General features: G+C 69.8%; 47 protein-coding genes and 2 pseudogenes (1 of these 49 cut by a window edge). 28 read left to right on the top strand and 21 right to left on the bottom strand.

Annotated elements, in window-relative coordinates; all coding sequences use genetic code 11:
• The 7 genes from ACZ6MZ_RS05630 to ACZ6MZ_RS05660 form a co-directional block, all read left to right on the top strand.
• Positions 1-212 carry the final stretch of a F0F1 ATP synthase subunit B gene (locus ACZ6MZ_RS05630; protein WP_384186371.1) on the top strand. 343 nt of this gene lie to the left of the window's left edge, so 212 of the gene's 555 nt are visible here — the last part of the coding sequence; its start codon lies off the left edge, out of view; the stop codon is at positions 210-212.
• Complete coding sequence (locus ACZ6MZ_RS05635) at positions 209-1,024, top strand: F0F1 ATP synthase subunit delta (RefSeq protein ID WP_384186374.1); 816 nt, start codon at positions 209-211, stop codon at positions 1,022-1,024. Before ACZ6MZ_RS05630 ends, ACZ6MZ_RS05635 begins: the two co-directional genes overlap by 4 nt.
• A 145-nt stretch (positions 1,025-1,169) precedes the next feature.
• Positions 1,170-2,765 carry a F0F1 ATP synthase subunit alpha gene (gene atpA, locus ACZ6MZ_RS05640; protein WP_389788370.1) on the top strand — a complete coding sequence of 532 codons (1,596 nt, stop codon included), beginning with the start codon at positions 1,170-1,172 and terminating at the stop codon, positions 2,763-2,765.
• Positions 2,766-2,785: 20 nt separating this feature from the next.
• Entirely contained in the window at positions 2,786-3,703 is a 918-nt protein-coding gene (locus ACZ6MZ_RS05645; protein WP_384186379.1) for a F0F1 ATP synthase subunit gamma, read from the top strand.
• Positions 3,703-5,157, top strand: coding sequence for a F0F1 ATP synthase subunit beta (atpD, locus tag ACZ6MZ_RS05650; RefSeq protein WP_384335556.1), 1,455 nt, complete (start codon positions 3,703-3,705; stop codon positions 5,155-5,157). Before ACZ6MZ_RS05645 ends, atpD begins: the two co-directional genes overlap by 1 nt.
• Positions 5,158-5,279: 122 nt before the next feature.
• The gene (locus tag ACZ6MZ_RS05655; protein WP_389788369.1) at positions 5,280-5,654 is read left to right on the top strand and encodes a F0F1 ATP synthase subunit epsilon; all 375 of its coding nucleotides are present in this window, start codon (positions 5,280-5,282) and stop codon (positions 5,652-5,654) included.
• A gap of 134 nt (positions 5,655-5,788) precedes the next feature.
• A complete protein-coding gene (locus ACZ6MZ_RS05660; RefSeq protein ID WP_384186388.1) occupies positions 5,789-6,235 on the top strand; it encodes a DUF2550 domain-containing protein in 447 nt (148 codons plus the stop codon).
• Positions 6,236-6,317: 82 nt separating this feature from the next.
• On the opposite strand, the gene ACZ6MZ_RS05665 is transcribed toward ACZ6MZ_RS05660, so the two are convergent.
• From ACZ6MZ_RS05665 to ACZ6MZ_RS05675, 3 genes are all read right to left on the bottom strand, one after another.
• Positions 6,318-8,084, bottom strand: coding sequence for a glycosyl hydrolase family 18 protein (locus tag ACZ6MZ_RS05665; protein WP_389676609.1), 1,767 nt, complete (start codon positions 8,082-8,084; stop codon positions 6,318-6,320).
• A gap of 254 nt (positions 8,085-8,338) precedes the next feature.
• Positions 8,339-8,989: a response regulator gene (locus ACZ6MZ_RS05670; protein WP_389788368.1), complete on the bottom strand. Its 651-nt coding sequence runs from the start codon at positions 8,987-8,989 to the stop codon at positions 8,339-8,341.
• Complete coding sequence (locus ACZ6MZ_RS05675; protein WP_384335550.1) at positions 8,986-10,179, bottom strand: sensor histidine kinase; 1,194 nt, start codon at positions 10,177-10,179, stop codon at positions 8,986-8,988. The genes ACZ6MZ_RS05670 and ACZ6MZ_RS05675 overlap by 4 nt, the downstream gene beginning before the upstream one ends.
• A gap of 151 nt (positions 10,180-10,330) precedes the next feature.
• Here ACZ6MZ_RS05675 and ACZ6MZ_RS05680 point away from each other — a divergent pair, with 151 nt between their 5' ends.
• On the top strand, positions 10,331-10,879 hold the full coding sequence (locus tag ACZ6MZ_RS05680) for a hypothetical protein (RefSeq protein ID WP_469350016.1): 549 nt from the start codon (positions 10,331-10,333) through the stop codon (positions 10,877-10,879).
• Positions 10,880-10,934: 55 nt separating this feature from the next.
• Here the strand turns inward: ACZ6MZ_RS05680 and ACZ6MZ_RS05685 are convergent, their stop codons facing one another.
• Positions 10,935-11,507 carry a cob(I)yrinic acid a,c-diamide adenosyltransferase gene (locus ACZ6MZ_RS05685; protein ID WP_389788366.1) on the bottom strand — a complete coding sequence of 191 codons (573 nt, stop codon included), beginning with the start codon at positions 11,505-11,507 and terminating at the stop codon, positions 10,935-10,937.
• A gap of 293 nt (positions 11,508-11,800) precedes the next feature.
• Here ACZ6MZ_RS05685 and ACZ6MZ_RS05690 point away from each other — a divergent pair, with 293 nt between their 5' ends.
• The 3 genes from ACZ6MZ_RS05690 to ACZ6MZ_RS05700 all read left to right on the top strand — a co-directional run bounded on the left by ACZ6MZ_RS05690 (position 11,801) and on the right by ACZ6MZ_RS05700 (position 15,941).
• Positions 11,801-12,649, top strand: coding sequence for a 3-hydroxyacyl-CoA dehydrogenase family protein (locus tag ACZ6MZ_RS05690; RefSeq protein WP_384186403.1), 849 nt, complete (start codon positions 11,801-11,803; stop codon positions 12,647-12,649).
• A gap of 146 nt (positions 12,650-12,795) precedes the next feature.
• Complete coding sequence (locus ACZ6MZ_RS05695; protein ID WP_384186406.1) at positions 12,796-13,119, top strand: STAS domain-containing protein; 324 nt, start codon at positions 12,796-12,798, stop codon at positions 13,117-13,119.
• 194 nt (positions 13,120-13,313) lie between these two features.
• Positions 13,314-15,941 carry an ATP-binding protein gene (locus tag ACZ6MZ_RS05700; RefSeq protein WP_469350019.1) on the top strand — a complete coding sequence of 876 codons (2,628 nt, stop codon included), beginning with the start codon at positions 13,314-13,316 and terminating at the stop codon, positions 15,939-15,941.
• Positions 15,942-16,055: 114 nt separating this feature from the next.
• Here ACZ6MZ_RS05700 and ACZ6MZ_RS05705 read toward each other — a convergent pair whose 3' ends face one another.
• On the bottom strand, positions 16,056-16,436 hold the full coding sequence (locus ACZ6MZ_RS05705; protein WP_469350021.1) for a MarR family winged helix-turn-helix transcriptional regulator: 381 nt from the start codon (positions 16,434-16,436) through the stop codon (positions 16,056-16,058).
• A 36-nt stretch (positions 16,437-16,472) separates the two neighbouring features.
• Between ACZ6MZ_RS05705 and ACZ6MZ_RS05710 the strand changes: the two genes are divergently transcribed.
• From ACZ6MZ_RS05710 to ACZ6MZ_RS05720, 3 genes are all read left to right on the top strand, one after another.
• A complete protein-coding gene (locus ACZ6MZ_RS05710) occupies positions 16,473-16,889 on the top strand; it encodes a nuclear transport factor 2 family protein (protein ID WP_469350023.1) in 417 nt (138 codons plus the stop codon).
• A gap of 609 nt (positions 16,890-17,498) precedes the next feature.
• The gene (locus ACZ6MZ_RS05715) at positions 17,499-18,359 is read left to right on the top strand and encodes a helix-turn-helix domain-containing protein (RefSeq protein ID WP_389783851.1); all 861 of its coding nucleotides are present in this window, start codon (positions 17,499-17,501) and stop codon (positions 18,357-18,359) included.
• Between the two features lie 4 nt (positions 18,360-18,363).
• Positions 18,364-18,585: a DUF397 domain-containing protein gene (locus ACZ6MZ_RS05720; protein ID WP_469350025.1), complete on the top strand. Its 222-nt coding sequence runs from the start codon at positions 18,364-18,366 to the stop codon at positions 18,583-18,585.
• Positions 18,586-18,728: 143 nt separating this feature from the next.
• On the opposite strand, the gene ACZ6MZ_RS05725 is transcribed toward ACZ6MZ_RS05720, so the two are convergent.
• Complete coding sequence (locus ACZ6MZ_RS05725) at positions 18,729-19,169, bottom strand: nuclear transport factor 2 family protein (protein ID WP_469350027.1); 441 nt, start codon at positions 19,167-19,169, stop codon at positions 18,729-18,731.
• Positions 19,166-20,020, bottom strand: coding sequence for an NmrA family NAD(P)-binding protein (locus tag ACZ6MZ_RS05730; RefSeq protein ID WP_469350029.1), 855 nt, complete (start codon positions 20,018-20,020; stop codon positions 19,166-19,168). Before ACZ6MZ_RS05730 ends, ACZ6MZ_RS05725 begins: the two co-directional genes overlap by 4 nt.
• A 112-nt stretch (positions 20,021-20,132) precedes the next feature.
• On the opposite strand from ACZ6MZ_RS05730, the gene ACZ6MZ_RS05735 reads away from it, so the two are divergent.
• Positions 20,133-21,077, top strand: coding sequence for an AraC family transcriptional regulator (locus tag ACZ6MZ_RS05735; protein WP_469350030.1), 945 nt, complete (start codon positions 20,133-20,135; stop codon positions 21,075-21,077).
• Between the two features lie 142 nt (positions 21,078-21,219).
• Here the strand turns inward: ACZ6MZ_RS05735 and ACZ6MZ_RS05740 are convergent, their stop codons facing one another.
• The gene (locus ACZ6MZ_RS05740; RefSeq protein ID WP_469350031.1) at positions 21,220-22,047 is read right to left on the bottom strand and encodes a M55 family metallopeptidase; all 828 of its coding nucleotides are present in this window, start codon (positions 22,045-22,047) and stop codon (positions 21,220-21,222) included.
• Between the two features lie 71 nt (positions 22,048-22,118).
• A complete protein-coding gene (gene nucS, locus ACZ6MZ_RS05745; RefSeq protein ID WP_384186439.1) occupies positions 22,119-22,790 on the bottom strand; it encodes an endonuclease NucS in 672 nt (223 codons plus the stop codon).
• Between the two features lie 212 nt (positions 22,791-23,002).
• On the opposite strand from nucS, the gene ACZ6MZ_RS05750 reads away from it, so the two are divergent.
• Positions 23,003-23,395: an SCO5389 family protein gene (locus ACZ6MZ_RS05750; RefSeq protein ID WP_384186442.1), complete on the top strand. Its 393-nt coding sequence runs from the start codon at positions 23,003-23,005 to the stop codon at positions 23,393-23,395.
• 189 nt (positions 23,396-23,584) lie between these two features.
• Here ACZ6MZ_RS05750 and ACZ6MZ_RS05755 read toward each other — a convergent pair whose 3' ends face one another.
• On the bottom strand, positions 23,585-24,637 hold the full coding sequence (locus ACZ6MZ_RS05755; RefSeq protein ID WP_469350032.1) for an LLM class flavin-dependent oxidoreductase: 1,053 nt from the start codon (positions 24,635-24,637) through the stop codon (positions 23,585-23,587).
• Between the two features lie 210 nt (positions 24,638-24,847).
• Between ACZ6MZ_RS05755 and ACZ6MZ_RS05760 the strand changes: the two genes are divergently transcribed.
• Entirely contained in the window at positions 24,848-25,183 is a 336-nt protein-coding gene (locus ACZ6MZ_RS05760) for an ATP/GTP-binding protein (RefSeq protein ID WP_384186447.1), read from the top strand.
• A 91-nt stretch (positions 25,184-25,274) separates the two neighbouring features.
• Here ACZ6MZ_RS05760 and ACZ6MZ_RS05765 read toward each other — a convergent pair whose 3' ends face one another.
• The 7 genes from ACZ6MZ_RS05765 to mce form a co-directional block, all read right to left on the bottom strand.
• Positions 25,275-26,132 (bottom strand): ABC transporter permease, encoded by an 858-nt coding sequence (locus tag ACZ6MZ_RS05765; RefSeq protein ID WP_389783828.1) that lies wholly within the window; start codon positions 26,130-26,132, stop codon positions 25,275-25,277.
• Positions 26,129-27,382, bottom strand: a complete 1,254-nt coding sequence (locus tag ACZ6MZ_RS05770; protein WP_469350034.1) for an ABC transporter ATP-binding protein — start codon at positions 27,380-27,382, stop codon at positions 26,129-26,131. The genes ACZ6MZ_RS05765 and ACZ6MZ_RS05770 overlap by 4 nt, the downstream gene beginning before the upstream one ends.
• A 137-nt stretch (positions 27,383-27,519) precedes the next feature.
• Positions 27,520-28,299, bottom strand: a complete 780-nt coding sequence (locus ACZ6MZ_RS05775) for an ABC transporter permease (RefSeq protein WP_389783823.1) — start codon at positions 28,297-28,299, stop codon at positions 27,520-27,522.
• 4 nt (positions 28,300-28,303) lie between these two features.
• Positions 28,304-29,311 (bottom strand): ABC transporter ATP-binding protein, encoded by a 1,008-nt coding sequence (locus ACZ6MZ_RS05780; protein ID WP_389783820.1) that lies wholly within the window; start codon positions 29,309-29,311, stop codon positions 28,304-28,306.
• A gap of 105 nt (positions 29,312-29,416) precedes the next feature.
• Positions 29,417-30,355, bottom strand: a complete 939-nt coding sequence (locus tag ACZ6MZ_RS05785) for a coiled-coil domain-containing protein (RefSeq protein ID WP_384186461.1) — start codon at positions 30,353-30,355, stop codon at positions 29,417-29,419.
• A gap of 114 nt (positions 30,356-30,469) precedes the next feature.
• Entirely contained in the window at positions 30,470-34,186 is a 3,717-nt protein-coding gene (gene scy, locus ACZ6MZ_RS05790) for a polarized growth protein Scy (protein ID WP_469350037.1), read from the bottom strand.
• Between the two features lie 159 nt (positions 34,187-34,345).
• Complete coding sequence (mce, locus tag ACZ6MZ_RS05795) at positions 34,346-34,774, bottom strand: methylmalonyl-CoA epimerase (RefSeq protein WP_384186467.1); 429 nt, start codon at positions 34,772-34,774, stop codon at positions 34,346-34,348.
• 147 nt (positions 34,775-34,921) lie between these two features.
• Here mce and ACZ6MZ_RS05800 point away from each other — a divergent pair, with 147 nt between their 5' ends.
• Both ACZ6MZ_RS05800 and meaB read left to right on the top strand, forming a co-directional pair.
• The gene (locus tag ACZ6MZ_RS05800) at positions 34,922-36,130 is read left to right on the top strand and encodes an acetyl-CoA C-acetyltransferase (RefSeq protein WP_384186470.1); all 1,209 of its coding nucleotides are present in this window, start codon (positions 34,922-34,924) and stop codon (positions 36,128-36,130) included.
• A 31-nt stretch (positions 36,131-36,161) separates the two neighbouring features.
• Entirely contained in the window at positions 36,162-37,139 is a 978-nt protein-coding gene (meaB, locus tag ACZ6MZ_RS05805) for a methylmalonyl Co-A mutase-associated GTPase MeaB (protein WP_469350387.1), read from the top strand.
• 248 nt (positions 37,140-37,387) lie between these two features.
• Here meaB and ACZ6MZ_RS05810 read toward each other — a convergent pair whose 3' ends face one another.
• Positions 37,388-38,065 carry a PepSY domain-containing protein gene (locus tag ACZ6MZ_RS05810; RefSeq protein WP_469350039.1) on the bottom strand — a complete coding sequence of 226 codons (678 nt, stop codon included), beginning with the start codon at positions 38,063-38,065 and terminating at the stop codon, positions 37,388-37,390.
• Positions 38,066-38,181: 116 nt separating this feature from the next.
• On the opposite strand from ACZ6MZ_RS05810, the gene ACZ6MZ_RS05815 reads away from it, so the two are divergent.
• Positions 38,182-38,844, top strand: a complete 663-nt coding sequence (locus ACZ6MZ_RS05815; RefSeq protein WP_384181499.1) for a response regulator transcription factor — start codon at positions 38,182-38,184, stop codon at positions 38,842-38,844.
• Between the two features lie 62 nt (positions 38,845-38,906).
• Positions 38,907-40,406 (top strand): sensor histidine kinase, encoded by a 1,500-nt coding sequence (locus ACZ6MZ_RS05820; RefSeq protein ID WP_469350388.1) that lies wholly within the window; start codon positions 38,907-38,909, stop codon positions 40,404-40,406.
• Here ACZ6MZ_RS05820 and ACZ6MZ_RS05825 read toward each other — a convergent pair.
• Together ACZ6MZ_RS05825 and ACZ6MZ_RS05830 are read right to left on the bottom strand one after the other, a co-directional pair.
• A complete protein-coding gene (locus tag ACZ6MZ_RS05825) occupies positions 40,336-40,644 on the bottom strand; it encodes a transposase (RefSeq protein ID WP_469350390.1) in 309 nt (102 codons plus the stop codon). The two genes, ACZ6MZ_RS05820 and ACZ6MZ_RS05825, sit on opposite strands and share 71 nt — an antisense overlap.
• Before the next feature lie 144 nt (positions 40,645-40,788).
• Positions 40,789-41,196, bottom strand: a pseudogene (locus tag ACZ6MZ_RS05830) (type I pantothenate kinase); the annotation flags it as partial.
• Positions 41,197-41,880: 684 nt separating this feature from the next.
• Here ACZ6MZ_RS05830 and ACZ6MZ_RS05835 point away from each other — a divergent pair.
• The 4 genes from ACZ6MZ_RS05835 (at position 41,881) to ACZ6MZ_RS05850 (ending at position 54,644) form a co-directional block, all read left to right on the top strand.
• Positions 41,881-43,404: a VCBS repeat-containing protein gene (locus tag ACZ6MZ_RS05835; protein WP_469350042.1), complete on the top strand. Its 1,524-nt coding sequence runs from the start codon at positions 41,881-41,883 to the stop codon at positions 43,402-43,404.
• Positions 43,404-47,069 (top strand): LamG domain-containing protein, encoded by a 3,666-nt coding sequence (locus tag ACZ6MZ_RS05840; protein WP_469350043.1) that lies wholly within the window; start codon positions 43,404-43,406, stop codon positions 47,067-47,069. The genes ACZ6MZ_RS05835 and ACZ6MZ_RS05840 overlap by 1 nt, the downstream gene beginning before the upstream one ends.
• A gap of 122 nt (positions 47,070-47,191) precedes the next feature.
• Entirely contained in the window at positions 47,192-54,130 is a 6,939-nt protein-coding gene (locus tag ACZ6MZ_RS05845) for a polymorphic toxin-type HINT domain-containing protein (RefSeq protein WP_469350045.1), read from the top strand.
• Positions 54,102-54,644, top strand: coding sequence for a DUF4265 domain-containing protein (locus tag ACZ6MZ_RS05850; protein ID WP_469350046.1), 543 nt, complete (start codon positions 54,102-54,104; stop codon positions 54,642-54,644). Before ACZ6MZ_RS05845 ends, ACZ6MZ_RS05850 begins: the two co-directional genes overlap by 29 nt.
• 78 nt (positions 54,645-54,722) lie before the next feature.
• Here the strand turns inward: ACZ6MZ_RS05850 and ACZ6MZ_RS05855 are convergent.
• Positions 54,723-54,941, bottom strand: a pseudogene (locus ACZ6MZ_RS05855) (site-specific integrase); the annotation flags it as partial.
• Between the two features lie 478 nt (positions 54,942-55,419).
• On the opposite strand from ACZ6MZ_RS05855, the gene ACZ6MZ_RS05860 reads away from it, so the two are divergent.
• The 3 genes from ACZ6MZ_RS05860 (at position 55,420) to ACZ6MZ_RS05870 (ending at position 56,624) form a co-directional block, all read left to right on the top strand.
• A complete protein-coding gene (locus ACZ6MZ_RS05860; protein ID WP_469350391.1) occupies positions 55,420-55,536 on the top strand; it encodes a helix-turn-helix domain-containing protein in 117 nt (38 codons plus the stop codon).
• 19 nt (positions 55,537-55,555) lie between these two features.
• Positions 55,556-55,861, top strand: a complete 306-nt coding sequence (locus tag ACZ6MZ_RS05865) for a hypothetical protein (RefSeq protein WP_469350048.1) — start codon at positions 55,556-55,558, stop codon at positions 55,859-55,861.
• A gap of 559 nt (positions 55,862-56,420) precedes the next feature.
• The gene (locus ACZ6MZ_RS05870) at positions 56,421-56,624 is read left to right on the top strand and encodes a hypothetical protein (protein WP_469350049.1); all 204 of its coding nucleotides are present in this window, start codon (positions 56,421-56,423) and stop codon (positions 56,622-56,624) included.
• Positions 56,625-56,994: the final 370 nt, after the last annotated feature.

The following is a 56,994-nucleotide window of genomic DNA, read 5'->3' on the forward strand; positions in this document are numbered from 1 at the left end:
AAGAGATCATCGCCGCCGGTCACACCCAGATCGAGGCCGACCGCAAGGCCGCGGCCAGCGCGCTGCGCCAGGACGTGGGCAAGCTCGCCACCGAACTGGCAGGCAAGCTCGTCGGTGAATCCCTTGAGGACCACGCCCGGCAGAGCCGCACCATCGACCGCTTCCTCGACGAGCTTGAGGACGGCGCTGCGAAGGCCGAGGCCACGCGATGAACGGTGCGAGCCGCGAGGCACTGGCCGCCGCCCGTGAGCGCCTCGACGCGCTGACCGACAACACGTCGGTCGACGCCGAGAAGCTCGCCGACGAGCTGGCCGCCGTTACCGCGCTGCTCCACCGCGAGGTGTCGCTGCGCCGGGTCCTGACCGACCCGGCCCAGGCCGGCGAGGCCAAGGCCGAGCTGGCGGCGCGGCTGCTGAACGGCCAGGTGGGCGGCCCGGCCGTCGACCTGATCTCCGGCATGGTGCGTTCCCGCTGGTCGCAGCCGCGTGACCTGGTCGACTCGGTGGAGGAGCTGGCGGCCACCGCCGAGCTCACCGCCGCGGAGCGGTCCGGCGCGCTCGACGACGTGGAGGACGAGCTGTTCCGGTTCGGCCGGATCGTCGAGTCCAGCACCGAGCTGCGTGCCGCGCTGACCGACCGGTCGGCGACGGTCTCCGCCAAGACCACGCTGCTGCACAGCCTGCTGGGCGGCCGGGCCAATCCGGCCACGGAACGCCTGGTAGTGCGTCTTGTGACACAGCCCCGGGGACGTAGCCTGGAAGCGGGTCTCCAGACCCTGTCCCGGCTCGCCGCGGCGCGCAGGGACCGCATGGTCGCTGTCGTCACCTCGGCGGTGCCCCTCACGGACGGACAGAAGCAGCGCCTCGGCGCCGCTCTGGCGAAGCTGTACGGCCACCCCATGCACCTGAATCTGGACGTGGACCCCGAGGTCCTCGGCGGGATCTCGGTGCGGGTCGGCGACGAGGTCATCAACGGCACCGTCGCGGAACGTCTCGAAGACGCGGCACGGCGGCTCGCCGGCTGACCGCCGGCAACAGAACAGAGCAAGACGAGCGGCCCGGTTGGGCCGTGCAGAGATTGCAGAAGATTCCTGGGGGTCGCCCCCAGACCCCGAGATACGCAGACCCCCAAAGAAACTTCGGGCCCAACAAGGAGAGCAGGGAACCCAGATGGCGGAGCTCACGATCCGGCCGGAGGAGATCCGGGACGCGCTGGAGAACTTTGTCCAGTCGTACAAGCCGGACGCGGCCTCGCGCGAGGAGGTCGGTACGGTCAGCGTGGCCGGAGATGGCATCGCCAAGGTCGAGGGTCTCCCCTCGGCCATGGCGAACGAGCTGCTGAAGTTCGAGGACGGCACCCTCGGTCTCGCCCTCAACCTCGAGGAGCGCGAGATCGGTTCGATCATCCTCGGTGAGTTCAGCGGTATCGAGGAGGGACAGTCGGTCACCCGTACCGGCGAGGTCCTCTCCGTCGCTGTCGGCGAGGGCTACCTGGGTCGCGTCGTCGACCCGCTCGGCACCCCGATCGACGGACTCGGCGAGATCGAGACCGAAGGACGCCGCGCCCTGGAGCTGCAGGCCCCGGGCGTCATGGTCCGTAAGTCGGTCCACGAGCCGATGCAGACCGGCTACAAGGCTGTCGACGCCATGGTGCCGATCGGCCGTGGCCAGCGTCAGCTGATCATCGGTGACCGGCAGACCGGCAAGACCGCGCTGGCCGTTGACACGATCATCAACCAGCGCGACAACTGGCGCTCGGGCGACACGAAGAAGCAGGTCCGCTGCATCTACGTCGCCATCGGCCAGAAGGGCTCCACCATCGCGTCCGTGCGCGGTGCCCTGGAGGAGGCCGGCGCGCTCGAGTACACGACGATCGTGGCCGCCCCCGCGTCCGACCCGGCCGGCTTCAAGTACCTGGCGCCGTACACCGGCTCGGCCATCGGCCAGCACTGGATGTACCAGGGCAAGCACGTCCTGATCATCTTCGACGACCTTTCGAAGCAGGCCGACGCCTACCGCGCCGTGTCCCTGCTGCTGCGCCGTCCGCCGGGCCGTGAGGCCTACCCGGGCGACGTCTTCTACCTGCACTCGCGTCTGCTGGAGCGTTGCGCCAAGCTCTCCGACGCGATGGGCGCCGGTTCGATGACGGGTCTCCCGATCGTCGAGACGAAGGCCAACGACGTGTCGGCGTTCATCCCGACCAACGTCATCTCCATCACCGACGGACAGTGCTTCCTGGAGTCCGACCTGTTCAACGCCGGCCAGCGGCCCGCGCTGAACGTCGGTATCTCGGTCTCCCGAGTCGGTGGCTCCGCCCAGCACAAGGCCATGAAGCAGGTCTCCGGCCGACTGCGTGTGGACCTCGCCCAGTACCGCGAGCTGGAGGCGTTCGCGTCCTTCGGCTCCGACCTGGACGCGGCCTCCAAGGCGTCCCTGGAGCGCGGTAAGCGCATGGTCGAGCTGCTGAAGCAGCCGCAGTACTCGCCGTATCCGGTGGAGGAGCAGGTCGTCTCCGTCTGGGCCGGCACCACCGGCAAGATGGACGACGTACCGGTCAACGACATCCGTCGCTTCGAGACCGAGCTGCTGGAGTACCTGCGCCGCGAGCGCAAGGAACTGCTCAGCAGCATCGCCGAGGGCGGCAAGATGTCCGACGACACGCTGCAGTCCGTCGCGGACGCCATCACCGCCTTCAAGCGGCAGTTCGAGACCTCGGACGGCAAGCTCCTGGGCGACGACGCGCCGGCCGCCAACGTCTCCAAGTGACGACGGAAGGGACCTGACTCATGGGAGCCCAGCTCCGGGTCTACAAGCGTCGCATCAAATCCGTCACCGCGACCAAGAAGATCACCAAGGCGATGGAGATGATCGCCGCCTCGCGCATCGTCAAGGCGCAGCGCCAGGTGGCGGCCTCCACGCCGTACGCGACCGAGCTGACCCGCGCGGTCACCGCGGTGGCGACGGGATCGACGACCAAGCACCCGCTGACCACCGAGGTGGAGTCACCGGTACGCGCCGCGGTCCTGCTCATCACGAGCGACCGCGGTCTGGCCGGCGGCTACTCCTCGAACGCCATCAAGGCGGCGGAGCAGCTCTCCGGGCGGCTCCGCGCTGCGGGCAAGGAGGTCGACACGTACATCGTCGGCCGCAAGGGTGTCGCCTACTACGGCTTCCGTGAGCGCAAGGTCACGGACTCGTGGAGCGGCTTCACCGACAACCCGACGTACGCGGACGCCAAGGAGGTCGCGGCGCCCCTGATCGCGGCCGTCCAGCAGGACACGGCCGAGGGCGGCGTGGACGAGCTCCACATCGTCTTCACCGAGTTCGTCTCGATGCTGACGCAGACGCCGGTGCAGAACCGGCTGCTGCCCCTCAGCCTCGAGCAGGCGGCTGAAGAGTCCGGTACGAAGGGCGAGATCCTTCCGCTGTTCGACTTCGAGCCGTCGGCGGAGGACGTCCTCGACGCTCTGCTGCCGCGCTACGTCGAGAGCCGTATCTACAACGCGCTGCTCCAGGCCGCTGCTTCCAAGCACGCTGCCACCCGCCGCGCGATGAAGTCGGCGACCGACAACGCCGGAGAGCTCATCAAGACGCTCTCCCGGCTTGCCAACGCGGCCCGCCAGGCCGAAATCACCCAGGAAATCAGCGAGATCGTCGGTGGCGCCAGCGCCCTGGCCGACGCGACCGCGGGGAGTGACAAATAATGACCACCACTGTTGAGCCGACCGCTCCTGCCGGCGTGGCCACTGGCCGTGTCGCGCGGGTCATCGGCCCGGTTGTCGACGTGGAGTTCCCCGTCGACGCGATGCCGGACATCTACAACGCACTGACCGTCGAGGTGGCCGACCCGGCCGAGGACGGCAAGATCAAGAAGCTGACCCTGGAGGTCGCCCAGCACCTGGGTGACGGTGTGGTCCGCGCCATCTCGATGCAGCCCACCGACGGTCTGGTCCGCCAGGCCCCGGTGACCGACACGGGCAACGGCATCACGGTGCCGGTCGGCGATATCACCAAGGGCAAGGTGTTCAACACCCTCGGTGAGATCCTGAACAAGCCCGAGGCCGAGTCGGAGATCACCGAGCGCTGGCCGATCCACCGCAAGGCCCCGGCCTTCGACCAGCTCGAGTCCAAGACCGAGATGTTCGAGACCGGCGTCAAGGTCATCGACCTGCTGACCCCGTACGTCAAGGGCGGCAAGATCGGTCTGTTCGGTGGTGCCGGTGTCGGCAAGACCGTGCTGATCCAGGAAATGATCTACCGCGTCGCCAACAACCACGACGGTGTGTCGGTGTTCGCGGGCGTCGGTGAGCGTACCCGTGAGGGCAACGACCTCATCGAGGAGATGGCCGAGTCCGGCGTCATCGACAAGACGGCGCTTGTCTTCGGTCAGATGGACGAGCCCCCGGGCACCCGTCTGCGCGTCGCGCTGGCCGGTCTGACCATGGCGGAGTACTTCCGCGATGTGCAGAAGCAGGACGTGCTCTTCTTCATCGACAACATCTTCCGGTACACCCAGGCCGGTTCCGAGGTGTCCACCCTGCTCGGCCGTATGCCGTCCGCGGTGGGTTACCAGCCGAACCTGGCGGACGAGATGGGTCTCCTGCAGGAGCGCATCACCTCGACCCGCGGTCACTCGATCACCTCGATGCAGGCGATCTACGTCCCCGCGGACGACCTGACCGACCCGGCTCCGGCCACCACCTTCGCCCACCTCGACGCGACGACGGTGCTCTCCCGTCCGATCTCCGAGAAGGGCATCTACCCGGCCGTGGACCCGCTGGACTCCACGTCCCGGATCCTGGACCCGCGCTACATCGCGCAGGACCACTACGACACGGCGACCCGTGTCAAGGGAATCCTGCAGAAGTACAAGGACCTCCAGGACATCATCGCGATCCTCGGTATCGACGAGCTGGGCGAGGAGGACAAGCTCGTTGTCCACCGTGCCCGTCGCGTCGAGCGCTTCCTGTCGCAGAACACCCACGTCGCCAAGCAGTTCACCGGCGTGGAGGGTTCGGACGTACCGCTCGACGAGTCGATCACCGCGTTCAACTCGATCTGCGACGGTGAGTACGACCACTTCCCCGAGCAGGCGTTCTTCATGTGCGGTGGCATTGAGGACCTCAAGGCCAACGCCAAGGAGCTCGGCGTCTCCTGAACCGTTCGGTTCACGGAGGGGGGCGGGTTCGTCCCGCCCCCCTCCGACGCTCTCATCGCCACCCCATAGAATTAAGCCCAACACCCGGCCGAACAGCCGGGTGGTGACCCGAGGAGCCACCCATGGCTGCTGAGCTGCATGTCGAGCTGGTCGCCGCGGACCGCAGTGTCTGGTCCGGCGAGGCCACCCTGGTCGTCGCGCGCACCGCGTCCGGCGACATCGGCGTCATGCCCGGTCACCAGCCGCTTCTCGGTGTGCTGGAGTCGGGCCCTGTGACCATCCGTACGAGTGAAGGTGGAACGGTCGTCGCCGCTGTGCACGGCGGCTTCATCTCCTTCGCCGACAACAAGCTTTCGCTGCTGGCGGAGATCGCCGAGCTCGCGGATGAGATCGACACCCAGCGCGCGGAGCATGCGCTGGAGCGCGCCAAGTCGGGCGACGACGACGCCGCCGAGCGGCGCGCCGACGTCCGGCTGCGAGCGGTGGCGGTGCGTTAAGCGCTGCTTTCGCAATGGATTCAACCTCAGCCGCGGCCCGTTCCGGACTCTCCGGACCGGGTCGCGGCTGAGGCGATGCAGGTGCAGGTGCGGTTCTTGGTCCGGTACTGGATGAGGCGAGGAGGTCGGTGTTGATGGTCCTCGCTCTGCTCGTATGCGGACTGGTCGTCGTGCTGGTTGCGGTGGGGCTTTTCGTCTTCGGTCTGCGCCGGCGGCTGATTCAGCGCTCGGGCGGGACCTTCGACTGCAGTCTGCGCTGGAACGTGCCGGAGGAGACCGATCTCTCCGGCAAGGGCTGGGTGTACGGCGTCGCCCGCTACAACGGGGACCGGATCAACTGGTTCCGGGTCTTCTCCTACGCCCCGCGGCCGCGCCGCACCCTGGAGCGCTCCGCGATCGAGGTGCTGGCCCGCCGGGCGCCCCACGGCGAGGAGGAGCTGGCGCTGCTCTCCGACGCGGTCGTCCTCGGCTGTCTGCACCGCGGGGTCCGCCTCGAGCTGGCCATGAGCGACGACGCGCTCACCGGCTTTCTCGCCTGGCTCGAAGCGGCGCCGCCCGGACAGCGTGTGAATGTGGCCTGACCCCGGTCTCTCCGGGACGTGATGAAGGGGGCGGCGCTCGGGCGCCGCCCCCTTCATCTCTGTCATCTCTGAGCGCTGACGGCTATCCGAGCCCGTTGTTGATCGCGGTCACCAGCTCGCCGTTGGCGGTGTCACCGGTGAAGTCCCAGAAGAACGCGCCTCCCAGGCCCTGCTGGTTCGCCCAGGCCATCTTGGACGTGATGGTGGCCGGGGTGTCGTAGCTCCACCAGTTGGTGCCGCACTTGGCGTACGAGGTGCCGGCGATGGTGCCGGTGGGCGGGCAGGTGTTCTTGAGGACCTTGTAGTCCTCGATGCCCGCCTCGTACGTGCCCGGCGCGGCGCCGGTCGCGGTGCCGCCCGGGGCGGCCTGGGTCACGCCGGTCCAGCCGCGCCCGTAGAAGCCGATGCCGAGCAGCAGCTTCTTGGCCGGCACGCCCTGCGCCTTGAACTTGGCTATCGCCTCGGCGGAGTTGAAGCCCGCCTGCGGGATGCCCGGGTACGAGGTGAGCGGGGAGTGCGGAGCCGTCGGGCCCTGCGCGGCGAAGGCGCCGAAGAAGTCGTAGGTCATCACGTTGAACCAGTCCATGTACTGGGCTGCTCCCGCGTAGTCGACCTTGTCGATCTTGCCGCCGGCCGACGCGTCCGCCGTGACGGCCGCGGTGACCAGGTTGCTCGCGCCGAACTTGGCGCGCATGGCCTGCATCATGTTCTTGAAGGACGCGGCGCCGCTGGTGTCACAGGACAGACCACAGGCGTTCGGGTACTCCCAGTCCAGGTCGATGCCGTCGAAGACATCGGCCCAGCGGGGGTCCTCCACCAGGTCGTAGCAGGACTGCGCGAAGGCCGTCGGGTTCTTCACGGCGTCCGGGAAGCCGCCGGACCAGGTCCAGCCGCCGAAGGACCAGAGGACCTTGATGTTCGGGTTCTTCGCCTTGAGCTTGCGCAGCTGGTTGAAGTTGCCGCGCAGCGGCTGGTCCCAGGTGTCGGCGACGCCGTCGACGGCCTGGTCGGCGGTGTACGCCTTGTCGGTCGCCGCGTAGCTGTCACCCATGACGCACTTGCCGCCGGTGACATTGCCGAACGAGTAGTTGATGTGCGTGATCTTGGACGCGGAACCGGACGTCACCAGGTTCTTGACGTGGTAGTTCCGGTCGTAGACGCCCCACTCGGTGAAGTAACCGAGCTTGACCTTGCCGCCCGTGGGAGGTTCACCGCCGCCACCGCCGGTGGTGCGGACCGCGCGGGAACCGCTGACCGGCCCCGTCTGGTCGGCCGTGTCACGCGCCTGGACGGTGTACGAGTAGTCGGTGCCCGCGGTCAGACCGGTGTTGGTGTACGTCGTACCGGTGACCGTGGCGATCTTCGCGCCGTCCCGCAGGACGTCGTAGTTCTTGATGCCCTTGTCGTCCGTCGCCGCGGTCCAGCTCAGCTTCGCCGAGGTGTTGGTGATCTCGCTGGCGGTCGGGGTGCCGGGGGCGGAGGGCGGGTTGTCGCCGGGGACGCTGGGTCCGCCGTCGCACGACGCGCCGTTCAGCTTGCAGCCGGACGGGGATCCCGTACCGGTGCCGTTGAAGCCGAAGCTGACCGAGGCGCCGGGGGCGAGGGTGCCGTTCCAGGTCTTGTTCTTGGCGGTCCAGTGGTTGGCCGCGCCGGTGATGTCGGCGTCCCAGCCGGAGGTGACGGCCGTGCCGGAGGGGAAGTCCCACTCCACGGTCCAGGAGGCGATGCTCGTGGTGCCGGTGTTCTTCACCGTCCACTTGCCCTCGAAGCCCGTGCCCCAGTCGGAGGCCTTGCTGTAGGTGGCGGTCGCCGAGGTGGCGGCCTCCGCGGGGCTGGCCAGTCCCACCATGGCTGCCAGCGGAAGCAGCAGCGCGGTAAGGCCCGCGACGGTTCTGGATCTGAATCGGGGTCTGCGGAGGATGGGTTGGGTGTTCAAGCGTGCTCCTCAGGTGAGTACCGGACAATCCGGGGGTGGTCCGTGCACTGCTCACCCTGCGACGGCTCACCGCAGCGTGTGCGGTGAGAGTAGGAAGGTCTGGACCACTCGTCAATAGGTCCAGACCAAAGGCGGGCCGGTTGGGGCGCCGGGCGGGTGCGCACCGGTCAGATACCCAACTCCTGAGCGAGGACGGCGGCTTGCAGCCGGCTGCGCAGCCCCAGCTTGCCGAGAACCCTGCTGACATGCGTTTTCACCGTCGCCTCTGCCATCCCGAGCCGGACCGCGATCTCGGCGTTCGACAGCCCTTCACCCAGGCAGGAGAGCACTTCACGCTCCCGGCGCGTGAGCGCGTCCAGCGCCGCGGGAACGGGCGCGTTCACGGCTCGTACGGGCTTCGGCGCCGCGAATTCGGCGATCAGCCGGCGGGTGACGGCCGGGGCGATCAGACCCTCGCCGCGCGCCACCGTCCGTACCGCCGTGAGCAGATCCCCGGCCTCGGCGTTCTTGAGCAGAAAGCCCGCCGCCCCGGCCCGCAGCGCCCCGAAGACGTACTCGTCCAGATCGAACGTCGTCAGCACCAGCACCTCCGCGAGCCCCTCCGCGACCACCTGCCGGGTCGCCGACACCCCGTCGAGCCGGGGCATCTGCACATCCATCAGCACCAGATCGGGCCGCAGTTCCCGGGCCAGGACGACCGCCTCCGCGCCGTCCGCGGCCTCCCCGACGACCTCGATGTCCCGCGCGCTGCGCAGGATGAGCACCAGCCCCGCGCGCACCGACGCCTGGTCCTCGGCGACCAGAACCCGGATCGTCATACCGTCCCCCGCCCTTCCCCGACGGGCAGTTCTGCCCGTACCTGCCAGATCGTGCCGCCGTCACCGGTGCCGGCGGGACCGGCCTCGAACACGCCGTCGAGCAGCGCGGCCCGCTCCCGCATCCCGACCAGACCGGCGCCGGACCCCGGCGCGCGCGGTCCTGACCGGTCGCCGAAAGGACTCCCGATCCGTACGGTCAACGCCTCCTCCGAACAGTCCAGTTCGACGGCGACCGGGCCGGGCGCCGCGTGCTTGAGGGCATTGGTCAGCGACTCCTGGACGATGCGGTACGCGGCCAGCTCGACCGGCGTGGGCAGCTTCGGCCCCGCGCCGCGCCTGTCGTCCAGGGTGAAGGTGAGCCCACTGGACGCGCCGTTCGTCCCGGCCTGTTCCAGCAGCGTGTCGAGCGCGGCCAGCGTCGGCGCGGCGGCGGGCTCCGTGTCGTCCCCGCTGTCCCGCAGCAGCCCGATCAGCCGGCGCATCTCGGCCAGCCCGTCGACGCTGTTCTCCCGGATGACGGTGAGCGCCTCGCGCGTGGTCCGCGCGTCGTCCAGCGAGAGCGCGGCGGTCGAGTGGATCGCGATGGCCGAGAGATGGTTGGCGACCATGTCATGCAGCTCACGGGCCATCCTGGCGCGCTCCGCGGTCACCGCCTGGGTCCGGTCGATCTCGGCCAGCAGCGCGGTCTGCTCGGCCCGCAGCCGGGCCGCCTCCGCGGCGTCCCGGTGGTTGCGCACCAGTACCCCGGTGGTGGCGGGGGCGAAGCTGATCAGCGCGGTGACCACGCCGATCAGCAGGGCGTCCGCCGAGCGGAACCACGCGGCGAACCCGATCGTCACCGCGACCGTGACCAGCGCGGTGGTCCAGGGGATACGGCGGGCGGCGGCGGGCGTCCCGTACAGCACGGCCGCGTACACGATGTCCGTGAACATCAGCACCGTCGCGAGACTGGTGCCCGTGAACTGATCGGCGATCAGGCCGAGCGTGCCGAGGACCAGGGCGGTCTGGGGCGCGGTCCTGCGCAGCAGTTCAAGCCCCGCCAGGACGGTCATCGGTATCAGCGCCCACGCACCGGGCAGTGGTCCGCCCACCTGGGTGTGCACACCGAGTGTCCAGAGGACGAGGCCGCCGAGCAGGCCGGCCGCGGCGATCAGTACGTCGTCACGGTGCGGACGGAGGGAAGCGGTCACCCCTCCATCAAACACGGCCCGCCACGCACCGTCCTCCACGTACCGGGGGAGAGGCGAGTACATCGAAGGATGCAGTGACGGTTCGTCACTGACGACGACGTGTGCGGGGCTTCAGGACAGGAGGCTGGAGGGGACCGGAGGGAGAAGTGCCGTGATCGTCACGCTGATCGTCGTCTGCGAGGCCGGCTTCTGGGTTCTGCTGGCCGGCGGGCTGGCGCTGCGCTATCCGGCCGGGATGCCGCGCGCGGGCGCCGCCGTCCTGCTGCTGGAGCCCCTGCTGGAGGTCGTCCTGCTGGTCGCCACGGCCATCGACCTCAAGAACGGCGCGGAGCCGGACTGGAAACACGGCCTGGCCGCGCTCTACCTCGGCTACACCGTCGCCTACGGCCACTACACGATCAGCTGGATCGACGGCCATGCCGCCCACCGCTTCGCCGGCGGCCCGCCACCGGTGAAGCCGCCGCGCTTCGGCCTGGCCCGCGCGAAGCACGAGGGCACGCTGTGGCTGCGTACGGTCCTGGCCGCCGCGGTCGCGGCCGGCCTGCTCCAGATCGCGATCTGGTACGTGGGCGACGCGAGCAGGACCGGACCGCTGACCGACTGGCAGCTCATCGCGGTGCGGGCCGCCGGGATCCACGGCCTGATCGCCCTGACGTACGCGATCTGGCCGAAGAAGGCCCCGGCGCGCGTGGAGCGCTGACCCGGCCTAGGCCGGGTCCGGCGGATCGTTGCGGGCTCCCGCCGCCCAACACGGCTCAGCGCTCGCCGCCCGGCACCCACAGCACGTCTCCGACCTCCTTGTTCGCCACCCGCGCGAGAATGAACAGGAGGTCGGAGAGACGGTTCAGATACGTCGCCGTCAGCGGGTTCATCAGCTCGCCGTGGACCTCGAACGCCGACCAGGTCGAGCGCTCGGCACGCCGTACCACCGTGCAGGCCTGGTGCAGCAGCGCCGCCCCCGGCGTACCACCGGGCAGGATGAAGCTGCGCAGCTTCTCCAGCTCCTCCAGGAACCGGTCGCAGTCCGCCTCCAGCTTGTCGATGTACGGCTGCTCGACCCGCAGCGGCGGGTACTCCGGGTTCTCCACCACCGGCGTGGCCAGGTCGGCGCCCACGTCGAACAGGTCGTTCTGGACGCGGACGAGGACCTTCACGACCTCCTCGGAAAGCTGCCCCAGGGCGATGGCCGTACCGATGGCGGCATTGGCCTCGTTGGCGTCGGCGTAGGCGGAGATCCGCAGATCGGTCTTGGCGGTACGGCTCATGTCGCCGAGCGCCGTCGTGCCCTTGTCGCCGGTACGGGTGTAGATACGCGTCAGATTGACCATACGGCCAGCCTAGGCCGCGCCCGCCTGGTGGCAGGCGTGGCGCCCGAAGACTCGGCGCGGTGCCGGGCGGGGGCGGTGGGGCCCCATGGACGACATGGAAGAGATCCGGGGGGAAACGGTGCTCAAGTACGCGGTACGCGGCGCCTGATGGACCCCGCCGGTGTGATGTCCGTCATGTGAGACGTGACGCGCATCTCTTCACCGCCACACGGCCGTCCGCGGACGCTAACCTCCGGCAGAGCACGCAAAGGTAAACAGGATGTTAAGGCCGAAGAGGAATCGTGGGGTGCGTCGTGGCCAGGAAGCTCGCCGTCATCGGGGCCGGACTCATGGGGTCGGGTATCGCGCAGGTCTCGGCCCAGGCGGGCTGGGACGTCGTACTGCGTGATGTCACCGACGCGGCCCTGGCCCGGGGAATCGACGGCATCCGGGCCTCCTTCGGCAAGTTCGTCACCAAGGGCAAGCTCGAAGAGGCGGACGCCGACGCGGCGCTCGCCCGGATCACCACCACCACCGACCTCGACGCCGTCGCCGACGCGGACATCGTCGTCGAGGCCGTCTTCGAGCAGCTCGACGTCAAGCACGAGATCTTCCGTACGCTCGACAAGCTCGTACGGGACGACGCCGTCCTCGCCTCCAACACCTCGGCCATCCCGATCACCAAGATCGCGGCGATCACCGAGCGCCCGGAGCGTGTCGTCGGTACGCACTTCTTCTCACCGGTGCCGATGATGCGCCTCTGCGAGCTGGTCCGCGGCTACAAGACGAGCGACGAAACTCTCGCCACCGCACGGGAGTTCGCCGAATCCGTGGGCAAAACCTGCATCGTCGTCAACCGCGATGTGGCAGGCTTCGTCACCACACGACTGATCTCCGCGCTCGTCGTCGAGGCCGCCAAGCTCTACGAGTCGGGCGTCGCGTCCGCGGAGGACATCGACACCGCCTGCAAGCTGGGGTTCGGCCACGCCATGGGCCCCTTGGCCACCGCCGATCTGACGGGCGTCGACATCCTTCTCCATGCGACCGGCAACATCTACACCGAGTCGCAGGACGAGAAGTTCGCACCGCCGGAGCTGATGCGCCGGATGGTGGACGCGGGTGACATCGGCCGCAAGAGCGGGCAGGGGTTCTACAAGCACTGAACCGCGCAGGCCGTCCCGGTACCGCCCCCACAGGGTGAATTCGGTATCGGTTCGCATACGGACGGCAACTTCTTCGGCCGCACGGCAGTCAGTTGTTGGAAGACAGAACAGACAACGGAGCACAGAAGCACTCTCGGGGAGCGCATATGCACATCAGGGGCGACCACGCCGAGCTGGTCGTCGAGGGCCGCCTCGACGTCCGCAGCGCGGCGGACGCCCGTACGGTCCTGCACTCGGCCGTCGACGACGGAGCCGGCGATCTCGTGCTCGACCTGACCGATCTGGACTCCTGGGACGCCACGGGACTCGGCGTCATCATGGGAGCCCACCGACGTGCGGGGCGCTGTGGCCGCAGACTTGTGCTGCGTGGCGTCCCGCCACAGATGCAGAGACTGCTGGTGGCCACCCGATTGCACCGCATTCTCGCCATCGAGGGCGGAATCGCCGCAGAGTCGCTCCCTCGGGTCTGACCCGGCCACATCGCACAATCATCACGAGACCGTGACGTCTTGGACGGGGTGGCACCCCGCCTGTTCGCGGATACCCTGCGGAGGTCTAGGGTTCGGCCGTCTGCCGATTGACGGACCCATAGAGCAGGCACCGGACTGGATGGGCGTGCGAGGGCCGGGGGGCAACGGCACGCCACGATCTGGGGGCTTTCACCATGGACCCGATGAGCCGGGGACCGGAAGAGTACGGGCACGACGGCGAACACGTCGGCGGGAGCGCGGACTCGCAGCGTCCGCCGCGTGTCGCGATCACGCCGGCGATCACCGCCGCGATGACACCGGCGCTCGCTCCCGCGAGCCCGCCCCCGATCACCTCTTCCCTGGGACATCTCAAGGGCGCCAGCTCCGCCACGCCGGTGCCTGTCCGCACGGTCCAGCTGATCTCGGGCGACTTCCTGCTGACCGTAAATCCCGTCGACGGCAGTGAGATCGAGCTCTGCCCGCCGGGGAGACAGCCCGCCGCCCCCGCCCGGCGCGATGCCAAGGAACGGGCCGATCTGCAGCGCGCCGGCCGGCCGCCGGTACCGCCGGGACCGGCGGCGCCGCCGCTGCCGCTGCTGCAGCGGCGGGAGGAACGCGCCGAGCTGATACGGCTGCTGGGCCGCGGCCGCTCCGTACGCCTCACCGGACCCGCCGGCTCAGGACGCACCGCACTGCTCGAAGCCGTCGCGATGGACTGCGCCGCTCTCGCGCCCGACGGAGTCGTACGGCTCTCCGGCTATCGCCGCACCGTCACCGAGCTGCTGTACGAGCTGCACGCGGCCGTCCACCGGTCCGCGCTCCACCGGCCCGACCGCGCCGGACTGCTCGAACTGGTCCGTGACATCGGCGCGGTCGTCGTCCTGGACGACCTGGAGTTCGGCGGCGAACCGCTGGACGAACTGCTGGCCGCCACACCCGAGTGCGCCTACCTGCTCGCCGTGACACCCGACGTCGACGAGCCCTCGGCGGACGCGCCCCTGGACGAGGTCCTGCTCGGCGGCCTGGGCCGCGGCGCCTCGCTGGAACTGCTGGAGCGCGCCGTCGAACGGCCGCTCACCGACGAGGAGGCGAACTGGGCGGGCGACCTCTGGTTCGAGTCCGAGGGACTGCCGCTGCGCTTCGTCCAGGCTGCGGCGCTGCTGCGCCAGCGCGACCGGCCGCGCCGCGGCCCGGAGGCCTTCGACGAGTTCGAGCCCTTCGACCAGGCTGCTGTGAACGCGCTGTTCGACACGCGCGACGGGTACGACGTACCCCTGCCCAGCCTCGGTGAGGGCGCGGCGCCCGCGGCGCTGCTCGCCTCCCGGCTGAGCGAGGCCGCCCGCGCCACCCTGCGGTTCGCCGTCGCCCTCGGCGGCGAAGTCCCGCACCAGGCCCATCTGCCGGCCCTGGTGGGCGACACGCACGCGGACGCCGCGCTCGGCGAGCTGATGAGCTGCGCGCTGCTCACCCCGGTCGGCGGGCGCTACCGGCTCGCCGCCGGAGTCGCCGCCCAGCTGGAGGAGAAGGGGTACGGCGACGACGCCGTGGCCCACGCGCACACCGCCGCCCAGCACTACGCCTGGTGGGCCGGCCACCCCTCGGTCACGCCCGAGCGCGCCGCCGCCGAGGCGGACGCCGTCCTCGCGTCGATGGGGCCGCTGGTACCCGGCCAGGAGTCGGGGCACCCGAGCGCCGCCGTCCTGCTGGCCCGGAGCGCCGCGCCCGCCTTCCTGGCGGGGCTGCACTGGGGCGCCTGGGAGCGGGCCCTGCGGGCCGGCTCGGAGGCCGCCAGGCTCGCCGGGGAGGTCGCCGAAGAGGCGTACTTCCACCATGAGTTGGGCGTGCTCGCGCTCTGCGTCGGAAATCTGGACCGGGCCCGGGCCGAACTGGAGGCCTCGATCGGGATGCGCGGGGCCGTCGCCGACAAGAGCGGCACGGTCGCGGGACGCAGGGCGCTGGCCCTGGTCACGGACCGCGAGAAGGCGCTGTCGGCCGGACGCGCGCCCGTGGGCGAGGAGATGACGCTCGCGCGGTACGAGGAGCAGACGTCGCCGCACGGCGGCGCACCGGCGCTGCCCGGACTGCCGGCGCTGCCGGCCCCGGTCGAGAGCAAGGCGCTGGCCGCCCGGCGCGACGTCCCGGCCCTCGGCCCCGGCCCGAGCGCCGGCGCGGGTTCGGGCTTGGGCTCGGGCTCCGGCTCGGGTTCGGGTTCCGCTGCCGGTCCTGGCTCCAGGCCCAGGCCCGCGGCGCACGGTCGCCGCCCGGCGGCCGGCGGCGCCCGCCGCAATCTGGTCGCGGCCGGCGCGGGCGCGGTCCTCGCGGCCGTACTGGGCACGGTGGTGACGCTGGGCGCGACCTCGGGCAACGACAACACGCCGACGGACAGGGTCCAGACGGAACAGACCGACCCGGACGACAGCGACGAGGGCCTGCCCGCCGAGCAGCCCACCGACGGCTCGACCCACCGCCCCGGCGGCGGCCAGTCGGAGGCGGGCGTCCCCGGTACGTCCGCACCGACGGGCAGCGGAGCGCCTTCGGGTACGGCGTCGACGCCGGGCGGCTCCACCGGCAGCAGTTCGTCCCCGACCGGCAATCCGTCGACCCCGGGCAAGCCGCCGAAGCCCCCGACCAAGCCGCCGACGACCCCTTCCACCAAGCCGCCGGGCACCCCGTCGTCGAGCCCGTCGGGCACCCCCTCGACCTCGCCGTCCCAGACACCCACCGGCGACCCGACATCCCCGTCGGAACCCGCCACCACAGCAAGCGGCACATCCCCCAGCATCACCGAACCCACCCCGGAGCCCGACGACACATTCCTCTAACCGGACCCGCCTAAGCGCTGTCTCTCCGGGGCCGCCCGCGGGCGGCCTTCTGGATCCGGGTGGCCCGTCAGCAAGCTGTCTCGGAGCCCATCCAGGGTCGGGCGAGAGCGGTGGTCATTCCGGTTCGTGCTGGGCGAGAACTCGGGTGAGCAGGCGGGTCAGGGTCTGTCGGTCCTCGGCTGACAGCGGTTTGAGCAGGTCGTCCTGTACCTGATCGAGCACCCCGTCCATGCGCCGCAGTTGCCGGACACCGCCCCCGGTGAGGGTCACCTTGTTGCGCCGTCCGTGGTCCGGGTCCGGCGTCCGGTCGACGAAGCCCTGCTCGACCAGTTCGTTGATGGCCGCCACGACGTCGCTGCGGTCGATACGGCCCCGGCGGCCGAGCTCCGCCTGGCTGGCGGGCCCGAACTCGTGCAGTGCCGCCAGGATGCGGTAGTGATACCCGCGGGCCCCGGCAGCGGTGAAGCCGTCGGACACCAGCCGGCGGGCGTGCACGGCCAGCTGGGTGGAGCAACCATCAAAGGAGCCGTCGTGCCCGCTGCTGCCGCCGCCCGGACCGCCGACCGAGCCGAGATCGCCGACCTGTTCGCCCGCCTGGCCAACCTGCTGGACGAGTGCCGCCACGAAGACGCCGGCACCGTCTATCACGACGACGTCGTGGTGCGCTCGCCGCGGGGCGAGCTGCACGGCCTCGATGAGGTGACCGCCCACCTGAAGCGAAGCCAGGTCGAGGGTGAGCACACCCAACACGTGCACGGGGACGTGCTGGTGCACGTTGACGGTGACCGCGCGAAGGCCACCGCGAACCAGCTCACGTACTTCTACCGCGACGGCGAAGCGCCCCATCGGACAAGCGGTCTGCGCGTGGCCTGCACCGCGGTGCGGACATCGCCCGGCTGGCGATTCAGCGAGAGCCAGATCACGCTCGCCTGGATGCAGGAGAAGTGACGTGGTGAGTCAGGACCGGACCTCGGCCCTGACTGCGCGGCAGGCCGAGGCGACCCCACTCACCTGACAACGGAACTCGCTCACGGCGGTGCGGGCGGCGACATCCGGCCGGCCAGCGACACCGTCCGCCCAAAGGTCCAGCGGTGCCGACCCCGCCCGCTGGAGGACTCGACGCCGTAGACCTTGTCCCCGTGGAGCTCGGCCGATCGCGGCGTCGTCGCGCTCCCTTGAAGCGGGACTGACCGCCCGCGGGGTACCGGTCACCCAGTCGCGTACCTCAACCCAAAGACGTTGACCGTCCAGGCGATATGTGACGGTGACGCGACTGCCTTTCGCCGCGCGTGGCAACCAACTCGGAGACTGCCGACTTCAAGGCGTCCCCCACTTCGGGGAGTCCCCACCTTTTGGATAATTCGCGCTTCAACTCGAGCCGCTCTCGCGCCGGGTCGATAATGCCGATAGCGCGCCTGTTCAGTCCTTCGGACAGTCATTCTTGCCCCTTGGAAAGTGTCAAGTCCCCACTTTGGGGAGTGGCGAAGGACTGTTGCTCTCACAGTCGGCGGACGGCACACTTGACCTGCAAGAAGATGCAAAGGAGGCGGCGCGCAAGTGCCCACCAACAGCAATCCGACGATCCGTCAGCGAAGGCTGGCAAGGCGGCTTCGCGACCTGCGAACGGACGCCGGGCTGACGCATGCTGACGCTTCGAAGGTGCTTGGGTCGGCTGAATCGAAGATCGGGCGCATCGAGAACGCCCAGTCCGGTGTTCGGCTGCCGGATCTTCGTGCCCTGATGGATGCGTACGGCATGACGAACCCCGCCGAGCGCAGCGATATCGAACTTCTCGCACGTGAGGCCAAACAAAAAGGCTGGTGGTCGCGCTACGCCAACGCTGTTGATTCTGCCTACGCTGCATACGTCGCCGTCGAGTGGGACGCCGCAGAGCTGTACAACGTCGAGACCAATTTGGTCCCGGGCTTGCTCCAAACTCCGGAGTACACGAAAGCGCTGATCCAACTCCAAGCGCCGGATGCCACTCCGGAACAGGCTGAAGCACAGATCAACGTACGACGTGAACGTCGAAAGATCCTGACCCGCGAAAATCCGCTTCAGCTGCGGGTGATCGTGACGGAAGGCGCCCTGCTCCACCGTGTCGGCGGCTCCAAGGTGATGAGAGCACAGCTCGAAGCCCTGCTTGAGGCCAGTCGAGAGGCGAACATCCAGTTCCAGGTGTTGCCACGGGAAGATCCGATGAACGTGTGCCTGTTCGGGCCGTTCGTCATCATGAGTTTTCCGACCTCGGCAGAGACCGACATCATTTACACCGAGTCACCGACCAGCACGTTGTACTACGAGGAGGTGGCCGACGTAGAGACATACACGATGCTGTTTCGACGGCTCAACATGGCCGCCGCGAACGTCAGCAGGTCACGGGAGCTCATCATGGCCGCCATAAAGGGAATGGAATAGAAGGATGAAGCCTTACATCGAATCTGCTTCAGCAGTGGGGCTTGAGTGGGTGAAGTCCTCGTACTCCGGGAACAACGGCAACTGCGCGGAAGTCGCCGTGATGCCGGATGGCCGTCGCGCACTGCGTGACAGCAAGAACTCACACGGCCCCGCGCTGGTCTTCACCACGGACGAGTTCAACGCGTTCGTCCGCGGTGTCATGGACGGCGAGTTCACCGAGCAGTAGCCGCCCCATGAAAGGCACCACATCGAGAGCGCCCGCCCCCTCTTCGAGGGCGGGCGCTCTCGCGCCTCGCGCCACTGGCGCCGCCGGCGTTTCACTGACCGCGTGGCCACGTTGGCCGCATGGCTGCCGTCGCTTGTCGGCCGTTACTGGGCGGGCCATCCGAGCGCGTTGAAGACTGCGACGGGGTCCAGGTAGTCCCGCCAGTGCGTGACTTTTCGGTCCTTGATTGTGATCACAGAGACGAAGCGGTTGTCGTAGGTCCGCCCGGTTCTCACTGCCTGCCCGTGCACCGCGTACTCAAGCACGATCACCGACGCCTCATGATCCCGGTGAACGGCCAGTTCGTCCGCGCTGCGCAGGACCATGGTGCTGCCGTAGCCGCGGTACAGCTCGGCCACGGCCCGGCGTCCCTCAACCCGTCGCGGGTATCCGGGAACGGAGATCACGTAGTCGAAGATGACGTCCTCCGCCAGGAGATCGAAGAAGTGCTGTCCGTCAACGAAGCCCGCCAGTCCTTCCTCGATGATTCGGAAGAAGGGATCCAGCGCCGCGAAGTCGTCGAAGTCATCGATGGGCGTGGTCACTTGGCTGCCTGGAGGGTCCACGCGCGTGCGTTCCGCCGGGCGAAGTCCTGGAAGGTGACCGGCGGCCTGCCCGTGACCTTCTCAACGTCGTCATTCGGCCGGGAACCGTTGCCGGAGATGATGGTCCCCGTCAGCCAGCGGAGCATCACGGCGTAGTCGGCGGGTACGAAGCCGCCTGCGATCGCACCGCCGATCCATGCGTCAGCGTCGATGTCGTTGTGGGTGACGGGTCCGCCGATCACGTCGGCGATGATGTCGGCGACCTCGCTGACCGTGAGCGACCGAGGGCCGGCCGGCGCGTACTGCGCGCCGGCGTGGGCGTCGGGGGCGACCAGCGTCTCCACCGCGACCGCCGCGATGTCCTCGGCATCGACGAAGGCTTCCGCGCCGCCGCGGGTCGGTACGGTGATGGCACCTTCGATGACCGGCACGTGTTCGTCACTGAAGTTCTGCATGACCCATGCGGGACGCAGGATGGAGTGGGTGAAGGCTCCTCGGCCCGCGAGGTCGAGCTCGACGGCCCGGATGTCGACCTCCGGTGGCGCCTGGTCGCTGCCGTAGGCGCTGAGGTACGTCACGTGCCGCACCCCGGCTCCTGCGGCACGATCGAGGAAGTCGGAGACCAGGCCGGCGTACTTGACCCGCATGACGGGCGTGACGAGGTAGACGCGGTCGACACCGTCCAGGGCACGGGCATGCGTAGCCGGGTCGTCCCAGTCGAACAGCACGTCGGCGCCGTGGCGCGAGGCAGTACGCGCACGCAGACCCCGCTCGATGAGTTTCCGCGCCACCAGCGAGCCGGTTCGTCCGGTACCGCCGAGTACAAGTGTCGTCTGCTGTGAATCAGTCATGACTCCATGGTGAGAGCAGCTATCGAGCGAATCAATGCGTGATTCTCTCGTTCCTTTGTTTCAAACGCTCATGTAATTGACCGCCGTGATTGTCTGGCTTAATACTTGGCGCATGGATCTGCTGGACGACCACCTGGTGAGAGCGCGGGCCTCGGGCGCTGTTTTCGCTCGAACGGTGGCCACGCCCCCCTGGGGATTGCGGCTGGGGGGCTCGATCCAGCTCGCGGTGCACGCTGTCGTACGGGGGCGGGGGTGGCTGTGGTTCGACGACGACTCTCAGAGCCCGATGGAGCTCTCGCCGGGCGACGTGACACTTGTCCGCGGGGGCCCCGACCACTACATCGGCCATGAACCCGGTGCCGACTGCCTCGAACCGGAGGAGTTCCGGGAGCGTCACCGGCGCGACGGATGCTCGGACGACCCGCGGGCCACGGTGTTCCTGTGCGGCGCCTACCGGTTTTCGGGGGACATCGGCAGCGGCCTGCTCGATGCGCTGCCTCAGGTGCTGCCACTTTCGGCGGCCGTCGGTGATCCCCTGCGCGACGTGATTGGCCTGCTGTCCCACGAGCTGGCTTCCCCTGAGCCGGGTCAGCCCACTGTGCTGGACCGGCTCCTCGACGTACTTCTGGTGCTTGCCATCCGAACCAGTTTCCGTCAGAGCGCCACCGCACCTCGCTGGTACCGGGCGTCGGCGGATCCCCGGCTGAACGCGGCGTTGCAAGCCATGCACGAGGATGCCGGGCACCCGTGGTCGGTCCCCGAGCTCGCCGAGATCAGCGGACTGTCCCGGGCGGCCTTCGCACGGACCTTCCGGGACGCGCTCGGCCAGACACCGATGCAATACCTGACGGACTGGCGAATGGCCCTGGCCCGCGACTACCTGTGCAATGGCGAGCTGAGCCTGGCGAAAATCGCGGACGTGATCGGCTACGGCTCGCCCTACGCGTTCGCCGCAGCCTTCCGGCGCCATCACGGAGACCCGCCCGGAGCATGGCGGCAACGGGAGTTGACCCGCACCAGCAGTCCGCCGGCCGGCGACCGCATCCACCTCCGCTGACGCCCGCACGCCTCAGCCTCACCGGTCGGATCGGCCGCCACCACACATCCGACCGCCACGACCACCAACACGGCGAACCCAGCGCTAGGCCCTGTCCGGTCGATCTTCGCGGGCCGATCCACGAAGATCGACCGGACAGGACCTAGCCGGGTTTGATGGCGGCGAGCTGGACGAGCAGCAGGACCAGTCGGTAGGCCTCGGCGAAGTCGGTGGCGGTGAAGGTGACCGTACGGCCGCCCTCAGCGCGTGAGACGCCCGGCACAAGTGTCGCCAGCTCAACCATGTACGTGCCGTAGAGGTCGACCTCGACATCAAGCGGTCCGGCAAGGGTCAGCGGCGAAACCCCTGCACGCCGCGACATGGCTTCGGCCGCCGCCCGGCGCAGGCGATCCCGCGCTTCTTCGGGGTGCAGGACGACGGCGGCAGCCTGACCGAGGGCTTGTTTGACCGCGACCGTGACCGCGGAGGGGACCAGATCACTCAGTTCGGCGCAGGCGATGTCGTCACCACTGAGCAGCACCACCGGCACGCCCACATGCCCAGCCATAGCTGCGTTGAGCCCGATCTCACCCATGGAACGCCCGGCCACGCGCACGTCGAGGACATTGTCGCTCATGGTGTGCGCCAGCACAGCCGGCCCGCGACCGGCGCGGGCGTGGTAGCCGACCAACAGGACAGCGTCGGTGTGTTCGTCGAGCCCGCCGAGCATGCCCAGCGGTCGCGGCTTGCCACGAACCAGGTGTGCCCGTCGGTCAAGTTCCTCCGGCAGCAGGTTACGGAAAGGCCCGTGTGCGTCGGCGACCAGAACCACCGCAGTGGGTTCGGCGTCCAGGACGCCGGCGATCACGGCGTTCGCATCAGCCGTCATCAACGCCCGGCCGCGCTCGTAGTCGTAGCGATCCGGATTCGTCTCGGTGGGATGCACGATCCCCGAGATGCCCTCCATGTCAACTGAGATCAGCACCTTCATGAGTCGGGGAGTCTACGCACCGTGCTCATGGCGCGGGGGCCGCCCTTGGGCGGCCCCCGCGTGTGTGTACGTCAGAACAGGCGGAGCTTGTCGTCCTCGATGCCGCGTAGGCCGTTGTAGTCGAGGACCACGCAGCCGATGCCGCGGTCCGTTGCCAGGACTCGGGCCTGCGGCTTGATCTCCTGGGCCGCGAACAGGCCCTTGACCGGGGCCAGATGGGGGTCGCGGTTGAGGAGTTCGAGGTAGCGGGTGAGCTGCTCGACGCCGTCGATCTCGCCGCGCCGCTTGATCTCCACCGCCACCGTCGCGCCGTCCGCGTCCCGGCACAGGATGTCCACCGGGCCGATGGCCGTGGGGTACTCGCGGCGGATCAGGCTGTAGCCCGCGCCGAGTGTGTCGATACGGTCCGCGAGGAGTTCCTGGAGGTGCGCTTCCACGCCGTCCTTGATGAGGCCCGGGTCGACGCCGAGCTCATGCGAGGAATCGTGGAGGACTTCCTCCATCGTGATGATCAGTTTCTCGCCCGCTTTGTTCACGACGGTCCATACGCCGGCCTCCTCGTCCACGCCCTCTTTGAGCGTGCACGGCGGCGACATCCAGTTCAGCGGTTTGTACGCCCGGTCGTCGGCGTGGATCGACACGCTGCCGTCGGCCTTGACCAGGATGAGGCGGGGAGCGGAGGGCAGGTGGGCGGTGAGCCGGCCCGCGTAGTCCACGGAGCAGCGGGCAATGACGAGACGCATGGTCGGCAACGCTACTCGACCGGCGGTGCCGGGCGCGATTCGCCCCGGAAGCCCCCTTCGTTATTGGCCGGTTGTGTTCCCATTCGCCTGGTGCGGGCCGGGTCACGCGCCTAACGTGGATGCAGGAGGTCGCCGGTCGTGCACGCTGCGTCGTCGTCGCCTCCTTCCCTGCCCGAAAGGCCCCGATTCCCGGGGTCGCGAGAGGAGAACCCATGTCGCTCGACGTCTCACCGGCTCTGTTGGATCAGGCCGAGCGAGGCGAGGTCGACGAAGCGGCTTTCGTCGACTGCGTCCGGACCTCCCTGCCCTTCGCATGGGAGATGATCAGCTCGCTGGTGGTCCAGCTGAAGGTGGACGGCGGACAGTTCGCCGACAATCAGACGCCCCCGCCGGACGAGCAGGCTCGAGGCCAGCTGCTGCGCGCGCTGGCGAGTGATGCCATACGCGGCGCACTGCAGCGGCACTTCGGAGTGCGTATCGCATTCCAGAACTGCCACCGTGTGGCGGTGTTCCCGCTGGACACCTCGGTCGATGAGCGGCTGGCCCGCTTCACCTCGGTAAGGGCCCAGCTGCTCAACCAGTCCCCGGAACTGCGGGACTGCTGACGTCGCTTGCTGCCGCTCCGCACCGCGGGGGGAGGTGCCAAGGGGTGCCGGAGCGGCAGCGGCCCGTACCGCTCGAACGACGGTCGGGCACCCGGCGGTCGCACCACTGACGCACCACTGACGGTACTGACGCACCACTGACGGTCGCGCAACCGACGCTCGCACGGCCGTCGTTCGCCCGGCCGGCGGTCAGTGCAGCAGCGGCAGGACCTCGGTCCCCAGCCGTCGTACGTTCTCCTCCGTCGCCGCCAGATCACCGGAGCCCTCGACGAGCAGCGCGAAGCGTGTGATGCCGGTACGTTCCGAGGTGGCCGCGAGCCGGTCCGCGGCCAGCCGGGGCGGACCCACCGGATGCAGTCCGCACAGCAGTTCCGTGTACGCCACCGGGTCGCGCATCGACCGGGGCCTGCCGTCGACCGTCACATGGGCGCCGAGCCCCTGCCGCAGCCAGCCGGGCATCGCCTTGACGAGGCTCTCCGTCGCCTCGGCCCGGCCGTCCGCGATCTGGGCGACCCCGGCCGACACATGCCCGGCGGTCGCGATCTCCGTCGCCGTCCGGCCCGCGGTACGCGCGTGATCCCGCCACAGGGCGACCATCTCCGCCTTCTCCTCGTCGCCGCAGTGCATCCCCAGCAGCATCGGCAGGCCGTTCTCGGCGGCGAGTTTCACGCTCTTCGGCGAGGTGCACGCCACCACCACCTCGGGCCCGCCGCCGCCCCCGCCGCCGGCCTCCGCCTGGGAGGTGATCAGCTCGTCCGGCCGTGGTACGACGGGGACTTCGCGGAAATTGAAGCGTTCCCCCGAGGCCGACACCCGGGGCTCGCGCAGCCAGCGCAGCAGCAGCTCCAGCGACTCGGGGAAGTGCTGCTCGTACGCGCTCAGACCCGTGCCGAACACCTCCAGATCGACCCAGGGGCCGCCCCGGCCCACACCGAGCGAGAACCGCCCGCCGGAGACGAGATGGAGCAGCGCGGCCTGCTCGCCGAGGGCCACCGGATGTACGTTCGGCAACACGCTGACCGCCGTACCCACCCGGATGTGTCGGGTACGGCCGAGGAGCAGCCCGGCCAGGGTCACGGCCGACGGGCACACGCCGTACGGCACGAAGTGGTGCTCGGCCAGCCAGACCGAATCCAGTCCGGATTCCTCGGCCAGCTCGGTGGTGCGCACCGCTCTGTGCAGCGCTTCACCCTGTCCCTGGCCCGGGAACTGCGCCGCCAGTACAAAAGCTCCAATACGCATCGCCTTCTGCCTCCTTGCGGCCGACGCGGCTCCCCCTACTGGCAACAACGTCTGACACGTGCCAAAGGCACGGTCATCCGTGAAGTTCTTGCGATTGTCCGGTAAGTACCATCTGTGGGGGTGGCGGTCCTGTGCCGTCCGGGACATCTACCCGGTGGTACGGGCCGTAGGCTGGAGGAGAACCGTGCTGTCGGCCCCGTGAGGTGTCCTGTGTCCCCGCGCCGCAACCGCCCCCGAGGCGGCGAGAAACCGATCGAGCGAGCCGGTGAGGGCGAGGCGGGGGACCGGTACGGCGGCTTCCAGCGGTCGGAGTCCTGGCAGGGCGAGGAGTGGTCGGTCCGTCATGTGGCCGGGGCGAGCGCCGCGGGCAAGCGGTACCGCTGCCCGGGATGCGACCAGGAGATTCCCTCCGGCGTCGCGCATGTGGTCGCCTGGCCGGAGTTCGGCGGCGTGGAGGACCGGCGTCACTGGCACCAGGCCTGCTGGAACGCGAAGGACCGCCGCACCACGCGGGTGCAGCGGTCCCGTAACGCGCCGAAGTACTGACGACACGTATTGACGACACGTACTGACGAGGTACGGGCGAAGCACTGGCGACGTACCGACGCGTGGGCTCAGCGGCTCACACCTCAGCGGCTCACACGTCGCGCTTGTCGAGCGCGAAGAAGGCGCCGAACATCACGACCGCCGTCACGCCCGCCAGGATCCACAGCGGATCCCAGCCGGAAGGGCCCGAAGTGCCCGTGGCGCTGACGGTGTTGTTGTAGAACACCCCGAGCTGGTTCGGGATCGAGTACTCGAACAGGGCCGTCCGCAGGCCGTCGAGCGACTGCGAGAACATGAACATCGCCAGCACCAGCGGCAGCAGGACCACACCGATCATGATCGTGATCGCACCCGCCGAGTGCCGGATCAGCGTGCCGACCGCCAGCGACAGCAGGCCGAGCGTGGCCAGATAGAGGCCGACGCCGACCGTCGCCTTGAGCCACTCGGAACCGGTGGGCGAGGCGGCGTCCAGGATCGCGGTCTGCAGCGCGCCGACGATCGCCGTGGTCACCGTCGTGATCACGAAGACCAGCAGGAAGAAGACCAGCGACTTGGCCGTCAGCACCCGGGCCCGGCTGGGGCACGCGGTCAGGGTCGTACGGATCATCCCCGTGCCGTACTCCGAGGCGATCGTCATCACCCCCAGCGTCATCACACAGATCGAGCCGAGCAGCACGCCGAAGAAGCCGAGTGCGAGCGCGGACTCGTCATCGGTGGCCGCGTCCGCGGCGACGATGGTCACCGCCACGAGCAGCCCGATGCCCAGCATCAGCGCGATCATGATGCCGAGCGTCCACATCGTGGAGCGCACCGAACGGAGCTTGGTCCACTCGGAGGCCAGGGCGTCGCCGAGCGTGGCCCGGCGGACCGGGATCGGCGAGGTGTAGCCGCCCACGGGCCCGCCCTGCCACTGCGGGGCGGGCGGGGCCTGCTGGTACGGGGTCGTCATCGGGTGTCCTCGCTGCTGTCGTGCTTCGTCAGGTCCGCGGCGGATGCCGACGCCGCCGCCACAGGAGCGACTGCGGGAGCCGCCACAGGAGCGGCTGCGGGAGCCGCCACAGGAGCGGCTGCGGGAGCGGCCGGGGAAACGTCCGGGGAAGCGGCCGCCTCGGGAGCCGGCGCCGCGTTCGCGTACGGGTTCTCCCCGGGCGGCGGCGGGGCGTACCAGCCCTGCTGCGGCACCTCCGGGGCGACGGGCGCCACGTACCCCTGCTCTCCCTGCCCGTAGCCCTGCGGCCCGTAGCCGGGCAGCTGCGGCGGCTGGAACCCGGCCAGCGCGTCGGCCGTCGAGCGGTAGTCCACGGCGCCCTGCGTCATCCGCATGTACGCCTCCTCCAGCGACGCCTGGTGCGGCGAGAGCTCCCAGAGCCGTACATCCGCCTCGTGCGCCAGATCGCTGATCCGCGCCAGCGGCAGCCCCGTGATCCGCAGAGCGCCGTCCGGCTCGGACATCACCTGGCCGCCCGCCTCGGTGAGCGAGGACATCAGCTTCTCCCGCTGCTCCGGTTCCGTCCCCGGCGTGCGCACCCGGGCGAAGTCCGCGGAGTTGGCCGAGATGAAGTCCGTGACACTCATGTCGGCGAGCAGCTGACCCCGGCCGATCACGATCAGCTGGTCGGCGGTGAGAGCCATCTCACTCATCAGATGCGAGGAGACGAAGACCGTACGGCCCTCGCCGGCCAGCTGCTTCATCAGATTGCGGACCCAGAGGATGCCCTCGGGGTCGAGGCCGTTGACCGGCTCGTCGAAGAGCAGCACCTGCGGGTCGCCGAGCAGCGCCGCCGCGATACCGAGCCGCTGGCCCATACCGAGCGAGAAGCCCTTCGAGCGCTTACGGGCGACGTCCTGCAGGCCGACGACACCGAGCACCTCGTCGACCCTGGCGGCCGGGATTCCGGAGAGCTGGGCCAGCGAGAGCAGATGGTTGCGGGCGCTGCGGCCGCCGTGCACCGCCTTGGCGTCGAGGAGCGCGCCGACCTGGCGCGGCGCGTTGGGCAGCTGCCGGAAGTGATGCCCGCCGACCGTCACCCGGCCCGAGGTCGGCTGATCGAGTCCGAGGATCATCCGCATCGTCGTCGACTTGCCGGAACCGTTGGGGCCCAGGAACCCGGTGACATATCCGGGCCGTACCTGGAAGGAAAGGTTGTACACGGCCGTCTTGGCGCCGTAGCGCTTCGTCAGGCCGACTGCCTCGATCATTCTCCAGCCCCATCGACAGGTCAGGTCGTCGGGGCAGTGGCCGCTCCGGGCCGAAGGCCCCCGTAAGAGTTAGGAGCGTATCCGGGCGTTGACGGTTCCGGCCACGTCGTTCCGGCGGAGCGTCGCCGGGGGATTCGCTACGCGTCGCGCTTTTTCAGTACGGCGTATCCGCCCACGAGCGCCGCCACCACCCAGAGAACGAGGATTCCCAGCCCGCCCCACGGCCCGTACGGCGCCGGGTTCGAGTTCATCGCGTCGGGGACGACCTGAAGGATCTTCGAGCCGGCCTGGTCGGGGAAGTAGTGCGCGACGTCCTTGGCGACCGGGACCGCCGAAAGGATCTGCGAGACCAGGAAGAAGAACGGCATCAGGATGCCCAGCGACAGCATCGAGCTGCGCAGCATCGCCGCGACGCCCATCGAGAAGACGGCGATCAGCGCCATGTAGAGACCGCTGCCGATGACCGCGCGCAGCACATTCGGCTCACCGATGCTCGTGCCGTGGTCGCCCAGCAGCGCCTGGCCGAGGAAGAAGGCCAGGAAACCGGTCACGATCCCGACGATCAGCGCCAGCACCCCGGCCACCAGGATCTTGCTGAAGAGGAAGGTGGCGCGCTGCGGCACGGCGGCCAGCGAGGTACGGATCATGCCCGAGCTGTACTCCGAGCCGACCACCAGCACCCCGAAGACCACCATCGCCAGCTGGCCGAGGATCATCCCGGAGAAGCTGGTGTACGTCGGGTCGAAGGTGGACTGCTGGTCCCGCGGAAGGTCGCCGAACGTCGAGTTCAGCAGCGCGGAGAGCGCCGCGCCGAGGGCCACGGTCACGATCAGGGCGCTGATCAGCGTCCAGGTCGTGGAGGAGACCGTACGGATCTTGGTCCACTCGGACTGGAGGACCGCTGGTACCGATGCCATGGTGTCAGGCTCCCTTGCCCTGGTGGTCCTGGTGCGCGCCGAGCCCGACGGGCTGTCCTCCGGGGTCCTGACCCCAGCGCGGGCCCGGGGGCTGCCCCTCGCCGCCGCCGGAGTGGGCGTGGTATTCGACCGACCCCGCCGTCATCTGCATGAAGGCCTCTTCGAGCGACGCCCGCTGGGAGCTCAGCTCGTGCAGCACGATCTGGTGTCGCGCGGCCAGTTCACCGAGCTCCTCGGTGGAGGCCCCGTCGATTTCCAGTACGCCGCCGTCCGTCTCGGCCGCGGTGAAACCGGCCTCGTGCAGGACGTCCTTCAGCCGCTCCTGCTGTGGCGAGCGCAGCCGCGCGTAACTGCGGGAGTTCTCATGGATGAAGTCCGCCATCGAGGTGTTCGCCAGCAGCCTTCCCTGGCCGATCACGATCAAGTGATCGGCGGTCAGGGCCATTTCGCTCATCAGATGACTGGATACGAAGATCGTGCGGCCTTCTTGTGCGAGATGCTTCATCAGATTGCGGATCCAGTGAATTCCCTCGGGATCCAGACCATTGACCGGCTCGTCGAACATCAGGATCTCGGGATCACCGAGCAGGGCCGAGGCGATTCCCAGCCGCTGCCCCATACCGAGGGAGAAGCCCTTCGACTTCTTCTTCGCGACCGCCGTCAGTCCGACCATGTCGAGCACCTCGGACACCCGGCTCGCCGGGATGCGGTTGCTCTGCGCCAGACAGAGGAGATTGTTGTAGGCGGTGCGGCCGCCGTGCATGGCCTTGGCCTCCAGCAGCGCCCCGATGTGCTTGAGCGGTTCCGAGAGCTCACGGTACTGCTTGCCGTCGATACTGACCGACCCGCTGGTCGGGTTGTCCAGGCCGAGCATCATGCGCATCGTGGTCGACTTGCCCGCCCCGTTGGGGCCCAGGAAGCCTGTCACCACACCCGGTCTCACCTGAAAGGACAGCTGGTCGACCGCGACCTTGCGGCCGAAGTGTTTGGTGAGCCCCACAACCTCGATCATGCGGCCAACCTAGAGCGGCGCAAAGCCCCTCGCCACCGCTGTGGCGAGGGGCTTGCCCGATCGTTACCTACCCGACCTTCGTTCTATCGGCCGATCCTGCCTTGCTCAGCGGGTCTGCTGGGCCGGCACCCCACGGGAGATCGGCTCGTCGTCGGCCGGGGAGCCGGCGGCGGCCACCGCGGCACCGGTCAGCGTGGCCAGCATCTCGCGGACGTTGGTCAGCTGGGCGTTGATCGAGTCGCGGCGGTTGGTGAGCGCCGCCAGCTCGCGCTCCGATTCGCTGCGGATCCGGTCGGCCTTGGCGTTCGCGTCGGCCACGATGTCCTCGGCCTGGCGCTGGGCCGTCTCGACCGTCTGACGGGCCCGGCGCTCCGCGTCCGTACGCAGCTTCTCGGCCTCCAGGCGCAGCTGCTCGGCGCGGTGCTCGATCTCGGCCAGACGCTTCTCGGCCTTCGCCTGACGCGAGGCGAGGTCGCGCTCCGACTGCTCACGCCGCTTGGCGAGGTTCGTCTCGAAGTCCGCGGCGGCCTGGGCGGCCTTGGCGCGGGTCTCCTCGAAGAGCGCGTCGGCCTCCTCGCGCTTGGACTGCGCGTCCTTCTGCGCCTCCGTGCGCAGAGTGGAGGCGTCACCCTTCGCCTTCTCGACGATCCGGACGCCCTCGTCCTCGGCCTTGGACTTGCGCTCCGAGGCGAACGCCTCGGCGTCGTTGCGGACCTGCTGGGCCGCCGACTCGGCGAGCTCGCGGTGCTGCTCGGCCGCGCGACGGGCCTCCTCGCGCAGGTCCTTCGCCTCCTCCTCGGCGAGGCGGAGGATCTTCTCGACGCGCGCGCCGAGGCCGGCGTACGACGGCTCGGCGTCGGTGACCTGGGCCTGGGCGTTCTGCGTCTCGAGGTGGAGTTCCTCGATGCGCTTTTCCAGAGCGGTGATGCGTGCCAGGGCGCTGTCTCGGTCGGCGACGAGCTTGGTAATGCGGTCGTCCACCTGACCGCGGTCGTAACCACGCCGCACGAGCTCGAAGCCGAATGGGGAGGAAGTGTCGCTCATGGGGTTCCTGTCGAATGAGACCGGTGAGGTGATAGGGGGAATCCTAGGGGCCTAAGCGGCGTGTCATCGAGCGGATGGCGGTTTGATCTGGAGAATGTCCAGTCTTTTGGGTGGCTAGCTCTCGGAAGTCTTGCCACTCGAACGGCCGGTCCCCGCCGTGGCACCCGCCTTGACGGGGTTGTCCTTCGTCGGTACTGCCGGTGCCTCGAACGACTCCAGTGCCTCCAGCACGTCCTGGACACGGGAGATCTCGGCCTGAATGTCCTCACGTCTGCGGACCAGGACATCGAGTTCGCGCTTGCCGTCCTCGACCATCTGCTTCGCCTCCCGCGAGGCGTCGGCGCGCAGCTCTTCGGCCTCTCTGATCAGTCCGGCCTTCTTCTGCTCGGCTTCCTTGAGCAGTCCCTCGGCCTTCTTGACCGCGGCGATCCGGACCTTGCTCGCCTCCGAGTTGGCGTCGGCGATCAGCGCCTTCGCCTTCGCCTCCGCCTCTGTCCGCTGTTCGTTGGCGGCCTTGATCAGATTGTCGACGCGCTCGCCGGCGGTCTTCAGCTGCTCGGACGTCTCCCGGCGGGCCCGCTCGTGGAGCTGCTCGATCTCGCCCTCGATGCGGACGCGCAGCTCCTCGGCCCGGTCCCGTACGGCCGTCGCGTCACGGCGGGCGCCGACGAGCAGCTCGTCCGCGTCCGTACGGGCCTTCTCCACCAGGGAGTTGCCCTCGACCGTCGCGTCCGCGGTGATGCGGCCCGCCTCGTTGCGTGCCGCGCCGACCATCGCGTCGGCCTGCGTCTCGGCCTCGGTGGCGGCGCGCAGCGCCTCCTCCTGTGCCTTGTTGATCAGCTGGTCGGCCTGTTCCGCGGCGTCGGCGCGGCGCTTGGCCGCGTCCTTGCGCGCCTCGTCCAGGAGCCAGTCCGTCTCCTCCTGGGCTTCGTTCCTGAGCCGTTCCGCGGTGACCTCGGTGTCCGTCTTGAGCTTCTCGGCCTCGGCGCGCATCCGCTCGGCGGCCTGCCGCGCGGAGCCCACCATCTCGGCGGCGTCGGCGCGCATCCGCTCGGACTCGCTGGTGGCCTCGCCGATGAGCCGGTCGGCCTGGGCCGCGGCGTCGCCACGGATACGGTTGGCGTCCTCGCGGGCCTCTGCGCGGGCCCGGGAGGCGTCCTGCTCGGCCGTGGCGAGCGAGTCCGACGCCTCGGTACGTACCCGCTGCGCGTACTCCGCGGTGTCGGAGCGCATCCGCTCCGCCTCGGTGATCGCCTCACCGACGGTGCGCTCGGCGAGCACCTGGGCGGCCGCCGACTCCTCCTGGGCCCTGGCGCGGACGCGGTTGGCGTCCTCGGTGGCGCGCTCCCGCTCGGCGTACGCGTCGGCGCGGACCCGGTCCGCCTCCTCCTGCGCCTCGGTCCTGGTCCGGTCCGCGGCGTGCTCGGCGGCGGAGCGCAGCCCGGCGATCTCCTGCTCGGCCTGGTCCTGGAGCCCGGAGACGGAGTCCCGTACCTGCTGGGCGGTCTGCTCGGCGGCCGACACCATCTCCGTGGCACGGCGGTCGGCCTCCTCGACCAGCCGGTGCGCCTCGGTCTGCGCCTCCTCGACCCGCTTGCGGGCCGAGGCGAGCAGCTCCTCGCTCTGTTCGCGGGCCCGCTCGCGCTCCTGGTCCGCTTCGGTACGGGCGGCCGCCAGGGTCTCCTCGGCCTCACGGCGGCGCCGGATGGCCTCCTCCTGCGCGGCGGCCAGCGCCTCGGCGGCCTCCGTGCCGACCCGCTCGGCGGCGGCCGCGGCCTCGGCCCTGACCCGGTCGGCGCTCTCCTGCGCCTCGGTCTTGAGCCGCTCGGCCTCCGTGGCGGCTTCGGTACGCAGCCGTACCGCGGCGGTCTCCGCCTCGGCGCGGGACTCCGCCGCGTCGGCCGCGGCCTCGGTACGGAGCCGCTCGGCCTCCTGCTCGGCCTGCGCCTGGAGCGTACGGATGCGCTCGGCCGCTTCGGTACGCAGCCGCTCGGCCTCCTCGGCGGCCTCCCGCCGGATCCGCTCGGCCTCGGCGCGGGCGTCGGTGAGCGCCTCCTCGGCGGAGGAGAGCCGCTGCTCCGCCTCCGTGTGCAGCCGGGTCAGTTCGCCCGCGGCCTCGGCCTTGCGGGACTCGACGCCGCGCTCGGTCTCCTCGCGCAGCTCGGTCGCGGCCTGCTCGGCGGCGGCCTTGGTGGCCTCGCCCTGCTCCTCGCCCTCGGCGCGCAGCCGCTCGGCCTCGCCGCGGGCCCGCTCCAGGGTCTCCTCGGCCTGCCGGCGCAGCGTGGTGGCGCGCTCGATGGCCTCGGTGCGTACCCGCTCGCTCTCGGTGGTCGCACCCGAGCGCAGCTCGTCGGCGTCCGCCTTGGCCTTCGTCAGCAGTTCCTCGGCGGACCTGGCCGCCTCCTCGATCTGCTGGACGGCCTCCCTGCGGGCCTCGCCGCGGATCCGCTCGCCCTCGGCGACGGCCTCGGACCGCAGCTGCTCGGCCTCGCCGCGCAGCCTGCGCGCCTCTTCCTGCAGCTCGACCGTCTTGGCGCGATATTCCTTGGTGTCGTCCTTGGCCGCGCCCTTGAGCTGGTCGGCCTGCTCCTCGGCCTCGCCGCGCAGCCGGTCCGCCTCGGCCTCGGCCTCGCGGCGGATCCGCTCGGCCTCCTCGCTCGCGGACCGGGTGGTTGCCTTGGCGTCGTCGGACGCCTTGGTCAGCACTTCCTCGGCGGTACGGGCCGCCTTGGCCAGCTGGGCCGCGGTGTCCTCGGCAGCGACCGTACGGGCCTTCTCGGCGGCCTCCGCGACCAGCTTCTCGGCCTCGGCGCGGGCGTCGGCGAGCGCCTGCTCCGCCTCGCTCTTGGTGGCCTCGGCCTCCTTCGTGGCCTCGCCGACCAGCCGGGCGATCTCCGACTTGGCGGTGCGGGTGCGCTGCTCGTTCTGCGACTCGGCGCCGGCCAGCCGCTTGGCCGCGGCCTCCTTGGCCTCCGTGACGACCTTCTCGGCCTCGGCGCGCGCCGCGCGCAGCCGCTGCTCCGCCTCCTGGGCCCGCTGCTCGGCGGCCCGGCTCAGCTCCGCGGCCTGCTGGCGTGCCTGGTCGGTCTCCGCAGTCGTGGACGTACGCAGCTGCTCGGCGTGACGGTTGGCCTCCTGCGCCTGCCCTGAGGCGGCGTTCAGCAGGCGCTCCGCGTCCCTGCGGGCCCGCAGCAGGATCGCCTCGGCCTCGGAACGGGCCGCCTCGGCCTCCGAGCCGAGCCGCCTGCGCGCCTCCTCGGTGACCCGGGTGGCCTCCGCGCGGGCGGCGGCGAGGGACTGCTCGGCCTCGGCGCGTGACTCGTCCAGCAGCCGGCGCGCCTGGGACTCCGTCCTGGCGCGCAGCTGCTCGGCCCAGGCGACGTTCTCGTTGACATGCGATTCGACGGTCTGGCGGCGCTCGGCCAGCTCCTGGTCGAGCCGCTGCCGGCGCTGCACGGCCTCGGCGTGCAGTTCGGCCTGCAGCCTGGCCTGGTGCTCGGCGTGCTCCTGAAGGATGCGCTGGGTCTGGGCGCGGGCGTCGCGCAGCTCGCGCTCGGCGTCCGAGCGCATCTGCTCGGCCTGCATCTGCGCGTTACGGAGGTGCTGCTCGGCCTGATAGCCGAGATCGGCGTTGTCGTAGGAGGGACGGGTCGCCAGACTGCGGCGCGCCTCATGGAGCTTGGCGCGCAAGACCTCGACCTGGTAACCGAGGTCCTCGGCGTGCTGGACGGCCTTCTCTCGCGCGGTCTTCAGCCGGTCCATCTCGGCTTCGAACCGCGAGAGGTGGTCGTCGTCAGCTCGGTGGCTCTCCTGGCGTTCGTAGCCCCGCACTGCGCGGTCCCATCCGTCCCCTGGTCGCAACTGCCCAATCGAGCACCGTTCGCGGCGAACGGCCCCCCGGGGAATGGTGACAGATATACGGCAGGGGCGCGGCCCCGACCCGGCCCCGGCCCGGAGCGGTCCACTGTACCGGGCCGGGAATCCTTAAGGTCAGTGCTCTCGGGCTGAGGTGACCAGTTCTGTCAGTACGCCGTGGCAGTCCTTGGGGTGGAGGAAGGTGATCCGGGAGCCCATGGAGCCGATGCGCGGCTCGTCGTACAGCACACGAACGCCCTTGTCACGGACGGCCTGGGCGTCGCCGTCGACGTCCGCGGTCCCGAACGCGATGTGGTGGACACCCTCGCCGTTCTTGGCCAGCCACTTGCCCACGGCGGAATCCTCGCGGGTGGGTTCCAGGAGCTGGAGATACGAAGCTCCGCCGTCGGATGTCTCGTTGATCTTGAGCATGGCCTCGCGGACGCCCTGCTCCTCGTTGACCTCGGTGTGGAACACCTCGAAGCCGTAGGTGGCCCGGTAGAACTCGACGGTGGCGTCGAGATCGAAACAGGCGATTCCGATGTGATCGATTCGCGTCAGCATGGACCCAGTGCAGCGCCATCACGGTGGTTACGCAACGTGCGCGCGATCACACGCGCCGCCCGGTGACCCGGAGCCGTACCGCTCAGTACATTGAAAGTAAACCCTCGTTCACTCCTCACGCTGTACGCAAAAAGGGGATCGCGTCTCATGTCGGATACGAACACCACCACTTCCGTGATCGTCGCGGGCGCCCGTACCCCCATGGGGCGGCTTCTGGGCTCGCTGAAGTCCTTCTCCGGTGCGGAGCTGGGCGGCTTCGCCATCAAGGCCGCGCTGGACCGCGCCGGTATCAGCGGCGACCAGGTGCAGTACGTGATCATGGGCCAGGTACTGCAGGCCGGGACCGGGCAGATCCCGGCCCGCCAGGCCGCGGTCAAGGGCGGCATTCCGATGAATGTCCCCGCGCTCACCATCAACAAGGTCTGTCTCTCCGGCCTCGACGCCATCGCGCTCGCCGACCAGCTGATCCGCGCGGGCGAGTTCGACGTGGTGGTCGCGGGCGGCCAGGAGTCCATGACCAACGCCCCGCACCTGCTCCCCAAGTCCCGTGAGGGCTACAAGTACGGCGCGGTCGAGATGCTCGACGCGATGGCCTACGACGGGCTGACCGACTCCTTCGAGGACATCGCCATGGGCGCCTCGACGGAGAAGCACAACACCCGGCTGAACATCGCCCGTCCCGAGCAGGACGAGTTCGGCGCGCTCTCCCACCAGCGGGCCGCGGCCGCCCAGAAGAACGGGATCTTCGAGGCGGAGATCGCCCCGGTCGAGATCCCGCAGCGCAAGGGCGACCCGGTGGTCTTCTCGCAGGACGAGGGCATCCGCCCCGAGACGACCGTGGAGTCCCTGGGCAAGCTGCGTCCCGCGTTCGCCAAGGACGGCACGATCACGGCGGGCACCGCCTCGCAGATCTCCGACGGTGCGGCGGCGGTCGTGGTGATGAGCAAGGCCAAGGCGCTGGAGCTGGGCCTCGACTGGATCGCGGAGATCGGCGCGCACGGCAATGTGGCGGGCCCGGACAACTCCCTCCAGTCCCAGCCGTCGAACGCGATCCAGCACGCCCTGAAGAAGGAGGGCCTGGCCGTCGGGGACCTCGACCTCATCGAGATCAACGAGGCCTTCGCCGCGGTGGCGGTGCAGTCGATGAAGGACCTCGGGGTGTCCCCGGAAAAGGTGAATGTGAACGGCGGCGCCATCGCCCTCGGTCACCCGATCGGTATGTCCGGCGCCCGGCTGGTGCTGCACCTCGCGCTGGAACTGAAGCGGCGCGGCGGCGGGGTCGGCGCGGCGGCGCTCTGCGGTGGCGGTGGCCAGGGTGACGCGCTGATCGTGCGCGTGGCCGGCGTGGCCAAGTAGTCGTCGTACGTTTCGAAGGAACGGAGCTGTGATGCAGGACGTCCCCGAGCTGGTGGCTCAGGCACGGGAGGGCCGGCCGCGCGCCGTGGCCCGGCTGATCTCACTGGTCGAGGGGGCGTCCCCGCAACTGCGCGAGGTGATGGCGGCGCTGGCGCCGCTCGCGGGCAACGCGTACGTCATCGGGCTCACCGGCTCGCCCGGTGTCGGCAAGTCGACATCGACCTCCGCGCTGGTCTCCGCGTACCGGCGGGCGGGCAAGCGGGTCGCGGTGCTGGCCGTCGACCCCTCGTCGCCCTTCTCCGGAGGAGCGCTGCTCGGCGACCGCGTCCGGATGTCCGAGCACGCCTCCGACCCCGGCGTCTACATCCGCTCCATGGCGACCCGCGGCCATCTCGGCGGGCTCGCGTGGGCGGCCCCGCAGGCGATCCGGGTCCTGGACGCAGCGGGCTGCGACGTGATCGTGGTCGAGACCGTGGGGGTCGGCCAGTCGGAGGTGGAGATCGCCTCCCAGGCCGACACCTCGGTGGTGCTGCTGGCCCCCGGCATGGGCGACGGCATCCAGGCGGCCAAGGCCGGAATCCTGGAGATCGGCGACGTGTACGTGGTCAACAAGGCGGACCGGGACGGCGCGGACGCGACGGCCCGTGAGCTGAACCACATGCTCGGCCTCGGCGAGTCCCGGGGCGCCGGCGACTGGCGCCCGCCCATCGTCAAGACCGTCGCCGCGCGGGGCGAGGGCATCGACGAGGTCGTGGAGGCCCTGGAGAAGCACCGGGCCTGGATGGAGGAACACGGCGTCCTGGCTTTGCGCCGAGCCCGCCGCGCGGCCCGCGAGGTGGAGACCATCGCGGTCACCGCGCTCCGCGAACGCATCGACGACCTGCACGGCGACCGCCGCCTGGACGCGCTGGCGGAACGCATCGTCGCGGGCGAACTGGACCCGTACACGGCGGCGGACGAACTGATCGCGGGCATCACGGAGGGTGCGCCCAGGGCCGCCCGGGGGTGAGGTGAGGTTCAAGCGATCTCGCGCGGAGGAGCACGTTCTCGCACCGCCGCGCGCGCACCTCTTTTTTGGGGCTCGGTTCGCCTCCGGGGCGCTTTATGCCGGTGTCGACGGTCGACCGTGCTCGATTCGCTCGTACCTCGCGAACCTCCGCGCGCTCTCCCTTTCGACACCGGCGCGCCCCTTCGGCTCACTCGCCGGCGGTCCCGGGGCATTTGGTCCCGGGACCGCCGGGCGGGCGGGGCCGGCGGTCAGTCGTCCTGGCCGTGGTCGTCGTCGCGGTCGTGGCCGCGGCCGTCGTCGTCGCGGTCCGCCGTGGTCTTGGCCGTCTGCGCGTGGACGTTCAGCTCGTGCGTACGGCCGTCCTTGCCGCGCACGTCCACCTCCCAGCGGCTCTTGTGGTCGTCGTCGAGGTCGACCGAGGTCACCGTTCCCGGTACGGAGGCGAGCGCGGCGGCCGCCGCCTGCCGGGCGTCGACCTTCGCGCCGCGCAGCGCGGCCCGGTCGTCGCGGTCGTCGTCATCGTCGTGGCGGCCGTCGGTGCGCACGGCGCCGGTGACCGCGTCGACCTTCAGCTCGTGCCACCGGTTGTCGGTGCCGAGGAGTTCGACCTCCCAGCGGCTGGTGCGGTCGCTGCCGTCGTCGTCCCGCTCGACCGAGGCCACGGCGCCGGGGTACTTCTTGAGGGCCGCGGCGGCCGCGTCGCTCGCGGTGAGGCCGGTACGGGTCGCCACCACGCCGTCGGCCGTGTCGTCGGTCCCGGTGCCGGCCGTCGCGTCGTCCGAGGCCGTCACCCGCGACACCGGCAGGGGCGCCGTCGCCGTTCCCGTACCGCTCCGGTCGTCGTCGCCCATGGCGACCGCCGTGTACGTCCCGCCGCCGATCAGTGCCGCCGCGGTGATGGCTGCGATGACGAGATTGCGCTTCATGAGGGGTCCTCCCCGAGTCGGTCCGTATCGAACGACTTCAATGTCGCTGAGGGAAGCTGAAGGCAGCCTGAAGCCACCTGAAGAGATCTTCAGGTTCCGTTTGGGAAGCTGGGGCCATGCGCTTGTTGATCGTGGAGGACGAAAAGCGGCTCGCCGTGTCGCTGGCCAAGGGGCTGACGGCCGAGGGCTTCGCCGTGGATGTCGTCCACGACGGCCTGGAAGGGCTGCACCGCGCGGGTGAGGGCGTGTACGACCTGGTCGTGCTCGACATCATGCTGCCCGGCATGAACGGCTACCGCGTCTGCTCCGCCCTGCGCGCCGCCGGCAACGACGTGCCGATCCTGATGCTCACCGCCAAGGACGGCGAGTACGACGAGGCGGAAGGGCTCGACACCGGCGCGGACGACTATCTGACCAAGCCGTTCTCGTACGTCGTGCTCGTCGCCCGGGTCAAGGCGCTGCTGCGCCGCCGGGGATCGGCCGGCGCCTCGCCCGTGCTGCGTATCGGCGGACTCAGCGTCGACACGGCGGCCCGTCGCGTCTTCCGGGACGAGACCGAAGTGGCGCTCACCGCCAAGGAGTTCGCCGTCCTGGAGCAGCTGGCGGTGCGTTCCGGCGAGGTGGTCGGCAAGCCGGAGATCCTGGAGCACGTCTGGGACTTCGCCTACGACGGTGACCCCAACATCATCGAGGTCTACATCAGCGCGCTGCGGCGCAAGATCGGCGCCGCGTCCATCCAGACGGTGCGCGGCGCCGGATACCGGCTGGTCGCGTCATGAACCCCATAACCCCCGTGAGCCCCGTGGCCCCCGAGCGGCCCGTAGGCGCCCTGAGACGCCGGCTGGCGTCCGTACGGGCCAAGGCGTCGCTCGGTGCGACGGCCGTCGTGGCGGTGGCGCTGGTGGCCGCCGGGATCGCCGTGCTCATCTCGCTCCACTCGAACCTCACCGGCCAGGCGGACCGGGAGGCCGATTCCCTGGCGCGCAAGGTCGCCCTGGACATCGCCTCCCAGGTCCCGGGCCGGACCTCCTACGCCGGTCTCGAACTGCCCGACGACCCGGACCACCCCGTACAGGTGGCCGACGAGAGCGGCAGTCTGCTCACGGTCAGTGAGGACCTGGAGCGGATCAGCGGAACCGGACTGTCCGCGGTGACACCCGCGAAGAGCGCCTCCCCGCAGGGGACCGGCCTGGCCGGTGGTGAGGACAGCGACGACGACAGCGGTGACGACAGCGGCGACGACCACGGCGGCCGCGGCCGGGGCGGCGATGACGACGACGATCCCGCGATCGGCGAGATCGGCGACATCTCGTACAGCTCGGGAAGCGCGACGGTGGACGGTACGGCCGGCGAGTACCGCTTCGCCACGATCGAGGTGACCGACGGCTCGGGCGAGACGGTTCTCGTCCACGCGGGCGCGTCGCTGGCGGCCCGGCAGAGCGCGGTCGGCACGGCCGCCGTGGCGATGCTGGTGGGCCTGCCCGTCCTGCTGCTGGTCGTCGGGGGAGTGACCTGGCTGGTGACCCGGCGGGCGCTGCGGCCCGTGGAGGGCATCCGGCGGGAAATGGCGGCCATCACCGCCTCCGAGGACCTCTCCAGGCGGGTGCCTGAGCCCGCCACGTACGACGAGGTGGCCCGGCTGGCCCGTACGACCAATGAGACGCTCACCGCCCTGGAGGCCGCCGTCGAACGGCAGCGCCGCTTTGTCGCGGACGCCTCGCACGAGCTCCGGAGCCCGATCGCCTCGCTGCGTACCCAGCTCGAAGTGGGCGACGCGCACCCCGAGTTGCTGGATGTCCCCGGCGCGGTCCAGGACACCGTACGGCTCCAGCAGCTTGCCGCCGATCTGCTGCTACTGGCCCGGCTGGACGCGGGGCAGCGGGCGGGGCGGGCGCGGGTCGATCTGGGCGCGCTGGCCCGCGAGGAGGTCTCCCAGCGGACCGCCGACCGTGTCCCGGTCTCGCTGGAAGTGGCTCAGGGTCTCGAAGTGACCGGTTCACGCGGCCAGTTGGCCCGGGTGCTGGGCAATCTGCTCGACAACGCCCAACGGCACGCCAAGACATCGGTCGCCGCGTCCGTACGCCGGGAGGGCGGCCGGCTGGTGCTCGCGGTCGCCGACGACGGCTCGGGGGTGCCGGACGCGGAGCGTGAGCGGATCTTCGAGCGGTTCGTACGGCTCGACGACGCCCGCAGCCGTGACGACGGCGGCGCGGGGCTGGGGCTGGCCATCGCCCGCGACGTGGCCGAGCGCCACGGCGGCACGCTCACGGTCACCCGCGCCCCAGCCGGCGGCGCCCTGTTCGAACTACGACTACCCCCGGCGCCCGACGACGCGGGCTAGACCGTTTCGTTTGGATCACCGGCGGACCACGCTGGTCGGCCGGGACGGGGATGACCGCACGGCTCCCGCGCTCGCGCAGGTGCTCGCGGATCGCGCGGGAGGTGTACGCCTTGTCGGCCAGGACCACGTCCGGCCTGGTGCGGTGCTGTCCTCGCGGTCGGGGAACGCGCAGGCGGGCCATGACATCCGTGAAGGCGGGCGCGTCTCCGGCCTGCCCGGCGGTGAGTATGAAGACCAGCGGCGGGCAGTGGTACGGCGGCGGGGTGGATCTTCGTCGTCAGTCCGCCGCGGGACCAGCCGATCGCGTGGCCGTCCGGTTCAGCCGGTGCCCCTCTTTGCGGGCCCCGGCCGCATGCTGATGAGCCCGCACGATCGTGGAGTCCCGGGCCACGGTCGACTTTCCGACGGCGACGCTCCCGGCGACCCCTATGACGAACGGCATACCGCGCTGCGCGCCGTGCCCGTTCCTCGCGTCCCCGAGGAAGGTGTTCAGCGCCCCGCGCAGCTCGGCGGTGGCCTGTACGTAGAGGTTCAGTAGCCGCGACCGCGGCAGGCAGACGTCCCATACCTCGTTGAGGTCGATCACGTCCCCGAGCCCCCGCAGCCGCTCCACCTCCTCGGCGGACAGCGGCAGCGTGGTCTTCTCGCGCAGCGCACTCCACTCGTCCCGGGTGAGGTCCACATACAGAGTCGGCCCATGCTCCCCCGGCGGAGGGCGCAGGGGGTGCGCTGGGTCGCGTGGCGACTTGCATCGATGAGTCGGCACAGGAACAACCTGCGCCCTTCGCATCATCCAACGAGTTATGACATGTCGGTCTTGTCTAGCTTGATGGCGTCCGGGTGAACGCATTGACTGACGATCTTGCAATTCCCTGGGGAGGGGCGGCGGAGGTCGTGGGAGACAGAGATGTTCAGGTGCGGAGCCGGACCGATCGGCCCACGTTATCGAAGTAGGCGGAGGGGTGCCGACGGCCCCGGGCGGGGACAGACCGCCGCCCGCCGACGGCGCGGACAGCGCGCATGGCGCGGGTGGCGCGTCCGGCGGGAGCGTGACGGTGTACGGGGCTCGGCTGTGGCCGGTCCCGGGAGCGCTGTGGGCGCGAACGGTGTGAACGACGCGGCGGGTGCGGCCATGGGCGCGGTGCGGACGGGACAGTGTCCCGGCTCCCGTCGATGACGCCCCGTCCGGGCATGTGACGCCAGCGGCGACGAATGGCCGACCGCGTGGCGCCGAGGTGCGGCGCCGACGGTGCTGACGGCCGCCCAGCACGAGCTTGCCCGCGTCGTCCCGCCGTACCCCCGCCCGATCCGTACCGAAGCCGGAAATCCGGCGCGCGCAAGCCTGGCCGGCCACCGCGTGCGGGACGTGCGCGCGCCGACAGCGCCGGACGACACAAGAACAAGAAATAAAAGTGGAGGGAACATCTCAGTGAGGACATCTACGCGTGTACCGCCAGGTGCGCCGCGAAGACGAATGGCGTGGGGCGCGAGTGCCGTCGTGCTGACCGCCTTCGCGTTCTGCGTGGCGCCCGGAGCACCCTCGACCGCGTTCGCGGCGGCGGCTGCCGCGTGCGCGGGCACGGACTCCGACTTCAACGGGGACGGCGTCCGGGATACGGCGATCGCCGACCCCGAGGCGAGTGTCGGCGACAAGAAGCGGGCTGGTCTGGTCCGTATCGTCTACGGCGACGGCAAGGGCACGGCGGAAGTCTCGCAGGAGTCGCCCGGGGTGCCCGGCGCCGCCGAGGACGACGACCAGTTCGGCTTCGCCCTGGCCATCTACGACGCCAACAACGACGGGTGCGCCGACCTTGCCGTCGGAGTGCCGTACGAGGATGTCGAGACCGCCGCCGACGCCGGCCTGGTCGACATCGTCTACGGCGCCCCGGGAGGCATCAACACCGGGCCGGTGCCCACGGAGCATGTCCAGGGCGCGACCGGAACCCTCGGCGGCTCGGCCGAGGCCGGGGACTGGGCCGGGTACGCACTGGCCGGGGGCAAGACCTCGGCGGGCGTGCCCTACCTGCTCATCGGAACCCCGGGCGAGTCCATCGGCACGGTCGAGGACGCGGGCAGTTTCCACTACGTCCACGGCACCGCGCAGACCGTCACCGGCGTCCACCAGGACACCACGACGGGCGGTGACGTACCCGGAGTGGTCGAGACCGACGACCGGTACGGCGCGTCACTCGCGGCCACCCCCACGCACTTCGCCGTCGGTTCACCCGGTGAGGCGCTCGGCGACCGGACGTTCGCGGGCGGTGTGGGCGTCTTCAGCCACACGCTCGTCTCCGGCAGCCCGAAGCCGCAGGCCGGCCTCGGCCAGGACCAGGAGGCCGTTACCGGCGGCGAGGAGGTCGGCGACGGCTTCGGCACATCGCTGGCCATGGTGCCGTACCGCCCCGCGGGCGCCACGACGACCACGGAGTCGCTCCTCGCGGTCGGCGTTCCCGGCGAGGACCTCTCGACCACCGTCGACGCGGGGGCCGTCCAGGTCTTCCGTGTCCCGGCGTCGGGAACCGTCACCGAGACCGCGTGGATCGACCAGAACACCGAAGGCGTTGACGAGCAGGCCGAGGCCGGTGACTTCTTCGGCCAGCGTCTTGCGGCGGTCAACACCTCACCGAACACGGTGGCCTCGGCCACCACGACCCGGCTTGCCGTCGGTGTGCCCGGCGAGGAGACCTCGGAGGAACACCCGGAGAAGGGCGGGGTGCACCTCTTCCCGCTCGTCGGAGCCGCCGGCGCGTCCGACGCCTGGATCGAGCCGGGCTCCGGCATCCCGGGCACCCCCGCGCCCCGCCAACTCACCGGAATGAGCCTCGCGGCGACCCCTGTCTCGCTGTACGTGGGCGCCCCCTACGGCCCCGCCGAGGGCCACGCCGTCCACGCGTTCCCCTGGAACGTGGCGTCGGGCGGCGCCCCCACCACGACGCTCAGGCCCGGCGAGGGCGGCATCCCCGCGGGCGACATCGCCTTTGGAGCGGTGGTGCGCTGATGAACGAGAGAGAGAACGGACGCGTGCTCAGACGCCTGCGGCGCGGCCCCGTGCCGCGCGGCGCAATCACCGCGATGGTGGCGACGGCCGTGCTGGCCGGCGGCTTCACCGCACTGCCCGACCACTCCGACGACGCCGGACAGCCCGCACGTTCGACGGTCGCCTCCGGCGAGCCGGTACGCACGGAACAGGAGGCGCTCACCGCGGCCAGGAAGAGCGGCGAGCAGGTCGAGGTCCTCGGGCTGCGCACCGCCCGCCGAGAGATCTACGCCGAGCCCGACGGCACCTTCACGGCCCGCGAGTACACCGACCCGATCCGCACCTTCCAGGGCGGCCGCTGGGTCGACATCGACAGGACCCTGGTCCGGCGGAGCGACGGCACCGTGGCGCCGAAGGCGGCCGCCGTCTCCGTGTCCTTCTCCGACGGCGAGGCGGGCAAGCCCTTCGTCACCATGCGGCAGGCGGGGCGCAGGCTCGCGCTGACCTGGCCGTACGGCACGCTGTCGGAGCCGGTCCTCGACGGCGGGACCGCCACCTACCGCGACGCGCTCCCCGGAGTCGACCTGGCGGTACGGGCCGAGGCCGACGGATTCGGCCACCTCCTCATCGTCAATACCCCCGAGGCAGCCGCCGATCCGCGGCTCGCCAAGCTCGACCTGGGGCTGGAGACCGACGGGCTGAAGGTGACGGAGGATGCCTCGGGCGCGCTCAAGGCCGAGGACGCCGCCGTCGGCGGCACGGTCTTCGAGGCCGGCAAGCCCGTCATGTGGGACTCGGCCGCCGTCCAGGAGGCCGCCGCCAGGCCGCAGGGCGTCAAGGCCGTCTCCAAGGCGCTGTCCCGGGCCGCGGCCGACGCCTCTCCGGCCCCGGATGTCACGCCCGAGGCCGCCCTCACCGGTCCCGGGGGCGGCGGCAGGACCATTCCCCTGGAGCTGGAGGTCGGCGAGGACACCCTGTCGCTCATGCCCGACCAGAAGCTGCTGACGTCGAAGGACACCGTCTTCCCGGTGGTCATCGACCCGATCCAGCGCACCACCTCCCGTACGGCCTGGACCGGCGTGATGTCCGGCATGCCGGGCGAGCAGGACTGGAAGTACTCCGACAGCGCCGGTGTCGGCAAGTGCCCGACGGACTACAACCCGGTCTCCTGCAACGGCGTCGGGGTACGGCGTCTGCTGTTCACGATGCCGATGTCGTTCTACAAGGGGAAGCAGATCCTCGGCGCGACGTTCTCCGCCCGGGTCGCCCACATCTACAGCGCCTCACCGACCGCCGAGCCGATCCGGCTGTACCGCGTCGGCGGCAAGAACCACAGCATCACGTCCTCCAGCAACTGGTCGAACACCTTTGACGACTGGTCCAAGCACATCGGCACCGTAGACAAAGCCATCTCGCCGACAAGCTGCTCCAGCCAGGCGAATCTGCACTTCGAGTCCGGCGCCACGGGGGAACTCACCTCCGAGGTGAAGACCGCGGCGAACGAGGGCTGGTCGTCGATGACGCTGGGGCTGCGCGCCTCCGACGAGGGCCGCTTTCCCGAGTGGAAGCGGATCTGCGGCAACGCGTACCTCTCGGTCAGCTATAACAACCTGCCGCGCAAGATAACCGCGCTGTCCCAGAACCCGGGCGGAACCTGCGCGACGGGCACCGGCCGTCCGTACGCCGAGGTCCCGCCCCAGCTCCAGGCCGTGGCGAGCGACCCCGACCACGCCAACGGCCAGACCGACAAGGTCAAGGTCGAGTTCAAGGTGGAGTGGACGGACCCGGCCACCAACACGGCGAAGTCCTACACGCAGCTCACCAGTTCATGGCTCGCACCGACATCCGGCACCCAGTTCACCCACACCGTGAAGTCGACGATCCCGCAGGACACCGTCATCTACTGGAGTGCGCGCGCGTACGACGGGGACGGCTACGGACCGTGGAGCTACGACGGCGACACCGTCCGCTGCGAGTTCATGTACGACAAGACGTACCCCGGCAAGCCGATCGTGCTCTCCAAGGAGTACCCGTCCGACTCCGTCTACCACCATGGCGTCGGTACCAGCGGCTCGTTCACCTTCTCGCCCAACCCGAACGACTCGGTGCCCGACACCGACGTCGTGAAGTATCGGTACGCGTTCGACGGCACGGCCTCCCCGGTCACCACCGTCAGCGCCGCCAAGCCCGGCGACTCCGCCACGGTGACCTGGATGCCGACCCGCGCCGGCCGGCACTGGGTGGATGTCATCGCCGTCGACAAGGCCGAGAACCCCGGCACCAAGGAGCACTACGAGTTCTTGGTGACGGAGGGCGCACCCGTCGCCGGCCAGTGGAACCTCGCCGACGTGCCGGGCAGCACCGAGGCCCACGACGAGACGGGCGCCTTCTCCGCGGACGTCGGCAGCGGCGTCGTCTTCGGTGTCGAGGGCCCCGGAGGAAAGGTGGACGGGGCGGCCCGCTTCGACGGCTCCGCCCAGGCATTCGCCGACGTCAACGACAGCGTGCTCGACTCCTCGGAGAGCTTCAGCGTCAGCGCCTGGGTCCGTCCGACCGCTCTCGACCGTGACATGGCGGTCATCAGCCAGGACGGCACCGGCGAGCCAGGTTTCACGCTGGGCTACGACCACACGGCCGGCACCTGGGCTTTCTCCGTGCCGGTGAACGACGTCGACTCGCTCGGCGAGTGGAAGGCCGTGTCCACCGGCATCTCGGTCGTCAAGGACCAGTGGGTCCTGCTGACGGGCGTGTACGACGCGGCCAGGTCCGAACTGAGCCTGTACATCAATAAGGACATGAAGGGCGTCGCCCAGCGCCGCTCGGTGTGGAAGTCGTACGGTCCGCTCCAGATCGGCCGCACCACGGCCAAGAGCGGGTACCGCGAGAACTTCACCGGCGACCTCGCCGAGGTCCGGGCCTTCGACCGGGTACTGCCCGCGGAACAGGTCGCCGAGCTGATGACCGTCAAGCCGAGCCGCAAGGGCTACTGGCAGCTCGACGCGGAGTCCGCCCGGGCCTCCGCGGAGACCGGCGGCGGCCAGCCCCTCACCCTCGTGGGCGACGCGAGGATCCAGCTTGCGCCCACCGATCCGCTGTCGCCCGACCCGTTCCCCATGGTCGGGGCCGGCCACCTGCTGCTCGACGGTGACGGGGACTACGCGTCCACCGCCACCGCACCGGTCACCGGTGCAATGAGCTTCACGGTGACGGCGCGCACCCAGCTCACCACGCTGGACCCGGAGAAGGCGCAGACGGTGCTCTCGCTGCCCGGCGGGTCCGCGAACCGTGTCGTCGTCCGCTACCGGCCGGGACCGGACGCCGAGACCCCGTCGATGTGGGAACTGGCCGTCGCCGGAACCGATTCGGCCACCGCGGCGCAGACCGTCTTCCACGACGACCAGGAACTCCCGGACACCGACGTGGCCGGACAGCACCTGGCCGTGGTCTACGACGCCTTCGCCAACGAGCTGCGGCTCTACGTCAACGGCATGCTCGCAAGCGTCGCGCACGGCGCCGACGACACCCTGTGGGGCGCCACCGGCGGCCTCCAGGTGGGCCGTTCGGCCCTCGGCGGCGGAAGCGAGTACTTCGCCGGCGCGATCGACGAGGTCCGTGTCTACAGCGGAGCGGCCGACATGACCGCGATCCAGCGGCTGGCCAGCCCGATGGCCCTCCCTGACCTGTAGTCCGCACCACGGGTGTGCCGGCCCCTCACCGGGGCCGGCACCCCCGCTTGTCCTCCGAACCATTCCTTGTCGACGTGTGGAGACACGTGATGCCATTCCGTGGCCGGCTGTTGAGCCGGCGCATGCCCGGACGGTTGCTCTCGGCGACCGCCCTGGGCGTGATCATCGCCCTGACCGCCAGTACGGTGCAGGCCGTACCGGTCGAGAACGCCGGAAGCGGGAGCCGGGGCGGACCCCGGCTCCAGGACTTCGGCGACCCGGTGAAGGGCACCGGCGCCAAGATCAAGGCACGCCCCGCCGACCCGGCGCGGAAGGCCGCCGTCGAGCGGCTCGGCGGAAGCACCTGGCCGCGCGGAGGCAGCGTCACGGTGCCCGTCGCGCGCGCCGGCGCCCCAGCCGAGGTGAGGGTCGGCGGGCTGCCGGTCGCGGTCTCGGCGGTGACGCCGAAGCCGCCCAAGCCCCCGAAGAACGGGAAGTCCGCGAAAGCCGGGAAGTCTCCGGCCGCCGAGGCCGCGCAGGCCGCCCCGGACGCGCGGACCGCACCCGCCGAGGTCCAGGTCGATGTGCTCGACCCGCGTAGGGCCTCCGCCCTGGGAGCGGGAGCGCTCCTGCGGGTGGAACGCGCCGACGACCGGGCCGGGGCCGCCACGGTCCGGCTGGACGTCGGCTACGCGGCCTTCGCTGAGGGGTACGGCGGCGACTACGGCGCCCGCCTCCGCCTGGTCCAGCTCCCGGCTTGCGCCGCCGTCGCGACACCTGGCAGCGCGGCGTGCCCGGGCCTTCCGAAGACCCTGCCGACGGTGAACAACGGCGAGGACCGCACGGTCTCCGCCGAGGTCCTCGCCGCCCCGGCAGCGGCGTCCGGCCGGTCGGCGGACTCTGGCCGGCCGGACGCCGCAGCAGCGAGCGCCCCGCTCGTGGCGCTCGTCGCCGGTACGTCCTCCTCCCAGGGCTCGTACAAGGCCACCCCGCTCTCCCCGTCGGCGAGCTGGAACGTCGCCAGCTCCTCCGGCGGCTTCAGTTGGAACTATCCGCTGCGCACGGCTCCCACGCCGGGCGGTCTGACGCCCAGCGTCGGGCTCGGCTACTCCTCGCAGTCCGCCGACGGCCGCACCTCGGCCACCAACAACCAGGGCTCCTGGATCGGTGAGGGCTTCTCGTACGACCCCGGTTACATCGAGCGCCGGTACAAGCCGTGTTCCGACGACGGCCACTCCGGCTCCGCCGAGCAGTGCTGGGCGTTCGACAACGCCACGATCATGCTCAACGGCGCTTCGAGCGAGTTGGTCAAGGACGACGAGACCGGGAAGTGGCGCTTCGCCTCCGACGACGGTGCCAAGGTCGAGAAGCTGACCGGCGCGACCAACGGGGACAACGACGGCGAGCACTGGCGCGTCACCACGTCGGACGGCACGGAGTACTCCTTCGGACTGAACCGCCTTCCTGGCTGGACCGACGGCAAGGAGACGACCGACTCCACCTGGACGGTCCCCGTCTTCGGCGACGACTCGGGCGAGCCCTGCTACAACGCCACCTTCACCAGCGCCCACTGCAAGCAGGCCTGGCGGTGGAGCCTCGACTACGTCAAGGACACCCACGGCAACGTGATGTCCTACTTCTACACGCCCGAGACGAACTACTACGCCCTCAACGGCAAGACGGACGTCAACGGCACCGCGTACCACCGCGCCGGCTACCTCAAGCGGATCGACTACGGCCAGCGCGACACCCAGGTCTATGCGGCCAAGGCGCCGGCGCGCGTCGTGTTCGACACCGTGGAACGCTGCCTTCCCACCCCCGACTTCGACTGCGCGGAGAGCAAACGCACCACGGCCAACGCCGCTCGCTGGCCCGACACCCCCGTCGACCAGGAGTGCAAGGCGGCCACCAAGTGCACGGTCGGCCAGAGCTTTTGGACGACGAAGCGGCTGACGGGCATCGTCACCCAGATACGCAAGGACGCCACCGCCTACCAGGAGGTCGACGCGTGGACCTTCACCCATATCTTCACCGACAACGGTGACGACTCCAAGACGCTCTGGCTGTCGCAGATCGACCAGGAGGGACGGGTCGGCACCGCCGTCAAACTCCCCTCTTTGGAGCTGCACGGCGAGCAGCTCGCCAACCGTGTCGACGCGATCGGCGACAACATCGCGCCGTTCCACCGGTTCCGGCTTGCGGCCGTACTGAGCGAGACCGGCGCCCAGTTGGACATCAACTACGCGCCGACCGACTGTGTCAAGAGCGCGCTGCCCGCGCCGGGCGCGTCGGTCAAGCGCTGCTACCCGGTCAAGTGGGCGCCGCCCGGCACCATCGAGCCGCTCACCGACTGGTTCCACAAGTACGTCGTGGCGGAGATCGTCGAGACGGACCGTACGGGAGGCGGCGACAAGCTCGTCACCCGCTACGACTACCAGGGCGACGCGGCCTGGCGTAAGGCGAAACCGGACGGCATCACGGACGACAAGTACCTCACGTGGGGCGGCTGGCAGGGGTACGGCAAGGTCAAGGTCACCAGCGGTGACGCCGACGCCCAGACCTCGCGGGTCGACTACACCTACCTCCAGGGCATGGACGGGGACAAGACCTCGTCCGGCACCACCCGTGACGTGAAGGTGAAGGACTCCACCGGCGCCGAGTACACCGACGCCGAGGAGTTCACGGGCCACCAGTTGGAGGCGGCCACCTATGACGGTGCCAAGCTCGTCGCCAAGACCATCAGCACGCCCTGGAAGCACTACACGGCGACCCAGACCCGGAGTTGGGGCACCACCCGTTCGGTGATCGTCAGACCGGAGACGGAGCGCGGCTTCTCCCTCCTGTCCAACGGGGAGTGGCGCGAGTCCCGCTCGACCATGGCGTACGAGACGGCGAACGGCACCGGCCGGGTCACCCAGGTCGACGACCAGGCCGACATAGCCACCCCGGACGACGACACCTGCGCCCGTACCTGGTACGCCGACAACACTGCGGCGAACATGCTCTCCCTCCCCTCGCGGAGCGAGGTCGTCGGCGTCCGGTGTTCCGCGACCCCGGACCGCCGTACGCAGGTGCACGCGGACGAGCGCACCTCGTACGACAACCAGGCCTTCGGGGTCGCGCCGACCACGGGCGACGCGACCACGACGGAGCGCCTGACCTCGCACAACGGCACCACCGGTACCTACCAGGTCACCGGTACCACCACGTATGACGTCTACGGCCGTCCGCTGTCGCAGAAGGACGCGTCCCTGGCGGAGACCAGGACGATATACACCGACGTCAACGGCCTGATCTCCCGGACGAAGAACACCAACGCGCTCGGCCACGCCACCACCACGGACTATGTCCCCGCCTGGGGCATGTCGGCCGGCCAGACCGACCCGAACGGCAGGCGCACCGACCTGGCCTACGACGGCCTCGGCCGGCTCGTCTCGGTCTGGCTCCCGGACCGGGCGAAGGCGCAGACGCCGAGCATCAAGTACACGTACAACGTCCGCCGGGACAAGGTCGTCGCGATCAAGACGGAGAAGATCGAGACCGACGGTTCGTACGGGGCGGAGTACCAGCTCTACGACGGTCTGCTCCGGCCGCGCCAGCTTCAGACCGAGGGGCCGAAGGGCACCCGTTTGGTCGCCGATTCGTTCTACGACGGCACCGGAAAGATCAAGAAGACCAACTCCACCTACAACGCGGCGGGGGCGGCCTCCGACGAGCTGCTGATCGTCCACAACGGCGAGGTCGGCGCGCAGAGCCTCCTCCAGTACGACGGTCTGGGGCGGCCCACGGCGCAGATCATGGCCGTCGCCGGTGCCGAGCAGTGGCGTACCACCACCACGTACGACGGGGAGCGGACCACGGTCGATCCGCCGACCGGCGGGGTGCCGACGACCACGATCACCGACGCCGTCGGCAACACCTCGGAGATCTGGCACTACCGCGGCCCTTCGCCGAACGCCGTCTCCGGCTACGACGTCACCAAGTACACCTACACGCCCCGGGGGCAGCTCCAGACGGTCACCGACGCCCAGGAGAACACCTGGCGTTACGAGTACGACCAGCTCGGCCGGAAGACCTTGAGCGTCGACCCGGACGCCGGGACGTCGAGCACCGGGTTCGACGCGCTCGACCGGCCGGTCTGGGCAAAGGACGGCCGCGACAAGAAGAGTTCCACGGTCTACGACAAGCTGGGCCGGGTCACCTCGACCTGGCTGGGTGACCCCGACACCGGTACGAAGGTCTCGGAGAACCGGTACGACAAGGCCGGCTGGCTCGGCCACGCGTACGCGACGCTCAGCTACATCTCTCCGACCGAGTACTTCGCGACGGCCATCCAGACCAACGACGAGTTCGACCGTCCGCTCAAGACCGCCTACACGGTGCCCGCGTCGCAGGGCGACCTCGCCGGCACCTACCTGTTCACCGCCGCCTACAACCGTGACGGCACCACGCAGTCCTCGGGTTCGCCCGCCGTGGGCGGCCTGCCCGCCGAGGTGCTGATCTACGGGTACGACGATCTCCAGCGGCCGACGACGATGTCGGGCTCGACGCCGTACGTCACCGACACCACCTACTCCAACAACAGCCACCTCCTCCAGCTCCAGCTCTCCGACGGTGGCAAGAAGGTCCGACAGTCATTCGACTACGAGACGGGGACGGACCGGCTGGTCCGCTCGGTCGTCGACATCGACGGCACGACCCCGCCGGTGAAGGAGTCCCACTACTCCTACGACCAGGCGGGGAACGTCCTGTCCATCTCGGACACGGCGAACAGCGCCTCGCCGGACGTCCAGTGCTTCGACTACGACAGCCGGCAGCGGCTGAGCGAGGCATGGACCCCGTCGTCCACCACGGCAGACGCGTCGCGCCGCGGCACCATCGGCTCTTCGGTCCCGCTCAACGGCGCCGGTCCGACGGTCTGTGACACGGACGCCGGGACCACGCCGCTCGGCGGCCCGGCCCCGTACTGGAAGTCGTACACCACCGACGCCATCGGCAACCGGACCACGGACACCGTCCACGACACCGGGCTCGACGCGGCGAAGGACGTCAGCCGTACCTTCTTCTACGGCGGAGCAGGCGCGGCCGGCGACGGCCCGCACCAGCTCACCAAGGTCGTGCAGGAGACCCCGACCGGTGACCGGCAGTCGACGTATGAGTACGACGACGCGGGCAACACCACGAAGCGCGTCCTCGGCGGCGACGCCCAGACGCTGGAGTGGACCGACCAGGGCAGTCTCGCCAGGGCCGAGGAAGCCGGCGGCGCCGAAACCACCTATCTGTACGACGGTGACGGCAACCGGCTCCAGCGCAAGGACCCGTCCGGTACGACCGTGTACCTGCCGGGCATGGAACTGAAGCTCTCCGCCGACGGCACCAAGAAGGAGGCCACCCGCTACTACGGGTTCGCCGGCCAGACGATCGCTGTCCGCAGCGACAACGGCAAGCTCTCCTTCCTCGCCTCCGACCACCACGGCACCGGCGAACTCGCCATCGACGCCGCGACCGGCGCGGTCTCCCAGCGCCGCTTCGACCCGTACGGAGTCGAGCGCGGCACGGCGAGCGGCACCTGGCCCGGCGAGAAGGGGTATGTCGGCGGCACGATCGACGCGTCGACCGGGCTGACGCATCTCGGGGCGCGGGAGTACGACGAGTCCATCGGCAAGTTCATCTCCGTCGACCCGCTGATCGACTACACCCAGCCCCAGCAGATCAACGGCTACGCCTACGCCAACAACAGCCCCGTCACGCATGCTGACCCGAGCGGCATGATCGTGCCGGAGTGCCTGCAGGGTCTGATCGAGTGCCGGGGCGGAAACCCCTACTACCCCGGCAAGCCGGCACCGGCCGGTGAGGCGGAGCAGAACGCGGACGAGGCCGCCGACGTCGTCGCCGCGGCCCAGGGCCAGCAGGCCGCCGCCAGCCAGCGCATCAAGTCGGCAGGCAAGGCCCTGGTCAAGATCGTCCGGGACATCCTGGGCATCGACGCGGCCCTGGACTGCATCTCCAGCGGCGACATGGGCGCGTGCGGCGAGACGGTGCTCAACATCGCGGGCAGCTTCGCCGGCGGACTCGCGGGCAAGATCCTCGCCAAGTACGGCGCCCCGTGGAACTGGGCGAAGGGCGCCAAACTCGCCAAACGCGTGGTCGGTCTAGTGGGCGATCTCATCGGCGGCGCCAGGGACTACTTCAAGGCGGGAAAGGCGGTCTCCAAGGCGAAGGACGGACTGGCCAAGGCCCGGGACGCGCTGGCCGGAGCGAGAAAGAAGGCCGCGGCGGCCCTCAAGAAGGGCGGAGGCGACGACGGTCCCGGGTGCTTGACCGGGGCGGCGCACAGCTTCCTGCCGGGCACGAAGGTGCTGCTCGCCGACGGGACGAGCAAGAAGATCGAGGACGTCCAGCTCGGTGACAAGGTCACCGTGACCGACTCCGAGACGGGCAAGACCACCGTCAGCGAGGTCGTCGGCACGATCGTGACCGAGGACGACAAGAAGTTCGTCGACCTCACCGTCTCGACGACGGCCACGACAACCTCGGCGCTGGTCTCCACGACGACCCACCCCTTCTGGGTGGTGTCGGAGAACAGGTGGATCGAAGCCGGCGACCTCAAGCCGGGCATGAAGCTCCGCACCCCGAAGGGCGACACCGTCACCCTCCAGACCACCCGCCCCTTCGAGAAGCGCCAGCGCACGCACGACCTGACGGTCCGCGAAATCCACACGTACTATGTGCTGGCCGGTGCGACGCCGGTTCTTGTTCATAACTGCAACAGAGGTAGTTTGGATTTCACTGATGCCGAGAGGCAGAAGGTCTACGACGCTAACGCCGCGAAGAATGGCGGCGAGTACAAGTGTGACTACTGTGGGCAGACGGTGAAACGGCGCGGATCGGTAGATGCTGATGGAAACGCCATCAAGGGAAAACCCGACGATGCCCAGATCGACCACGTAGTGCCGAAGGCCAGTGGCGGACATGGTGGCGACCATAATGGCGCTGTGGCCTGCCGTCGATGCAACAGGGATAAATCCACCAAGCCTCTGGAGGAGTGGGACGATGAGCTCAGAGAATTCCTCGATGACTAGCGCCAGAAAGTCGACGTCGGACGATAAGCCTGAGAGGCTGTACAAGGTAGCCTTCGACCTCCCTGAAGAGACAGCCCAGTGGGCGCGTGCGTCTGCGGAGCGGCTCTGGACTGGGAAGACTTCCGTGAAGATGGAGGTTCAGGTTCGGAACACCCCCTTCTACGTGAAGGGTGTTGCCTTCGGGGATATCGTGCGGGTCAGGGCTGATCACGAGCGCAGGGAGTTCGTGTTCGAGGAGTTCGTTTCTGAGTCCGGCCATTCGGCGGTCCGCATCATCATCAAAGGTGACGGCGCGGGAGGGGAAGTCGACACCATGCTCCGCGCCTTTGATTGTTCCTGGGAGATCGATGCAACCGGGTCTTTGTGGGCAATCGACGTGCCGCCGCATGTTGATTACGCATCCATGAGAACCGCTCTCCTTCGTATTGCCGGTGAAGGGAAAATCGGCATCGAAGAGAGTGCCCTTGCGAGGACTCACCGCGACGGACTCGGATTGCCAGATTCAGATCATTAATATGGTCCGCCAGAAGCCCCGCCGGATTTCATTCCGACGGGGCTTCTGGGAGTTTTGACGGCAACGGTGACGGCAACGTCAGCGGACGACGGCTGTGGCGGGTGGGTCGTCGGGGGCGTCGCCAGTGGGGCTGAGGGTGTCGATGGCCTGGCGTTGGAGGCGGAGTCGGACGTGGGCGTAGACGCCGGCGGTGACGCCGATGTGGGCGTGGCCGAGGAGCTCCTTGATCACGACGAGGTCGACGCCCTGTTCCAGGCCCTGCGGGGCCGCCGCCCGCTCCTGTCTCCGCCCCGCTCGCCGACGACCCCGCCGGTCCGGGCGCGCAACAGCCAGCACAGCGAACCACTTCCGGGGCTCCGCCCCAGACCCCGGCCCTCCCTCCGAGGGGCAGGGGGCTGTGTGTCGGGTGCGGCTTCGTCGTGGTGAGTGGTCGTGGGTCGCGGGAGGGGGTTCCTCGCCGCCCGGTCACCGGAGGCGTACCAGGAACCCCCGGGGGCCGACAAGGCCGAGCGCACGCGTCACGGTGTGAGCCTTGGCGGCCCCCGGGGAACCCTGGCACGGCGAAGCTGCCCGACCGACGAGGGACTCCCTCCCGCTCAGGCCCCGATTCTGCCGGAGTTCCGGCGCGCCAGGTGCTGGGGCACCCCTGTGGGTGGGTGTCTGCCGGATCGCCCCCGGGTGATGTGCCGGCCGGGCGTACCGTGGAGTGGGAGGTGGTGAGTTGATGATTACGGAGCTGGCTGACAACGTTCGCAGGTACCGGCGTCGGGCGGGGATGAGCCAGGAGGAACTGGCCCATGCCGCAGGCGTATCGCCGGGCACGGTACGCAAGGCCGAGCAGGGCGGCACCTCTTCGCATGGAGACCTTGCACACGCTCGCCCGCGCGCTTAGGGTGACCACGGCCGCCTTGATGGCGTCCGATGCCCCGGAGCCCGTCGGGCAGACCGAGGAGCCGAACCGCGTCAACCTGATCCAGCTCCGCGCCGCCCTCACCCCGGCCGTCGGACTCGTGGACCAGGACGCCGAAGCCGTGGGCGAGGAACCGAACCTGCGCACCTTCCGGCGGACGCTGCAAGACGCACGGGTGTTGTACTTCTCCGACAGCTACAAGAGCGTCGCGGCTCAACTGCCGGTCCTGTTGCGTGATGCCGCACGAGCTGTCGCCTACTACGACAGCGGGGACGAGCACCGGCAGGCCCTGCTGGCTCGCGCCTAGGCGCTGCGTCTGGCCGGCGCCTACCTCACCCAGGTACGCCAGTACGACATCGCGTACGCCGCTGTGCGCGGCGCCATCATGGATGCCCGTCAGGCCGGAGACATGCTTGCGGCGGGCTCAGGTGTCGGCTGCATGTGCTGGCTGCTGGTGAGGCAGGGCCGCTTGGATGAGGCGGAACAGGTCGCCGCCCGGAGCATGGACGCGGTGGAGCCGAAGATCACCGGGGCCGAGCCGGACCACTACGCGGTGTGGGGCGGCCTGGCGATGGAGGCCGCCGCCGCAGCCGAGAGGAACAACCGTCCCGACGAGGCGAAGGCGTATCGTCATGCCGCCAGGGTCGCGGCAACCGCGGTCTGGACGGCGCATCGCAACGTCTCCCGGCACTGGTCCGTCTTCGGGCCGGTCACCGTCGCCGTCAAGGCACTTGAAGACTCCCTGGTCATCGGCGACGCCCGCGCGGTGGTGCGCAAGGCGGGCGAGCAGGAGGAGTTGTCGCCCAAGGCGTGGAAGCGCCTGGGCAGGGCCCAGCACCAACGACGGGAACCGCTTCACCCTCGATGTGGCGCGCGCCCACACGCGGACCGGCGACCTGTCCGCCGCCATGGACGAGTTGACCCGCGCCAGGGAAGCCGCCCCGCAGTGGCTGCGGCACCAGAACGGGGCCGCCGAGACCATGCAGGAGATCCTCGGCAAGCGCAAGCGCAAGCGCACGCTCACGACGGAGATGCGCGAAATCGCCGACTACCTGGGCGTTATCGGATAGCTGCCACGCAGCGTGGCAGTTCGTGAACCAAGAGTCGCGAACTGTCATGGCTTCTATCTGGAGTGACGATTAGTCAGTGCCCACGGTCGGTGTGTCCACCGACAGTGACCCAGGCCGGGGGTGCCCAGTGAGTCAGCCCAGGAGTGAAGCCGACCGCATGCGTCGCAGAGAGTTGTACGACGCCGCGTCGGGTGGGGGAGGTCCCCGCTTACTGCGGTGGACCAGCCCGGAGGGGAAGCCCTGCTACCTGAGCACCGATGGTCGGGGCTACCTCTCTACCCTCGCCGACAGCATCGAGACGGTGCAGCTCAGCATGGGCCAGGAGGTGTTGGAGTACGCCCGAGAAGCCACGGCTCCCGGAGCACCGACT

It is taken from the genome of Streptomyces sp. NPDC042201, from assembly GCF_055582185.1.

Excerpts from the sequence above, each read along its gene's own strand:
- ACZ6MZ_RS05635 (WP_384186374.1), top strand. The coding sequence starts at position 209 with ATGAACGGTGCGAGCCGCGAGGCACTGGCCGCCGCCCGTGAGCGCCTC.
- ACZ6MZ_RS05735 (WP_469350030.1), top strand. The coding sequence starts at position 20,133 with ATGGATCTGCTGGACGACCACCTGGTGAGAGCGCGGGCCTCGGGCGCT.
- ACZ6MZ_RS05685 (WP_389788366.1), bottom strand. The coding sequence starts at position 11,507 with ATGGTCAATCTGACGCGTATCTACACCCGTACCGGCGACAAGGGCACG.
- ACZ6MZ_RS05720 (WP_469350025.1), top strand. The coding sequence starts at position 18,364 with ATGAAGCCTTACATCGAATCTGCTTCAGCAGTGGGGCTTGAGTGGGTG.
- ACZ6MZ_RS05665 (WP_389676609.1), bottom strand. The coding sequence starts at position 8,084 with ATGGTGGGACTGGCCAGCCCCGCGGAGGCCGCCACCTCGGCGACCGCC.
- ACZ6MZ_RS05845 (WP_469350045.1), top strand. The coding sequence starts at position 47,192 with ATGCCCGGACGGTTGCTCTCGGCGACCGCCCTGGGCGTGATCATCGCC.
- ACZ6MZ_RS05660 (WP_384186388.1), top strand. The coding sequence starts at position 5,789 with ATGGTCCTCGCTCTGCTCGTATGCGGACTGGTCGTCGTGCTGGTTGCG.
- ACZ6MZ_RS05655 (WP_389788369.1), top strand. The coding sequence starts at position 5,280 with ATGGCTGCTGAGCTGCATGTCGAGCTGGTCGCCGCGGACCGCAGTGTC.
- ACZ6MZ_RS05785 (WP_384186461.1), bottom strand. The coding sequence starts at position 30,355 with ATGAGCGACACTTCCTCCCCATTCGGCTTCGAGCTCGTGCGGCGTGGT.
- ACZ6MZ_RS05645 (WP_384186379.1), top strand. The coding sequence starts at position 2,786 with ATGGGAGCCCAGCTCCGGGTCTACAAGCGTCGCATCAAATCCGTCACC.
- ACZ6MZ_RS05860 (WP_469350391.1), top strand. The coding sequence starts at position 55,420 with ATGAGCCAGGAGGAACTGGCCCATGCCGCAGGCGTATCGCCGGGCACG.
- ACZ6MZ_RS05850 (WP_469350046.1), top strand. The coding sequence starts at position 54,102 with ATGAGCTCAGAGAATTCCTCGATGACTAGCGCCAGAAAGTCGACGTCG.
- mce (WP_384186467.1), bottom strand. The coding sequence starts at position 34,774 with ATGCTGACGCGAATCGATCACATCGGAATCGCCTGTTTCGATCTCGAC.
- ACZ6MZ_RS05750 (WP_384186442.1), top strand. The coding sequence starts at position 23,003 with ATGTCGCTCGACGTCTCACCGGCTCTGTTGGATCAGGCCGAGCGAGGC.
- ACZ6MZ_RS05865 (WP_469350048.1), top strand. The coding sequence starts at position 55,556 with ATGGCGTCCGATGCCCCGGAGCCCGTCGGGCAGACCGAGGAGCCGAAC.
- ACZ6MZ_RS05765 (WP_389783828.1), bottom strand. The coding sequence starts at position 26,132 with ATGACGACCCCGTACCAGCAGGCCCCGCCCGCCCCGCAGTGGCAGGGC.
- ACZ6MZ_RS05800 (WP_384186470.1), top strand. The coding sequence starts at position 34,922 with ATGTCGGATACGAACACCACCACTTCCGTGATCGTCGCGGGCGCCCGT.
- ACZ6MZ_RS05775 (WP_389783823.1), bottom strand. The coding sequence starts at position 28,299 with ATGGCATCGGTACCAGCGGTCCTCCAGTCCGAGTGGACCAAGATCCGT.
- ACZ6MZ_RS05730 (WP_469350029.1), bottom strand. The coding sequence starts at position 20,020 with ATGACTGATTCACAGCAGACGACACTTGTACTCGGCGGTACCGGACGA.
- ACZ6MZ_RS05695 (WP_384186406.1), top strand. The coding sequence starts at position 12,796 with ATGCACATCAGGGGCGACCACGCCGAGCTGGTCGTCGAGGGCCGCCTC.
- ACZ6MZ_RS05670 (WP_389788368.1), bottom strand. The coding sequence starts at position 8,989 with ATGACGATCCGGGTTCTGGTCGCCGAGGACCAGGCGTCGGTGCGCGCG.
- atpA (WP_389788370.1), top strand. The coding sequence starts at position 1,170 with ATGGCGGAGCTCACGATCCGGCCGGAGGAGATCCGGGACGCGCTGGAG.
- ACZ6MZ_RS05770 (WP_469350034.1), bottom strand. The coding sequence starts at position 27,382 with ATGATCGAGGCAGTCGGCCTGACGAAGCGCTACGGCGCCAAGACGGCC.
- ACZ6MZ_RS05780 (WP_389783820.1), bottom strand. The coding sequence starts at position 29,311 with ATGATCGAGGTTGTGGGGCTCACCAAACACTTCGGCCGCAAGGTCGCG.
- ACZ6MZ_RS05840 (WP_469350043.1), top strand. The coding sequence starts at position 43,404 with ATGAACGAGAGAGAGAACGGACGCGTGCTCAGACGCCTGCGGCGCGGC.
- ACZ6MZ_RS05700 (WP_469350019.1), top strand. The coding sequence starts at position 13,314 with ATGGACCCGATGAGCCGGGGACCGGAAGAGTACGGGCACGACGGCGAA.
- ACZ6MZ_RS05810 (WP_469350039.1), bottom strand. The coding sequence starts at position 38,065 with ATGAAGCGCAATCTCGTCATCGCAGCCATCACCGCGGCGGCACTGATC.
- nucS (WP_384186439.1), bottom strand. The coding sequence starts at position 22,790 with ATGCGTCTCGTCATTGCCCGCTGCTCCGTGGACTACGCGGGCCGGCTC.
- ACZ6MZ_RS05835 (WP_469350042.1), top strand. The coding sequence starts at position 41,881 with ATGGCGTGGGGCGCGAGTGCCGTCGTGCTGACCGCCTTCGCGTTCTGC.
- atpD (WP_384335556.1), top strand. The coding sequence starts at position 3,703 with ATGACCACCACTGTTGAGCCGACCGCTCCTGCCGGCGTGGCCACTGGC.
- ACZ6MZ_RS05815 (WP_384181499.1), top strand. The coding sequence starts at position 38,182 with ATGCGCTTGTTGATCGTGGAGGACGAAAAGCGGCTCGCCGTGTCGCTG.
- ACZ6MZ_RS05755 (WP_469350032.1), bottom strand. The coding sequence starts at position 24,637 with ATGCGTATTGGAGCTTTTGTACTGGCGGCGCAGTTCCCGGGCCAGGGA.
- meaB (WP_469350387.1), top strand. The coding sequence starts at position 36,162 with ATGCAGGACGTCCCCGAGCTGGTGGCTCAGGCACGGGAGGGCCGGCCG.
- ACZ6MZ_RS05740 (WP_469350031.1), bottom strand. The coding sequence starts at position 22,047 with ATGAAGGTGCTGATCTCAGTTGACATGGAGGGCATCTCGGGGATCGTG.